The sequence below is a fragment of the Pseudomonas sp. KH_040 genome, from assembly GCF_057839305.1.
This window is the reverse complement of the sequence record NZ_CM174487.1, coordinates 343,087-400,033: the sequence shown is the minus strand read 5'-3', so window position 1 is coordinate 400,033 and position 56,947 is coordinate 343,087. Positions and strand designations below refer to the sequence as shown.

The 56,947-nt window shown below is 59.1% G+C and carries 52 protein-coding genes, 1 tRNA gene and 1 pseudogene (2 of these 54 running past the window's edge); 32 read left to right on the top strand and 22 right to left on the bottom strand.

The features are described 5' to 3' along the window. Nucleotides 1–783 (top strand): annotated as a pseudogene (locus AC3IUF_RS01790) (HAMP domain-containing protein); its annotated part reaches 252 nt to the left of the window's first position; the annotation flags it as partial. Nucleotides 784–876: 93 nt separating this feature from the next. Continuing rightward, the gene (locus tag AC3IUF_RS01785) at nucleotides 877–1,641 is read left to right on the top strand and encodes a methyl-accepting chemotaxis protein (protein WP_371260421.1); all 765 of its coding nucleotides are present in this window, start codon (nucleotides 877–879) and stop codon (nucleotides 1,639–1,641) included. Nucleotides 1,642–1,841: 200 nt separating this feature from the next. Here the strand turns inward: AC3IUF_RS01785 and AC3IUF_RS01780 are convergent, their stop codons facing one another. From AC3IUF_RS01780 to AC3IUF_RS01760, 5 genes are all read right to left on the bottom strand, one after another. Continuing rightward, on the bottom strand, nucleotides 1,842–2,444 hold the full coding sequence (locus AC3IUF_RS01780) for a DUF924 family protein (protein ID WP_447783235.1): 603 nt from the start codon (nucleotides 2,442–2,444) through the stop codon (nucleotides 1,842–1,844). Between the two features lie 3 nt (nucleotides 2,445–2,447). Then, a complete protein-coding gene (locus AC3IUF_RS01775) occupies nucleotides 2,448–3,458 on the bottom strand; it encodes a class 1 fructose-bisphosphatase (RefSeq protein WP_007909265.1) in 1,011 nt (336 codons plus the stop codon). 339 nt (nucleotides 3,459–3,797) lie between these two features. Next, nucleotides 3,798–5,162: a DUF3999 domain-containing protein gene (locus AC3IUF_RS01770; protein ID WP_007909264.1), complete on the bottom strand. Its 1,365-nt coding sequence runs from the start codon at nucleotides 5,160–5,162 to the stop codon at nucleotides 3,798–3,800. Continuing rightward, nucleotides 5,159–8,743, bottom strand: a complete 3,585-nt coding sequence (locus AC3IUF_RS01765; protein ID WP_489280203.1) for a DUF2339 domain-containing protein — start codon at nucleotides 8,741–8,743, stop codon at nucleotides 5,159–5,161. The genes AC3IUF_RS01770 and AC3IUF_RS01765 overlap by 4 nt, the downstream gene beginning before the upstream one ends. A 167-nt stretch (nucleotides 8,744–8,910) precedes the next feature. Next, nucleotides 8,911–11,361, bottom strand: coding sequence for a glycogen/starch/alpha-glucan phosphorylase (locus AC3IUF_RS01760; protein ID WP_095113969.1), 2,451 nt, complete (start codon nucleotides 11,359–11,361; stop codon nucleotides 8,911–8,913). Between the two features lie 259 nt (nucleotides 11,362–11,620). On the opposite strand from AC3IUF_RS01760, the gene AC3IUF_RS01755 reads away from it, so the two are divergent. Further along, entirely contained in the window at nucleotides 11,621–12,058 is a 438-nt protein-coding gene (locus AC3IUF_RS01755; RefSeq protein WP_007909261.1) for a YkgJ family cysteine cluster protein, read from the top strand. A gap of 189 nt (nucleotides 12,059–12,247) precedes the next feature. Then, complete coding sequence (locus AC3IUF_RS01750) at nucleotides 12,248–12,775, top strand: hypothetical protein (RefSeq protein WP_463543988.1); 528 nt, start codon at nucleotides 12,248–12,250, stop codon at nucleotides 12,773–12,775. A gap of 87 nt (nucleotides 12,776–12,862) precedes the next feature. On the opposite strand, the gene typA is transcribed toward AC3IUF_RS01750, so the two are convergent. Together typA and thiI are read right to left on the bottom strand one after the other, a co-directional pair. Then, the gene (gene typA / locus AC3IUF_RS01745; RefSeq protein WP_003220792.1) at nucleotides 12,863–14,683 is read right to left on the bottom strand and encodes a translational GTPase TypA; all 1,821 of its coding nucleotides are present in this window, start codon (nucleotides 14,681–14,683) and stop codon (nucleotides 12,863–12,865) included. 139 nt (nucleotides 14,684–14,822) lie between these two features. Continuing rightward, nucleotides 14,823–16,277, bottom strand: coding sequence for a tRNA uracil 4-sulfurtransferase ThiI (gene thiI / locus AC3IUF_RS01740; RefSeq protein WP_007909256.1), 1,455 nt, complete (start codon nucleotides 16,275–16,277; stop codon nucleotides 14,823–14,825). Between the two features lie 329 nt (nucleotides 16,278–16,606). Between thiI and glnA the strand changes: the two genes are divergently transcribed. The 5 genes from glnA (at nucleotide 16,607) to ntrC (ending at nucleotide 22,185) form a co-directional block, all read left to right on the top strand. Continuing rightward, the gene (glnA, locus tag AC3IUF_RS01735; RefSeq protein ID WP_007909254.1) at nucleotides 16,607–18,013 is read left to right on the top strand and encodes a type I glutamate--ammonia ligase; all 1,407 of its coding nucleotides are present in this window, start codon (nucleotides 16,607–16,609) and stop codon (nucleotides 18,011–18,013) included. Nucleotides 18,014–18,302: 289 nt separating this feature from the next. Beyond that, nucleotides 18,303–18,815, top strand: coding sequence for a DUF4124 domain-containing protein (locus AC3IUF_RS01730; protein ID WP_489280199.1), 513 nt, complete (start codon nucleotides 18,303–18,305; stop codon nucleotides 18,813–18,815). After that, entirely contained in the window at nucleotides 18,812–19,435 is a 624-nt protein-coding gene (locus AC3IUF_RS01725; protein ID WP_489280198.1) for a DUF4124 domain-containing protein, read from the top strand. The genes AC3IUF_RS01730 and AC3IUF_RS01725 overlap by 4 nt, the downstream gene beginning before the upstream one ends. Nucleotides 19,436–19,666: 231 nt before the next feature. Next, on the top strand, nucleotides 19,667–20,752 hold the full coding sequence (gene glnL / locus AC3IUF_RS01720) for a nitrogen regulation protein NR(II) (protein WP_007909240.1): 1,086 nt from the start codon (nucleotides 19,667–19,669) through the stop codon (nucleotides 20,750–20,752). Next, the gene (gene ntrC / locus AC3IUF_RS01715) at nucleotides 20,749–22,185 is read left to right on the top strand and encodes a nitrogen regulation protein NR(I) (RefSeq protein WP_007909238.1); all 1,437 of its coding nucleotides are present in this window, start codon (nucleotides 20,749–20,751) and stop codon (nucleotides 22,183–22,185) included. The genes glnL and ntrC overlap by 4 nt, the downstream gene beginning before the upstream one ends. A 496-nt stretch (nucleotides 22,186–22,681) precedes the next feature. On the opposite strand, the gene AC3IUF_RS01710 is transcribed toward ntrC, so the two are convergent. Beyond that, complete coding sequence (locus tag AC3IUF_RS01710) at nucleotides 22,682–24,679, bottom strand: leucine-rich repeat domain-containing protein (protein ID WP_489280195.1); 1,998 nt, start codon at nucleotides 24,677–24,679, stop codon at nucleotides 22,682–22,684. 192 nt (nucleotides 24,680–24,871) lie between these two features. Next, nucleotides 24,872–25,312, bottom strand: a complete 441-nt coding sequence (locus AC3IUF_RS01705) for a hypothetical protein (protein ID WP_095113967.1) — start codon at nucleotides 25,310–25,312, stop codon at nucleotides 24,872–24,874. Here AC3IUF_RS01705 and AC3IUF_RS01700 point away from each other — a divergent pair. Further along, on the top strand, nucleotides 25,311–25,766 hold the full coding sequence (locus tag AC3IUF_RS01700; RefSeq protein WP_007909235.1) for a tRNA (cytidine(34)-2'-O)-methyltransferase: 456 nt from the start codon (nucleotides 25,311–25,313) through the stop codon (nucleotides 25,764–25,766). The genes AC3IUF_RS01705 and AC3IUF_RS01700 overlap by 2 nt on opposite strands. Before the next feature lie 123 nt (nucleotides 25,767–25,889). Here the strand turns inward: AC3IUF_RS01700 and secB are convergent, their stop codons facing one another. From secB to AC3IUF_RS01685, 3 genes are read right to left on the bottom strand one after another with little or no spacing between them, the layout of a single operon-like run. Next, on the bottom strand, nucleotides 25,890–26,375 hold the full coding sequence (gene secB, locus AC3IUF_RS01695) for a protein-export chaperone SecB (RefSeq protein WP_007909233.1): 486 nt from the start codon (nucleotides 26,373–26,375) through the stop codon (nucleotides 25,890–25,892). Between the two features lie 57 nt (nucleotides 26,376–26,432). Next, complete coding sequence (gene grxC / locus AC3IUF_RS01690; protein ID WP_008080561.1) at nucleotides 26,433–26,687, bottom strand: glutaredoxin 3; 255 nt, start codon at nucleotides 26,685–26,687, stop codon at nucleotides 26,433–26,435. A 1-nt stretch (nucleotide 26,688) separates the two neighbouring features. Further along, a complete protein-coding gene (locus AC3IUF_RS01685) occupies nucleotides 26,689–27,102 on the bottom strand; it encodes a rhodanese-like domain-containing protein (RefSeq protein WP_007909228.1) in 414 nt (137 codons plus the stop codon). A gap of 153 nt (nucleotides 27,103–27,255) precedes the next feature. On the opposite strand from AC3IUF_RS01685, the gene gpmI reads away from it, so the two are divergent. The 5 genes from gpmI to AC3IUF_RS01660 all read left to right on the top strand — a co-directional run bounded on the left by gpmI (nucleotide 27,256) and on the right by AC3IUF_RS01660 (nucleotide 33,964). Continuing rightward, entirely contained in the window at nucleotides 27,256–28,785 is a 1,530-nt protein-coding gene (gene gpmI, locus AC3IUF_RS01680; RefSeq protein ID WP_489280192.1) for a 2,3-bisphosphoglycerate-independent phosphoglycerate mutase, read from the top strand. Between the two features lie 268 nt (nucleotides 28,786–29,053). Then, on the top strand, nucleotides 29,054–30,340 hold the full coding sequence (locus AC3IUF_RS01675) for a murein hydrolase activator EnvC family protein (protein ID WP_489280190.1): 1,287 nt from the start codon (nucleotides 29,054–29,056) through the stop codon (nucleotides 30,338–30,340). A 31-nt stretch (nucleotides 30,341–30,371) separates the two neighbouring features. After that, nucleotides 30,372–31,691: a S41 family peptidase gene (locus tag AC3IUF_RS01670; protein WP_007909222.1), complete on the top strand. Its 1,320-nt coding sequence runs from the start codon at nucleotides 30,372–30,374 to the stop codon at nucleotides 31,689–31,691. 2 nt (nucleotides 31,692–31,693) lie between these two features. After that, the gene (locus AC3IUF_RS01665; protein WP_447783226.1) at nucleotides 31,694–32,470 is read left to right on the top strand and encodes a divergent polysaccharide deacetylase family protein; all 777 of its coding nucleotides are present in this window, start codon (nucleotides 31,694–31,696) and stop codon (nucleotides 32,468–32,470) included. A 117-nt stretch (nucleotides 32,471–32,587) separates the two neighbouring features. Then, nucleotides 32,588–33,964 carry a Vps62-related protein gene (locus tag AC3IUF_RS01660; protein WP_414895007.1) on the top strand — a complete coding sequence of 459 codons (1,377 nt, stop codon included), beginning with the start codon at nucleotides 32,588–32,590 and terminating at the stop codon, nucleotides 33,962–33,964. On the opposite strand, the gene AC3IUF_RS01655 is transcribed toward AC3IUF_RS01660, so the two are convergent. From AC3IUF_RS01655 to AC3IUF_RS01625, 7 genes are all read right to left on the bottom strand, one after another. Further along, a complete protein-coding gene (locus AC3IUF_RS01655; RefSeq protein ID WP_007909212.1) occupies nucleotides 33,945–34,700 on the bottom strand; it encodes a substrate-binding periplasmic protein in 756 nt (251 codons plus the stop codon). The genes AC3IUF_RS01660 and AC3IUF_RS01655 overlap by 20 nt on opposite strands. 81 nt (nucleotides 34,701–34,781) lie before the next feature. Next, nucleotides 34,782–35,552: an imidazole glycerol phosphate synthase subunit HisF gene (hisF, locus tag AC3IUF_RS01650; RefSeq protein WP_007909211.1), complete on the bottom strand. Its 771-nt coding sequence runs from the start codon at nucleotides 35,550–35,552 to the stop codon at nucleotides 34,782–34,784. 9 nt (nucleotides 35,553–35,561) lie between these two features. Further along, complete coding sequence (gene hisA / locus AC3IUF_RS01645) at nucleotides 35,562–36,299, bottom strand: 1-(5-phosphoribosyl)-5-[(5-phosphoribosylamino)methylideneamino]imidazole-4-carboxamide isomerase (RefSeq protein WP_007909210.1); 738 nt, start codon at nucleotides 36,297–36,299, stop codon at nucleotides 35,562–35,564. 42 nt (nucleotides 36,300–36,341) lie between these two features. After that, complete coding sequence (locus AC3IUF_RS01640; protein WP_003220751.1) at nucleotides 36,342–36,602, bottom strand: DUF2164 domain-containing protein; 261 nt, start codon at nucleotides 36,600–36,602, stop codon at nucleotides 36,342–36,344. Beyond that, entirely contained in the window at nucleotides 36,603–37,241 is a 639-nt protein-coding gene (gene hisH, locus AC3IUF_RS01635) for an imidazole glycerol phosphate synthase subunit HisH (protein ID WP_007909206.1), read from the bottom strand. Further along, nucleotides 37,241–37,834, bottom strand: a complete 594-nt coding sequence (hisB, locus tag AC3IUF_RS01630) for an imidazoleglycerol-phosphate dehydratase HisB (protein ID WP_007909204.1) — start codon at nucleotides 37,832–37,834, stop codon at nucleotides 37,241–37,243. Before hisB ends, hisH begins: the two co-directional genes overlap by 1 nt. 264 nt (nucleotides 37,835–38,098) lie before the next feature. Further along, entirely contained in the window at nucleotides 38,099–39,763 is a 1,665-nt protein-coding gene (locus tag AC3IUF_RS01625; protein ID WP_489280185.1) for an OFA family MFS transporter, read from the bottom strand. A 224-nt stretch (nucleotides 39,764–39,987) separates the two neighbouring features. Here AC3IUF_RS01625 and AC3IUF_RS01620 point away from each other — a divergent pair, with 224 nt between their 5' ends. From AC3IUF_RS01620 to AC3IUF_RS01580, 9 genes are all read left to right on the top strand, one after another. After that, nucleotides 39,988–40,392: an acetyl-CoA sensor PanZ family protein gene (locus AC3IUF_RS01620; protein WP_489280183.1), complete on the top strand. Its 405-nt coding sequence runs from the start codon at nucleotides 39,988–39,990 to the stop codon at nucleotides 40,390–40,392. 78 nt (nucleotides 40,393–40,470) lie between these two features. Continuing rightward, nucleotides 40,471–42,696, top strand: a complete 2,226-nt coding sequence (locus tag AC3IUF_RS01615; RefSeq protein ID WP_489280181.1) for an AsmA family protein — start codon at nucleotides 40,471–40,473, stop codon at nucleotides 42,694–42,696. Further along, nucleotides 42,693–43,760 (top strand): A/G-specific adenine glycosylase, encoded by a 1,068-nt coding sequence (mutY, locus tag AC3IUF_RS01610; RefSeq protein WP_489280180.1) that lies wholly within the window; start codon nucleotides 42,693–42,695, stop codon nucleotides 43,758–43,760. Before AC3IUF_RS01615 ends, mutY begins: the two co-directional genes overlap by 4 nt. Further along, nucleotides 43,757–44,029 carry an oxidative damage protection protein gene (locus tag AC3IUF_RS01605; protein WP_016772129.1) on the top strand — a complete coding sequence of 91 codons (273 nt, stop codon included), beginning with the start codon at nucleotides 43,757–43,759 and terminating at the stop codon, nucleotides 44,027–44,029. The genes mutY and AC3IUF_RS01605 overlap by 4 nt, the downstream gene beginning before the upstream one ends. A gap of 104 nt (nucleotides 44,030–44,133) precedes the next feature. Beyond that, nucleotides 44,134–44,209, top strand: a tRNA-Phe gene (locus AC3IUF_RS01600). 581 nt (nucleotides 44,210–44,790) lie between these two features. Continuing rightward, on the top strand, nucleotides 44,791–45,870 hold the full coding sequence (locus AC3IUF_RS01595; RefSeq protein WP_489280178.1) for a hypothetical protein: 1,080 nt from the start codon (nucleotides 44,791–44,793) through the stop codon (nucleotides 45,868–45,870). Nucleotides 45,871–45,945: 75 nt separating this feature from the next. Next, a complete protein-coding gene (locus AC3IUF_RS01590; protein ID WP_007909181.1) occupies nucleotides 45,946–46,737 on the top strand; it encodes a TSUP family transporter in 792 nt (263 codons plus the stop codon). Further along, entirely contained in the window at nucleotides 46,734–47,615 is an 882-nt protein-coding gene (locus tag AC3IUF_RS01585) for an alpha/beta hydrolase (protein WP_489280176.1), read from the top strand. The genes AC3IUF_RS01590 and AC3IUF_RS01585 overlap by 4 nt, the downstream gene beginning before the upstream one ends. Then, a complete protein-coding gene (locus AC3IUF_RS01580) occupies nucleotides 47,612–47,965 on the top strand; it encodes a hypothetical protein (protein WP_007909177.1) in 354 nt (117 codons plus the stop codon). Before AC3IUF_RS01585 ends, AC3IUF_RS01580 begins: the two co-directional genes overlap by 4 nt. Here AC3IUF_RS01580 and AC3IUF_RS01575 read toward each other — a convergent pair. Beyond that, nucleotides 47,962–48,252: a YceK/YidQ family lipoprotein gene (locus AC3IUF_RS01575; protein WP_414895001.1), complete on the bottom strand. Its 291-nt coding sequence runs from the start codon at nucleotides 48,250–48,252 to the stop codon at nucleotides 47,962–47,964. The genes AC3IUF_RS01580 and AC3IUF_RS01575 overlap by 4 nt on opposite strands. Before the next feature lie 76 nt (nucleotides 48,253–48,328). Further along, nucleotides 48,329–48,778 carry a hypothetical protein gene (locus tag AC3IUF_RS01570; RefSeq protein ID WP_007909173.1) on the bottom strand — a complete coding sequence of 150 codons (450 nt, stop codon included), beginning with the start codon at nucleotides 48,776–48,778 and terminating at the stop codon, nucleotides 48,329–48,331. 259 nt (nucleotides 48,779–49,037) lie between these two features. Here AC3IUF_RS01570 and AC3IUF_RS01565 point away from each other — a divergent pair, with 259 nt between their 5' ends. The 4 genes from AC3IUF_RS01565 (at nucleotide 49,038) to AC3IUF_RS01550 (ending at nucleotide 52,040) form a co-directional block, all read left to right on the top strand. After that, nucleotides 49,038–50,096 carry a PDDEXK nuclease domain-containing protein gene (locus AC3IUF_RS01565; RefSeq protein ID WP_077570299.1) on the top strand — a complete coding sequence of 353 codons (1,059 nt, stop codon included), beginning with the start codon at nucleotides 49,038–49,040 and terminating at the stop codon, nucleotides 50,094–50,096. A 68-nt stretch (nucleotides 50,097–50,164) separates the two neighbouring features. Then, entirely contained in the window at nucleotides 50,165–51,139 is a 975-nt protein-coding gene (locus AC3IUF_RS01560) for an alpha/beta hydrolase family protein (RefSeq protein ID WP_489280175.1), read from the top strand. A gap of 28 nt (nucleotides 51,140–51,167) precedes the next feature. Then, a complete protein-coding gene (locus tag AC3IUF_RS01555; protein WP_007909170.1) occupies nucleotides 51,168–51,581 on the top strand; it encodes a hypothetical protein in 414 nt (137 codons plus the stop codon). A gap of 6 nt (nucleotides 51,582–51,587) precedes the next feature. Then, nucleotides 51,588–52,040 carry a hypothetical protein gene (locus AC3IUF_RS01550; protein WP_007909169.1) on the top strand — a complete coding sequence of 151 codons (453 nt, stop codon included), beginning with the start codon at nucleotides 51,588–51,590 and terminating at the stop codon, nucleotides 52,038–52,040. A gap of 70 nt (nucleotides 52,041–52,110) precedes the next feature. On the opposite strand, the gene gabP is transcribed toward AC3IUF_RS01550, so the two are convergent. Beyond that, complete coding sequence (gabP, locus tag AC3IUF_RS01545) at nucleotides 52,111–53,502, bottom strand: GABA permease (protein WP_007909168.1); 1,392 nt, start codon at nucleotides 53,500–53,502, stop codon at nucleotides 52,111–52,113. Nucleotides 53,503–54,056: 554 nt separating this feature from the next. Here gabP and AC3IUF_RS01540 point away from each other — a divergent pair. The 4 genes from AC3IUF_RS01540 to AC3IUF_RS01525 form a co-directional block, all read left to right on the top strand. Beyond that, nucleotides 54,057–54,830: an ABC transporter ATP-binding protein gene (locus AC3IUF_RS01540; protein WP_007909167.1), complete on the top strand. Its 774-nt coding sequence runs from the start codon at nucleotides 54,057–54,059 to the stop codon at nucleotides 54,828–54,830. Between the two features lie 13 nt (nucleotides 54,831–54,843). Next, nucleotides 54,844–55,593, top strand: coding sequence for an ABC transporter substrate-binding protein (locus AC3IUF_RS01535; protein ID WP_007909166.1), 750 nt, complete (start codon nucleotides 54,844–54,846; stop codon nucleotides 55,591–55,593). Between the two features lie 78 nt (nucleotides 55,594–55,671). Next, entirely contained in the window at nucleotides 55,672–56,364 is a 693-nt protein-coding gene (locus tag AC3IUF_RS01530) for an ABC transporter permease (protein ID WP_007909165.1), read from the top strand. Beyond that, on the top strand, nucleotides 56,364–56,947 hold the 5' portion of the coding sequence (locus tag AC3IUF_RS01525) for an ABC transporter permease (RefSeq protein ID WP_007909164.1). Its footprint extends 106 nt past the window's final position; the window shows 584 of its 690 coding nt (coding positions 1–584); its start codon is at nucleotides 56,364–56,366; the stop codon falls past the right edge of the window. The genes AC3IUF_RS01530 and AC3IUF_RS01525 overlap by 1 nt, the downstream gene beginning before the upstream one ends.

The following is a 56,947-nucleotide window of genomic DNA, read 5'->3' as shown; positions in this document are numbered from 1 at the left end:
CTGAAACGCATCATCGACCTGCCCGCCTACACCGGCAATTTCCAGCTCAGCTATTTTGGCGGCGCCGACGGCGTGATGTTCTCGGTGCCGGCCGGCAATCGCGCGCCGGATTACGATCCACGCGCACGCGGCTGGTACAAAGCGGCCAACAGCGCGCAACAGACCATCGTCACCGAACCGTACATCGCCGCGTCCTCGGGCAAACTGGTAATCACTGTCGCCACCCCGGTGCAGCGCCAGGGCCAGATGCTCGGCGTCGCCGGTGCCGACATCGACCTGACCAGCGTCAGCGCGATCATCAACTCGCTGAACTTCGGTGGCCACGGCCACGCGTTCATCGTCAGTGCCGATGGCAAGATCCTGATCCACCCGGACAGCAAACTGGTGCTCAAGACCCTCGCCGAGGCCTACCCGAACGGCGCACCAAAAGTCAGCCCGGGCCTGAAAGAAGTCGAGTTCGACGGCAAGACGCAGTTGATCTCCTTCACCCGCGTCAACGGCGTGCCGTCGGCCGACTGGTACGTGGCGCTGGTGCTCGATAAAGACACCGCGTTCGCCATGCTCAGCGAATTCCGCACCTCGGCGCTGATCGCCATGGTTATTGCCGTGGTAATCATCATCGCCCTGCTCGGCATGCTCATTCGCGTGTTGATGCAACCGCTGCTGACCATGGGCCGCGCGATGCACGACATCGCCGAAGGTGAAGGCGACCTGACCAAACGTCTAGTGATCCACGGCAACGATGAGTTCGGCGCACTGGGCACCTCATTCAACCGTTTTGTTGAGCGCATTCACACTTCGATTCGTGAAGTGTCCTCGGCCACCGGCCAGGTCAACGAAGTCGCCCTGCGCGTGGTCGCAGCGTCGAACTCGTCGATGTACAACTCCGATCAGCAAGCCTCGCGCACCAACAGCGTGGCCGCGGCGATCAACCAACTCGGCGCCGCCGCGCAGGAAATCGCCCAGAACGCCGCCCTCGCCTCGCAGCACTCCAGCGATGCGCGCAGCCTCGCGGTCGACGGCCAGCAGGTTGTCGATAAAACCATCCACGCCATGCAGCAGCTGTCGGCGAAGATCAGCGATTCGTGCGGCAACATCGAAACCCTGAACAGCAACACGGTGAACATCGGCCAGATTCTCGAAGTGATCACCAGTATTTCCCAGCAGACCAACCTGCTCGCGCTCAACGCCGCGATCGAAGCGGCGCGTGCCGGTGAAGCCGGTCGTGGTTTCGCCGTGGTTGCCGACGAAGTGCGCAACCTCGCGCACCGCACCCAGGATTCGGCGCAGCAAGTGCAGAAGATGATCGAAGAGCTGCAAGTCGGCGCGCGCCAGGCGGTCAGCATCATGACCGAGAGCCAGCGCGAGAGTGAAAGCAGCGTCGGCATCGCCAACCAGGCCGGTGAGCGGTTGGGCAGCGTGACTCAGCGTATTGGCGAGATCGACGGGATGAATCAGTCGGTGGCCACCGCGACTGAAGAGCAGACCGCTGTGGTCGAGTCGATCAACGTCGATATCAACGAGATCAACACGCTGAATCAGGAAGGTGTGGAGAACTTGCAGGCAACGTTGCGGGCGTGCTCGGATCTGGAGCAGCAGGCGGCGCGGTTGAAGCAGTTGGTGGGTAGTTTCAGGATTTAAAGATCAAGGGCTTTACCCCCTCACCCCAGCCCTCCCGAAACGTCGGACCGCCCCCAGGGGGGCGAGGGGGGAAAGGGAGCAGATATTCAAGCCTTTCAAAACCTGAGTTCGACTCAGGTCTCTCAAGTCGATGTACCTCCAACATCCACCTCGGTCAGTCCCCTCTCCCCCTGGGAGAGGGCTAGGGTGAGGGTAAGCCCTTAAAACCTTGACCCAGGTTCGGAAAGAAAGGCCAACTCTTCAGCCGTTGACTCCCGCCCCAACACCGCATTGCGATGCGGAAACCGGCCAAACCGCGCAATCACCTTTTGATGCCGCTCGGCATAATCCAGATTATCCGCAAACACGGCCCGCTCCGACTCCGGCTGTTCAGCCACCAGCTCGATAAATCTGGAAACCGCCTCATTCTGCACCGCGAGGTTTTCGCAGTGTTCGAACACCAGATAAATGAATACACGCTGAATCGGTTTCAACTGCCGATCGAAATCCGCCGCAATGCCTTGGGCAACGAGTTTCTGCGCGCGCAGATCACCGGAAAACGCTTTGGGAGTGTCGCGAAAGATCATTCGCGGCAATTGATCGAGCAACAGCACCAGCGCCAGCCAACCTTCGGGACGTTGCGTCCACTCGGTCAATTCGCCGGCCAGGGCCTGATCGACAAAGACCCCGAAACGCGTCTGCGCTTCGAGGTCTTGGCTGTCTCGCTTACCGAACCACAACTTGCCCTTGTCAGCCGCTATCTCGTCCGGTGATTCGGCATGTCCGAACCACCAATCGAGCAACGGCTGCCAGGGCGCAGTCATGGTTTATTCCTTGTGGTAAGCCGTAGCGCGAGCGACTTCTTCTTTCGAGCCGAGGAAGACTGCTACGCGCTGGTGCAGGCCTTCAGGCTGGATGTCGAGAATACGCTGATGACCGTCGGTGGACGCGCCGCCCGCTTGTTCAACGAGGAACGACATCGGGTTGGCTTCGTACATCAGACGCAGTTTGCCTGGCTTGGACGGCTCACGGCTGTCGCGCGGGTACATGAACAGACCGCCACGGGTCAGGATGCGGTGTACGTCGGCAACCATCGCCGCGACCCAACGCATGTTGTAGTTCTTTTTCAGCGGACCTTCTTCACCGGCCAGCAGCTCGCCCACGTAGCGTTGTACCGGGGCTTCCCAGTGACGCTGGTTGGACATGTTGATCGCAAATTCCTGGGTCGATTCAGGAATGGTGATGTCTTCGTGGGTCAGCACGAAGCTGCCCATTTCGCGGTCCAGGGTGAAACCTTTGACGCCGTCACCGAGGGTCAGTACCAGCATGGTTTGCGGGCCGTAGATCGCGTAACCGGCGGCAACCTGCTGGGTGCCTGGCTGCAGGAACGCTTTTTCGTTCAGCGGCTCGTTCTGGCTCAGGTATTCGTTCGGGCAACGCAGTACCGAGAAGATGGTGCCGACCGGGGCGTTGATGTCGATGTTCGACGAACCGTCCAGTGGGTCGAATACCAGCAGATAGGCGCCTTTCGGGTATTTGCCCGGGATCTGGTAGGCATTGTCCATTTCCTCGGACGCCATGCCGGCCAGGTGACCGCCCCATTCGTTGGCTTCGAGCAGGATCTCGTTGGAGATCACGTCGAGTTTCTTCTGCACTTCGCCTTGGACGTTTTCAGTGCCCATGCTGCCCAGAACACCACCCAGGGCGCCTTTGGACACGGCGTGGCTGATTTCTTTGCAAGCACGCGCCACCACTTCGATCAGGAAACGCAGATCGGCAGGAGTGTTATTGCTGCGGGTCTGCTCAATCAAATAGCGACTCAGGGTAACGCGGGACATGGACGGCTCCGGTGGAATGGGGGGCTAAAAACCCGCGCAGTTTACAGGGAGTCTGAAAACGTAGCGAGCGAAGACGCCCGGTAACGTGCGTTGGGGTGTAATTGCCTGCATGAGACGTGAATGTGGGTGGAGAGTTCAGGTAGCGGGTTTAGCGTAGACCGGTTCGGGACGGATGGTGGTTGAGTGATAGCGGCGGTTAGAGGATTTTTGTTGATTGATCGGCCGTCATCGCTGGCAAGCCAGCTCCCACAAGGACTTCGGTCGTTCATCTATTTTGTGTACACCAAATAACCTGTGGGAGCTGGCTTGCCAGCGATCGGCGCGCAGCGCCAGCCATTCTCAGGTGTTGGTTGGAGGCTTGCGCAACAAGCTAAACGCCATAGCCCCCAAAAACACCACACTCAACAACAACACTGCCCACAACCCAATCTTCTTCCAATTGGTCTCCGCCACCGCCGCTGTGGTCGCCGTCGATGTCTGCGTACCAACCGCTTCACCCTGCACCGACGCCTTGCCCAACGACGCCAGCTTCTGCGGCTTGAAATCCGGAATCAGCGTCGCCAGCGGCAAGTTCGCCGTTTTCACCGTCGGATTACCCAGCGCCAGACTGTACGGCCCCTCTCCGCGTGCAAGGAAGATCACCTGAGTCGCCCGCACCGCGTACTTCACGCTGGGCGCCTGCGCGCCCAGACCACCGCCGCGCTCATCGACCGTCAGCTTCAACTGCTGCACGGTCTGCCCGTAGAGCTGCAATTCGTTCTGCACTACATCCTGATTATTCTGGCTCAGGCGATAGAGCAAGCCGCTGCTCAGTTCCTGCCACGGCAGGCTGCTTTCACGTCGCCCCGCCAATATCACCGGCGCCAGACTGTTCGGTTGTTTGAGTTCAACCTGCACGCGTTCGACATTCAGCCCCATCGGCAACTGCCAGGTATATTCCCCGGCCTTGGTGCTGCTGCCGGCCAATGCCTGCGACCAGACCAACGGCAGCGGCAAATCGCGCGGATCACTGCTTTTCAATTGCGCCGCCGTCAAAATCGGCGCCGAGTTCGGCGACTCCCACAATAGCCGCACATAACGCGCCGATTGCCCCGGCAACGTCACTTCGTGCTGCTCGATGCGCTCATCGGAAAAAGTCAGTCGTGCGACCTGACCTTCGCCCCACGGCTGCCAGTGCTGCAAGTCATCGCTGGCCTCAATGCTGAAACGCTGAAAGCCGTCGCGCTCACTGGTCCAGTCGAGGATCAATTGCTGCAACGGCGCCTTGATCGCGCTGGCATCCAGCAGCCAGCCACGCAGCACTTCTTCACCCGCCTCCAACTGGCTGGACGGCTGCACTTCGACCAGCGTGCCGTTGGTGGTCGATTGCACGCGCACATTCGGCGCGCGCTCACTGGCGTCGGCGGCGTTGTACAGCGGGAACCATTTCACCTCGTGCAACTGGCCGTCATCGCGGGTCTGCGCCGACTCGCGCGCCAAGGCGTAGGCCTGCGCTTCGCCAGCGGCGTTGAATACCCGCAAGTCACTGAGATCAGTCTGGCGCGCCTGCAATTGCACGCTCAACGGTAAGTCGAGGCGATACCACGGGCCGTTGCCGCTCACAGACAGCGGCACCTGCGTGGCGAAGTCCGCCGGTTTTTCCTGAGCACCGGCCACCATCACCACGCCCAACGCCAACCAACCCAGATTTCGCATGCGACTCAAGATGAAACTCCTTCGGTGTTCGGGGCCGGTTTGGCCGCCGCCGGGTCAGCGTCGACGCGTTTGGGCGGCAGCGGCGCGAAATAGCCAACCACCAGCAGCAACACGCCGACGCCGATAAACGAGACGATCCGGGCAAGGCCGCCACGGTTGCTCAGTTCGACAAAAATCAGTTTGGCCACCACCAGCGCAATCAGCGCCGCGCCGATCAACCACACTTCGCGACGATGACGCAGATGCCCGCCGATCATCAGCCCGAGCGCCATCAACGTCCAGACGATGGACAATCCGGCCTGCACCAGCATCGAGCCGAGCAGTTGATCGAGCTCGAACGGAATCCCGGCCCAATGGTGTGCCGCGCGGGTGACCAGCGCGGTGCAGAAAGCGAACAGCGATACCCCGGCGATCAGTTGCGTCGCGTATTCGGCGTAGTCCTGACGAATCGACAGCTGCGAAACTGCACTGCGCGACCAGACATAAACGCCGAACAAAGCAAACAACAGACCCAGCTCCAGCGGGTTCAGCAGCGGCACATACGGCAACGGTTCGGCGTTGCCATCGCTGACGCCATTCGCCAACCAAAACCACGCGAGCATCAGCACCGCCAGCGGCGCGGCGGCGTACAAGCGGTACTCGCGGGCAAACGCTGCGACCGGCCACGGCCAAGAGCGCGGGGCCGCTGCCAGCAGCAGATAAACGCTCGGCAGAATCGCCCAACCCAACCAACGCCAGGCGTTGTATTGCTCGGACAACAGCAGTAGCCCGTAACGCAATTCCAGCGCCAGCACGCCAATCAGCAACCAACAGCCCAATACATGCGCCGTACTCAAGGCGCGCGCCGGCAACATCGGCGCCAGGCGCCGCAGACTGAAGAAGTGCACGGCGAACACCGCCGCCCACGCCAGCCAGCCGAAATCCGTCGCCGGGTGATAACGCGAATGCCAAGCAGCGAGCAACACCAGACCTGCCGCCGGAATCAGCAAGGTGCAGAGCAAGCCCAGCGCCGGCCATTTCAAACGTAGCGACAACACAGTCCACACCGCCACGCTTACGGCTGCAACCAACAGCAGCAACGTGCCTTGCAAATTCGGAGCAGCAAAACGCAGCACCTCGCTAACCCACGCCAGCGCCCACCAACCCGCGCCCCACACCAGCAGTACTTCGGACAAGCGCTGCAAACTCAACGCATCGAATGCCGAGGCGTGATTGCCCAGTTGCAGGCGCCACGCACCGATCATCGCCGCCAGCCCCAGTACCAGCGGCGTCCAGAATCCGCCATGGGCCAGCGGTTTCAAACCTTCGCTGGACAGTGGCCCGAGCAACTCCGGACCGGCCAGCAAAAACGCCGCGCCACCGATCACTTGCAACAACAAACCGAAAACAAAACTCACGCGCTGCTTGAGGTACAGGCTCAACCAGATAATCAGCAAACCACTGGCCGCCCACACCGCGCTCGCGGTCTGCCATGGCAGGACAAACAGCACCGCCAGATTGATCAGCACCAGACCAGCCAACAGCACCACCGACAATCCGCGCAGCAGACGTACATCACCGCGCACCATTTCATCACGGGCCGCCAACAGCATGCCGGCGATCAACGCCAGACCGATCAGCGAAGCACTGAGCAAGCCACTCCAGCCGGCGCTGAACACCGCTGCCGAATCCTCGCCCGCGCCTTGCAGACGCAACAGGAACAACGCACCGCCGAGCAACTGCACGGCAAACGCGGTGAACAGGAAGGTGCGCGATTGAATCCGCAGACCGACAAACAACGTCACCAGACCGGCCAGCGCCCAACTGATGGCAGTGGCCTGAACGAAGAAGAACAGCGGCGCCAGCAGATAGAGGAAGGTCAGGCCCAGGCACGCCAACACCGGCAAGCCTTGACGCTCCCAAAGTGATGCCTGTTGCGTCGAGGCCTTGCGCAATTGATAGAAGCTGAACAGCAAGGCAATCCCGAGCATCAAAGCGCCCAGCGGCGCACCGTCGAGCAGACTGCTTTCGCCGACCCGCAACTGACTGAGGAAGGCTAACGCGGAACCCAGTTGCAGCAGCAAGGCAAACGCGCGGGCGAACGGTCGATGCTGGCGCAAACCGAGCCAGAAAATCCCCGCGCCTTCCACCGCCCACGCCGCCGAGGTCCAACGCGCATCGAGCCCCAGCGGGATCGCCAGACTGGCAAAAATCACTCCGAGCGCCAGACAGGTTTCGCCCAGCAGCACCGCGCGCCCGCCCATCAACACCTTGGCCAGCGCCATGTAGATCATGCCCAACGCCAGCGCACTGAAAGCGGCAGCAAACTCCAGATGCTGCACCAGCGCAAACTGCAGACCGAAGCCAATGATCGGCGGGCCGAACAGCATCGTGCCGTCGACGTAATCGCCCTTGCGCGCAGACCAGTGCAGCAACGCCTCGCGGTCGTCCGCCGCCGGCGCGTCCGGCATGTCGAGCAATTTGCGCCGGGCGAACAGCAGGCCGATGGCGAGGTACATCAGGAAAAACAGAATCAGGAACGGCTCGGTGCTCCACAACAGCTCCGGCGTATACGAACGCAAACCCCAGGCGAAACCGATACCAAAGGTGCCGACGAAGCCGATCAGGTTGAGCAGACGCCAGGCCTTGAACCAGGCGATGGCGAGAATGCCGGCGTTGAGCAGCGCGAAATAACTGAACAGCGCGACGTGGTTGCCGGCGCCGGTCGAAGTCAGGATCGGCGCGGCAAAACCGCCCAGCGCCGCCGCTGCGGCAAGCCCCAAGGCGTCTTGGGTAATGGCGAGAATCGCCGAGAAAATCGTCACCGCCACCAGCAGTCCCAGCGCGGCCGACGGATCGAGCAACGGGTGCAGGCGCATCGCCGCAAACACCGTCAGGTACAGCACCGCGATCCCGGTGCCTTGCAGCATCAACGCGTAATTGCTGTTGCGCCGGCGCAGCCACCAACCCAGCGCGAGCAAGCCCAACGCGGCCGCCGCGACACCGGCGTAACGCAACTCGATCGGCACGATCATGCCTTCGGTGGCGTAGCGCAGCAGGAACGCCAGACCGAAAAACAACAACACCACGCCAACGCGCAGCACGGTGTTGCCGCCGAACAGCCAGTTACGCGCAGCATTGATGCCGCGCTCGATGAGGTTCGGGCCACGGGGTTCGGCGGGTTTTGACGGTTCGGGCGTGACGGCATCGAGGCGCCACACATCAGCAGGCAGCGGTTGACTGGTTTCGCTGGCGACGGCGGAAATCGGTTCGAGTTCGGGCGGCAGTTCCCAGACCAGTTCGGGGGCCGGGGCTTCTTCGACTGCTTTGAGCGGTTCGACGACAGGTTCGGCGGCCGGCGCCGAAGTCGGTGGCGGCGCAGCATGAAGGGGCACGCCTTCGAGCAGAAACAGGCGCTGTTCGACACCCTGCAAAGCAACCTTCGCCTGCTCAAGTTGCTGCTGTTGCGCCGCCGCCAGCGAGCCAAGCCGAGCGATGCGGATCGTCTGCCCGATTGCCAGCCCCAACAACGCGCCCAACAGCGCGTCACTGAACGACTCGTCGAGCAGCCAGCCGAGCATCAGCCCGATCAACATGAACATCCATTGCATGGTCGATATCCCTAAGCGCAAAGGCCAATCCGGGAAGATTAGCGCAGCCTGACCCAAAAAGATCGCAGCCTTCGGCAGCTCCTACAGGGTTATGCGAACACCTGTGTAGAAGCTGCCGAAGGCTGCGATCTTTTCCGGCACGCGATTATATCGAGCCGAACGGAAAGTTACTCCAGCGCTTTCCAGATATCCGTGGCGTACTCGCGAATCGTCCGATCCGAGGAGAACCAGCCCATCCGCGCCGTGTTGAGCACCGCTGAACGCCACCAGTTGTTGGAATCGTGCCAATGCGCTTCAACGCGTTTCTGCGCTTCCCAGTAGGAGTCGAAGTCAGCGCAGACCAGGAAGCGGTCGTAATCCACCAGCGAATCGATCAGCCCGGTATAACGCGAGGTGTCATCCGGCGAGAACACCCCGCCGCGAATCGCTTGCAGCACATCGTTCAGACGATGGGACGCGGCGATGTCCGGCACTGCGCTGAACTCGTGGTTCTGTTTGCGCGCTTCGACCTGCTGGGCGCTGAGGCCGAAGATGAACATGTGTTCGGCACCGATGCGTTCGCACATTTCCACGTTTGCACCGTCCAGCGTGCCGATGGTCAGCGCGCCGTTGAGGCCGAACTTCATGTTACTGGTGCCTGACGCCTCGAAGCCTGCGGTGGAAATCTGCTCGGACAAGTCCGCCGCCGGAATAATGCTCTCCGCCAGGCTGACGTTGTAGTTGGGCAGGAACACCACTTTCAGCAAGCCGCGCACGGTCGGATCGTTGTTCACCACCCGGGCGATGTCGTTGGTCAGCTTGATGATCAGTTTGGCCTGGTGATAACTCGCCGCCGCCTTGCCGGCGAAGATTTTCACCCGTGGCACCCAGTCGACTTCCGGCTCGGCGCGAATCGCCTGATACAGCGCCACGGTGTGCATCAGGTTGAGCAACTGGCGTTTGTATTCGTGGATCCGTTTGACCTGCACGTCGAACATCGCCGCCGGATTGACCGCAATACCCAGCCGTTCGTGAATCAGATAGGCCAGGGCTTTTTTGCTGTGCAGCCGCTGCTCGGCAAAAGCTTTGCGGAACGCGGTTTTTTCGGCGAACGGCTCAAGATCGAGCAGACGCTCTTCGGGGTTATCCAATAGATCCGGGCCGAGCGCATCGACCAGCATCGAAGTCAGTTCCGAGTTGGCCTGATACAGCCAGCGGCGGAAGGTAATGCCGTTGGTTTTGTTGTTGATCCGCTCCGGGTAGAGCTTGTGCAGTTCGGCGAATACGGTTTTGCGCATCAGTTGCGTGTGCAAGCCAGACACGCCATTGACGCTGTGCGAACCGAGGAAAGCGAGGTTGCCCATGCGTACCCGGCGACCGTTGTCTTCTTCGATCAGCGACACCGCGCGCAGCACGTCGAAATCGTGAATGCCTTTGGCCCGCAGCGCGTCGATGTGCTGGGCGTTGATCAGGTAAATGATCTGCATGTGCCGTGGCAGCATGCGTTCCATCAAGCCCACAGGCCAAGTTTCCAGTGCTTCAGGCAGCAGCGTGTGGTTGGTGTATGACAGCGTGTCGACGGTCACTTGCCACGCGGCATCCCACGCCACGTCGTAGACGTCGACCAGTTGGCGCATCAGTTCGGCAACGGCAATCGAAGGGTGCGTATCGTTGAGCTGGATCGCCGCATGATCGCCCAAGGTCAGCACCGAGGTGTGCATGTTGCGGTGACGGCGCAGCAAATCCTGCAAGGAAGCAGCGACAAAGAAGTATTCCTGGCGCAGGCGCAGCTCCTGCCCTGCTTCAGTGCTGTCCGCCGGGTAGAGCACGCGGGAGATACTTTCCGCGCGGGCAACCTCGGCGACGGCACCCAAGTGGTCACCGGCGTTGAAACGCTCCAGGTGCAAATCTTCCATGGCGCGCGCACGCCACAGCCGCAAAGTGTTGACGCTCGCCCCGCGCCAGCCCACCACTGGCGTGTCGTAAGCAATGGCGCGGACGGTTTCCGCCGGCGACCAGACTTGTTTGGACTTGCCGGAAATGTCGGTGACGGTTTCAACGCTGCCGCCGAAGCCGATGGAGTACACGACTTCTGGCCGTTCGAACTCCCACGGGTTACCGAAATCCAGCCAGTGCTCGGTCTGCTCCTGCTGCCAGCCATCGACAATCGCCTGGCGGAACAAGCCGTGTTCATAACGAATGCCATAACCGTGGCCGGCAATGCCGAGGGTCGACATGCTTTCCATGAAGCACGCCGCCAGACGCCCGAGGCCGCCATTGCCGAGCGCTGCATCGGGCTCCAGCAAACGGATGCGCTCCAGATCGACACCGAGTTCGGTCAATGCTTCACGGGCGACGTCGAGCAGACCAAGGTTGCTCAGGCTGTCATAGAGCAAGCGGCCGATAAGAAATTCCAGCGAGAGGTAATACACCCGTTTCTGACCTTTGCGGTAGATCTGCCGGGTGTGGTCCATCCAGTGTTCGACCATGTGATCACGCGCCGCCAACGCAATGGCTTCGAACCAGTCATGGTCGAAGGCGTGATCGGGGTCTTTGCCCACCGCATAGGTGAGCTTGGTCAGGACGGCGTCGCGGAATGCGGCCACCTCTGCTTCGCGAACTAGTGGTTCTTGAGTCATCAATAGGACCTCGAGCGAGCGGGAATTGTCTGAGCCTAGACGGTCTGACCGACGGTGAGGGCTCTGGTTCGGCAGTATTTCCTGAGACGGTGAGATAGCCCGGCATTACCTTGGCGAGTGAGCTAATGAATGCAGGGGCCGTGCCGAATTGTCCGGCAATGTGCCTGTATGCAGAAAAAATCTGGCGAAAGGTTGTTCAAAAATCCACCAGTCCCGGTATGATCGCGCGCCCTGATGCACACACGCCTGGTAACTCCCGATGATGAAGCCCAACCTGATTGCCGCCGCCGAGATCGACCGTCTCGATACGTGGGCGAAATACTCAGCCCCAATGTGCGGTTCCTGCGTGTCCAGCTGCTGCACGCTGCCGGTCGAGGTGAAGATCAAGGATCTGGTGCGCATCGGTGTGGTCGACGAGTTCGAACTGGGCGATCCGCCGAAGAACATCGCCAAGCGCCTGCAAAAGGAAGGCCTGGTCGAACGCTTCAACCAGAAGTCCGGCATCTTCACCTTGCAGCGCATGAGCAACAACGATTGCTACTACCTGGATCGTAAGAGCCGCTTGTGCACCATTTATGACAAGCGCCCGGATACCTGCCGCAATCACCCGAAGATCGGGCCGCGGCCTGGGTATTGCGCGTACAAGCCAAAGGAAGTGGTGCGCGAGCAGAATTTCCGGGCGATCGAGCGGTTCTGACCCAACCCCGGAGTTGGCCAAAGGCGAGCTCCGTACTGAAAGTGCCATCCGTAGATTGTTCTTACAGGAACGGGTAACTCGACCATACCCGCTTGTCGCAATTTCCTATGCTTTATCAAGCATTCACCCGACAGAAAGTATCTCTCCCCAACACTAGTGTGGAGCATCACTCCCTCAGAGAAGATGCTCATGCGTTATTTAAAAGTGACAGCCCAGGATCGTAGCGGTAACGGCAAAGCCGATGCCGTGCAGCTGCACTTCCACAATGGCTCTGCCAACCTCGTCCACGAAGCTTTTGCACTGGATATGTCCGCCGATGGCTGCATTGAGTTCGGCTTCGCGGGTGATATCAACAGCGACGGACTGCAGAATTTTCAGGATCAGTTGCTACTCACGGCCTTTGCCGAGGTCTTCCTGCAGCTCAACTGGTTCAATGCCGGCGATAACTGGGAGCGCTATCTGAAAATTGGCGCAACCGACCATCATCAGGACGGCACACCCAATGTGGTCACGCTTCAATTCAGTGAAGACGATGGCGAGCTCGGCAAACCCATCAAGATCCGACGCGCAGCCGCGTACGATGGTGACAATGACGGCAGCCTCGACTCCTTCACTAACTCCGATGTGAACGGCGATGGCATAGCCAACAAAGCGGACAAGGCTGTACTGCGCAAGATCGCGGAAACCTTCCTCGCGTTTCGCTGGTTCGACGCTTGATTTGCCCATTGCTTCGCTGTTGATCGCAGACAAACAAAAACGCCCCCGGTCTCGCGACCGGGGGCGTTTTTTCAAGCGCGGGCTAAATTACGCCTTGGCTTTCTTGGCAGCGCGGGTACGCTCGCTTTCGTCCAGGATCTTCTTGCGAAGACGGATGGACTTAGGAGTAACTTCGCACAGCTCGTCTTCCTGGATGTATTCCAGAGCCTGTTCCAGGGTGAAGCGAACAGGTGGTACCAGAGCGATGGTTTCGTCTTTACCCGAAGCACGCATGTTGTCGAGCTTCTTGCCTTTGGTTGGGTTTACACCCAGGTCGTTGTCGCGGCTGTTCTGACCAACGATTTGACCGTTGTAGATCTCCTGGCCGTGTTCTACGAACAGCTTGCCACGAGCCTGCAGGGTTTCCAGCGAGTAGGTCAGTGCCTTACCGGTTTCAACCGAAACCAGAACGCCGTTCTGACGGCCGGACATGTGGCCCGACTTCACTGGAGCGTAACGGTCGAAGATCGAGGTCAGGATGCCAGCACCGTTGGTCAGGGTCAGGAACTGGTTACGGAAACCGATCAGACCGCGAGCAGGGATGTTGTATTCCAGACGAACACGGCCCTTGCCATCCGGCACCATGTTGCTCAGGTCGCCCTTACGCAGACCCATCTCTTCCATGACCTTGCCCTGCGATTCTTCAGGGATGTCGATGGTTACGTTTTCGAACGGTTCCTGCTTCACGCCGTCAACTTCACGGATGATCACTTCAGGACGGCCCAGGGCCAGCTCGAAGCCTTCGCGACGCATGGTTTCGATCAGTACCGAGAGGTGCAGCTCACCACGGCCGGAAACCTTGAACTTGTCAGCCGAGTCGCCTTCTTCAACGCGCAGTGCAACGTTGTACAGCAGCTCTTTGTCCAGACGATCCTTGATGTTACGGGAGGTCACGAACTTGCCTTCTTTACCGCAGAATGGCGAGTCGTTTACCTGGAAGGTCATGGAAACGGTTGGCTCGTCAACGGTCAGCGGCTTCATCGCCTCGACGGTGTTGATATCGCACAGAGTGTCGGAGATGAACAGCTCGTCGAAGCCGCTGATGCAGACGATGTCGCCGGCTGCTGCTTCTTCAACGTCAATGCGGTGCAGACCGTGGTGACCCATCAGCTTCAGGATACGACCGTTGCGGCGCTTGCCGTCGGCGCTGATAGCGACAACCGGGGTGTTCGGCTTGACGCGACCACGAGCGATACGGCCAACACCGATAACACCCAGGAAGCTGTTGTAGTCCAGAGCGGAGATCTGCATCTGGAACGGACCGTCACGGTCAACGGCCGGAGGCGGAACGTGGTCGACTACCGCTTGGTACAGCGGGGTCATGTCTTCCGCCATGGCGGTGTGATCCAGACCGGCAATACCGTTCAGGGCCGAAGCGTAAACAACCTGGAAGTCCAGTTGTTCTTCGGTAGCACCGAGGTTGTCGAACAGGTCGAAGATCTGATCCAGAACCCAGTCCGGACGCGCGCCTGGACGGTCAACCTTGTTGATTACCACGATTGGACGCAGGCCGGCTTCGAAAGCCTTCTTGGTCACGAAACGGGTTTGCGGCATAGGGCCGTCTTGAGCGTCAACCAGCAGCAGAACGGAGTCAACCATCGACATTACGCGTTCAACTTCGCCGCCGAAGTCGGCGTGGCCCGGGGTGTCCACGATGTTGATGTGGTAGCCGTTCCAGTTGATGGCGGTGTTTTTCGCCAGAATGGTAATACCGCGCTCTTTTTCCTGGTCGTTGGAGTCCATCACGCGCTCGTCGTTGAGCTCGTTGCGCTCCAGGGTGCCGGATTGACGCAGGAGTTTGTCTACCAGGGTGGTTTTACCATGGTCAACGTGGGCGATGATGGCGATGTTGCGTAGATTTTCGATCACTTGTGTATCTCGATCAGAGGATTCGGTTTGCTGACAAGTCTTGGCAGCGATTAGCAGTAGTGTCCGGCATGGCCGTTACAGCTTGACGGCGGTGTCGGGGGGCCGGTGACGCAGGCCACAGGCAAACAGCCCCGGGCACTTAGCTCGGTCGATAAACGCGCACATTGGCATGCCCCTCACTGAGCAAATGGTGAGCATGCAGGCGACTCATCACGCCTTTGTCGCAATACAGCAGGTACTGGCGAGTCGGATCCAGCTCCTTGAAACGAGCGTTCACTGCGTAGAACGGCATCGTCTGTACTTCTACGCCAGCGAGTTCCAGCGGCTCATCCTCGGCGGCATCCGGGTGACGGATGTCGATCACGATCTGGCCGGCCAGTGCTTCGCTGACTTCTTCAATCTGTACGTCCTGGCCCAATTCGTCGATCACCCGATCGATCGGCACCAGTTTGGCGTTTTCGAGCGCACGCTCGAGGACTGCCATGTCGAATTCTTTCTCTTCGTGTTCAACACGACCGCGTTTGGCGGCGGTTTTCGGATTGACCGAAATGACCCCGCAGTATTCCGGCATGTGCCGGGCGAAATCGGCAGTGCCGATCTCGTTGGCCGTGTCGATGATGTCCTGCTTGTGCGCCACGATCAGCGGACGCAGGACCAGTTTGTCGGTCACGCAGTCGATCACCGACAGGTTCGGCAGCGTCTGGCTCGACACCTGGGAGATCGCCTCGCCGGTGACCAGCGCCTCGATCTGCAGGCGGTCGGCGATATTGGAGGCCGCGCGCAACATCATACGCTTCAATACGACGCCCATATGACTGTTATCGACTTTGCCGAGAATTTCGCCCAGCACTTCTTCGAACGGAACACTGACAAATAGCACGCGTTGCGAGCTGCCGTACTTCTTCCAGATGAAATGCGCGACTTCCATCACGCCCAATTCATGGGCACGCCCGCCCAGATTGAAGAAGCAGAAGTGCGTCATCAGGCCGCGACGAATGATCTGGTAGGCCGCAACGGTCGAGTCAAAGCCGCCGGACATCAATACCAGCGTCTGCTCAAGGGCGCCGAGCGGGTAACCGCCGATGCCGTTGTGCTGGCTGTGAATCACAAACAACCGTTTGTCGCGAACTTCGATGCGGACTTCGATTTCCGGCGCTTTCAGGTCGATCCCGGCAGCACCGCACTCACGGCGCAGCTTGCTGCCGACGTATTTTTCGACATCCATCGAGCTGAATGCGTGCTTGCCGGCACGCTTGCAACGCACCGAGAAAATCTTCCCGGCCAGTGCATCGCCGTAGTGCTGTTTGCACTTCTCGGTGATGTCGTCGAAGTCGCCCAGCGGGTACTCGTCGATCTGCAGAAAGTGCGCGATGCCCGGCATGCAGGTCAGGCGCTCGCCCATCTCTTTCAAGGCTTTGGGATCGGTAACGCGGGTTTCCAGTTCGAGATTGTCCCACACACCGTTCACCACCACGGCCGGGTCCAGGTCGCGGAGCACGGTGCGGATGTTCTTGGCCAGCTGGCGGATGAATTTCGTCCGGACAGGTCGGCTTTTGATGGTGATCTCGGGGAAGACTTTTACGATTAGTTTCATGAAAACAGCGCGCGAACGGCCAGCCGAAAAAGGGGGGCGCGGATTATAGCGGAAATTGCTCAAGGTTTAACCAGTTAATGTGCAGAAGGTTTTGCATGCACCAAAACGGGTCATTTTCGATTTATGACGCTACATTAAAGGGCGAGATTTTCCGCATTGAGACGCTTTGCACCTTTATAAGCGTGAATTTGGGGCAAAAAACCCATGCTGGGGCACTGGCATGCAATTTGCTCCCTTGTGAGGCAGGTTGCCTTGGCAGAGTATTCGCGCCGGCATCACCCAAATTCTAAGGGCATCCACTACTAAGCCCGAAGCCACCCGGAGGACATATGTCGAAGACGGTTCAACTCATCAAAGATCATGACGTCAAGTGGATTGATCTGCGCTTCACGGACACCAAAGGCACTCAGCACCACGTGACCATGCCGGCTCGCGATGCGCTGGATGAAGACTTCTTCGAAGTCGGCAAAATGTTCGACGGTTCCTCCATCGCTGGCTGGAAAGGAATCGAAGCCTCCGACATGATCCTGATGCCGGTTGACGAAACTGCCGTACTCGACCCGTTCACCGAAGACGCCACCCTGATCCTGGTGTGCGACATCATCGAACCTTCGAGCATGCAAGGCTACGACCGCGACCCACGTGCGATCGCCAAGCGTGCCGAAGAACACCTGAAAGCCACCGGTATCGGTGACACCGTGTTCGCCGGTCCTGAGCCTGAGTTCTTCATCTTTGACTCGGTGAAATTCAAGTCGGACATCTCCGGCTCGATGTTCAAGATCTACTCCGAGCAAGGTTCGTGGATGTCCGACCAGGACATCGAAGGCGGCAACAAGGGTCACCGTCCAGGCGTCAAAGGTGGCTACTTCCCGGTTCCGCCGTTCGACCACGACCACGAAATCCGTACCTCCATGTGCAACGCACTGGAAGAAATGGGCCTGACCGTCGAAGTTCACCACCACGAAGTGGCGACTGCCGGCCAGAACGAAATCGGCGTCAAGTTCAACACCCTGGTGAAGAAAGCCGACGAAACCCAAACCCTGAAGTATGTTGTGCACAACGTTGCTGACGCTTACGGTCGCACCGCGACCTTCATGCCGAAGCCACTGTACGGCGACAACGGTTCGGGCATGCACGTGCACATGTCGATCTGGAAAGACGGCAAGAACACCTTCGCCGGTGAAGGTTATGCCGGCCTGTCCGATACCGCTCTGTACTTCATCGGCGGCATCATCAAGCACGGTAAGGCCCTGAACGGCTTCACCAACCCGGCGACCAACTCGTACAAGCGTCTGGTTCCAGGCTTCGAAGCTCCAGTGATGCTGGCCTACTCGGCTCGCAACCGTTCCGCTTCGATCCGTATTCCTTACGTGTCGAGCCCGAAAGCCCGCCGTATCGAAGCCCGCTTCCCGGATCCGGCTGCCAACCCGTACCTGGCCTTCGCAGCGCTGCTGATGGCCGGTCTGGACGGTATCCAGAACAAGATCCACCCAGGCGACGCTGCTGACAAAAACCTGTACGACCTGCCGCCTGAAGAGGCGAAAGAGATCCCGCAAGTTTGCGGCAGCTTGAAAGAAGCCCTGGAAGAGCTGGACAAGGGCCGCGCGTTCCTGACCAAGGGCGGCGTATTCTCCGACGACTTCATCGACGCTTACATCGCGCTGAAATCGGAAGAAGAAATCAAGGTTCGCACCTTCGTACACCCACTGGAATATGAGCTGTACTACAGCTGCTGATCCGGTAGCGCCGCGTTTTTCGGCGTGACAAAAAGAGGCCTCCTTCGGGAGGCCTTTTTTATTGCCTGCCATTTATGACGTGATGCTGATCATTCCCACGCTCCGCGTGGGAATGCAGCCCGTGACGCTACGCGTCACTGGACGCGGAGCGTCCCTTGAGGCGTACCCACGCAGAGCGTGGGAACGATCAATTGTGGTGTATGAATGATCTCTGGATGTGTGCAGGGTTGGGCCAACCGCCACACCTGTCCTATGCTGCACCCCATCGCTTTCAATCCCGGTCGGTTTCATGGGTCGCATCTTTCTCTACATACTGCTGCTGATCGCCCTGCCCGCTGTCGCACAGATCTACAAGTACACTGACGCCAACGGCAACACGGTCTATAGCGATCATTCGCCGGACGGCGTAAAGGCGCAGCCCGTGGAGTTGCCGCCGCTCAACCGTGTCGAGCCGCAGGCGCCCAGCGCACCACCCGCGCCCGAAACCGACAACCGTGAACCTGCGCCCAACGCCTATGACATTCTTGAACTCGCCGGACTGCCCACCGAAGAAGCATTGCGCGCCAACAACGGCACCTTCACCGTCAATGTGCTGATCAAGCCGCGCCTTCGACCGCCCCATCAATTAAGGCTGGTATTGGACGATGAGCCTTACGGTCAGCCGAGCAACGTGCCAATCCTGCAACTGGTAAACGTAGATCGCGGCGAACATCGTTTAGCGGTGCAGGTGATTGACGGGCAAACGGTCATCCAGCAGAGCCCGCCAGTACCTCTCAGCGTACAGCGGGTACACAAGCCATGATCCGCGCAAGCTTGTTCGTCGTGCTGGCGCTGCTGATGCTGCAAGCCTCAGCAGAGGTCTTCACCTATACCGATGCTCAGGGCAATCGCGTCTACACCGATCAACCGCGCAGCAACGCCAAGCGCGTACCGATCGCGACCAGCAATCGCATGTCGGCCAACCCCGGCGCCGCTGCGCCGATCACCACCGCAAAAAAATCCCCGGAACAACCACCGTTCCACTACGACATGCTGCGCATTCTGGTGCCCGAACCCGATGCCACAATTCGCAGCAGTGCCGGCGAGATCATCGTCAGCGTCACCAGCGAACCCGGCCTGCAAAAAGGTCATCGCTATCGGCTGTTGCTGGATGGGCAGGCCACTGGCGAACCCGGCCTGACGCCGGTTTTTCCTCTGAGTAACATCGACCGTGGCAGCCACAACCTTTCGGTGGAAATCCTCGACGCCGAAGGGCGAACGGTCGAACGCACCGCCAACCAGCCGTTCCACATGCTGCGCATCTCTCTCGCGCAGAAACGTCAGGTCAAACCCTGCGTCGCCGACGACTACGGCGTACGTCCGGAATGTCCGCTGAAAGACAAACCGCCAGAGCCGAAAAATCCCTTCCTGCGTTTCTTCTAACGCCATTCAGCTTTGCGCACTATATTGGTGCAATAGTCTGCGCCATACCCAGATCTCAACCCATTTTGGTTCGAAAGTACCCGCAAAGGCCGGCCGAATGCCACGCAAACGAGCGTCAAACGCCTGTTTCAGGCGTTGAACGCTTCTTTTCAGAGCCTTGGTTTGGTTTTTGCATTTTCCGTTCACCGACGCTTGTTATTTGCGCACGCTCCGCCCCCAAAAGAGGCTCCGATGACTATTAGCGACGCAATCCACCGTTTGCTGCTCGACAACCTGACCACCGCCACCATCCTGCTCGACGCCGAATTGCGCCTCGAGTACATGAACCCGGCGGCGGAGATGCTGCTCGCCATCAGCGGGCAGCGTAGCCATGGGCAATTCATCAGCGAGCTGTTCACCGAATCCACCGAGGCGCTGAATTCGTTGCGCCAAGCGGTAGAGCAGGCGCACCCGTTTACCAAACGCGAAGCGATGCTCACCGCCCTCACCGGCCAGACCTTGACCGTGGATTACGCGGTGACGCCGATCCTCAGCAACGGCGCGACCATGCTCCTGCTGGAGGTTCATCCGCGTGACCGCTTGCTGCGGATCACCAAGGAAGAGGCGCAGCTGTCCAAGCAGGAAACCAGCAAGATGCTGGTGCGCGGTCTCGCCCATGAAATCAAGAATCCGCTCGGCGGTATCCGTGGCGCCGCGCAACTGCTGGCCCGCGAGCTACCGGAAGACAGCCTGCGCGATTACACCAACGTGATCATTGAAGAGGCCGACCGCCTGCGCAATCTGGTGGACCGCATGCTCGGCTCGAACAAGCTGCCGTCGCTGGCCATGTGCAACGTCCACGAAGTGCTGGAGCGCGTTTGCCAACTGGTTGAAGCCGAAAGTCAGGGCTGCATCACCTTGGTGCGCGATTACGACCCAAGCATTCCCGACGTATTGATCGACCGCGAGCAAATGATTCAGGCGGTGTTGAACATCGTGCGCAACGCGATGCAGGCGATCAGCAGCCAGAACGAACTGCGTCTGGGCCGCATCAGTCTGCGCACCCGAACCATGCGCCAGTTCACCATCGGCCACGTCCGCCATCGTCTGGTGACCAAGATCGAGATCATCGACAACGGTCCGGGGATCCCGGCGGAACTTCAGGAAACCATTTTCTTTCCCATGGTCAGCGGTCGCCCGGACGGTACCGGGCTGGGCCTGGCCATTACCCAGAACATCATCAGCCAGCACCAGGGCCTGATCGAGTGTGACAGCCATCCAGGCCACACCACCTTCTCGATCTTTCTGCCACTGGAACAAGGAGCCACATCGACATGAGCCGTAGTGAAACCGTGTGGATCGTCGATGACGACCGTTCTATCCGTTGGGTGCTGGAAAAGGCCTTGCAGCAGGAAGGCATGACCACCCAGAGCTTCGACAGCGCCGATGGCGTGATGAGTCGCTTGGCCCGTCAGCAGCCGGACGTGATCATTTCCGACATTCGCATGCCCGGTGCCAGCGGTCTGGATCTGCTGGCGCGGATTCGCGAACAGCACCCACGGTTGCCGGTCATCATCATGACCGCTCACTCCGATCTGGACAGCGCTGTCGCCTCGTATCAGGGCGGCGCGTTCGAGTATCTGCCAAAGCCGTTCGACGTTGATGAGGCCGTGTCGCTGGTCAAGCGTGCCAATCAGCATGCGCAAGAACAGCAAGGCCTGGAAGTCGTGCCTGCTTTGACCCGCACCCCGGAAATCATCGGCGAAGCGCCGGCGATGCAGGAAGTGTTTCGCGCCATCGGGCGCTTGAGCCACTCCAACATCACCGTGCTGATCAATGGCGAATCCGGCACCGGCAAAGAACTGGTCGCCCACGCCCTGCACCGCCACAGCCCGCGTGCGGCCTCGCCGTTCATTGCGCTGAACATGGCGGCGATCCCCAAGGATCTGATGGAGTCCGAACTGTTCGGCCATGAAAAAGGCGCGTTCACCGGCGCGGCGAATTTGCGTCGCGGGCGTTTCGAACAGGCTGACGGCGGCACGCTGTTTCTTGATGAAATCGGCGACATGCCGGCGGATACCCAGACCCGTCTGCTGCGGGTTCTGGCGGATGGCGAGTTCTATCGCGTGGGCGGGCATGTGCCGGTCAAGGTCGACGTGCGCATCATCGCCGCGACACACCAGAATCTGGAAACCCTGGTACACGCCGGGAAATTCCGTGAGGACTTGTTCCATCGCCTCAACGTGATCCGTATCCACATCCCGCGCCTGTCGGACCGTCGTGAAGACATCCCGACCCTGGCCAAGCATTTTCTCAGCCGTGCCGCGCAGGAATTGGCGGTCGAGCCGAAACTGCTGAAGAGCGAGACTGAGGAATACCTGAAAAACCTGCCGTGGGGCGGCAACGTGCGGCAGTTGGAAAACACCTGCCGCTGGATCACCGTGATGGCCTCCGGGCGCGAAGTACACATCAGCGACCTGCCGCCGGAGCTACTGAACCTGCCGCAGGACTCGGCGCCAGTGACCAATTGGGAGCAGGCGTTGCGTCAGTGGGCCGATCAGGCGCTGGCGCGCGGTCAGTCGAGCCTGCTCGACAGTGCGGTGCCGGCGTTTGAGCGAATCATGATCGAGACGGCCCTGAAGCACACCGCCGGGCGCCGGCGTGATGCCGCGGTTTTGCTCGGTTGGGGGCGCAATACCCTGACGCGCAAAATCAAGGAATTGGGCATGAAGGTCGATGGTGGCGATGATGATGAGGGGGATGAGGGTTAACGGTTTGTTCGCTTGAGGGCTGTTGTGAATTCAAAATCCAGCCCCTCATCGGAACGCCGTGCACCGCATCAATGCACAATGACCCGCGATCGCGCACAGCCGCATCGCCACATTCGCTTCTGAAACCACTGAAAAATCAACTACCCAAATGCACGAAAGCCCCGAATCCCGGGGCTTTCGTATTTCTGATCAGATTTTTTGTTTCAACACATTAAAACCTGGCACGCCCCCTGCAGTAACCCTTACAGGTGATTCGATTCACCACCCGTTTCGGGGACCTTGGTACAGGCAGGCCGGGGATTCCCCTCTTTACACCGGGCTCATACCGCAACGCGACGAGCCCACCCTTTTGGGATCCTTGGTACAGGCAGGCCGGGGGTTCCCTCTTTACACCGGACCGACGCTCACAGCGAAGTCCACCCGTTTTGGGAACCCTGATACAGGCAGGTCAGGGCTTCCCGCTTTTACACCAATCGCCGAGGTGTTCAGCCCGGCGTTAATTAAGCTTCGGACGTTTGGGTAAATGATGCAGGGGCTGATTTTGCCGCCCCGAGTCATATTCCCGTATTTGTGCTTCAAGCCTGTCGAGCATTTTTCCGGGGCTGGGTTCATTGAGCAGAATGTCCCTCATCCTTGCCTGTTCGCTTGGCTCAGCCTTCGTATAGGCATCCAGAAACCACCACACCCGCCGCTGCAAAAGCGGATGCTCGACGTGAAATTCAGGCGTACGACTCAGTTTCCGAATCCCATTGATCACGTCACTTGCTGCACCGCCGAAGCTGTCCCAGAGCTTCAGTTTTTCAGGTAATTCCAATGGCGGCACATTTCGCAGCCACAGGTTTGCCGACCGATCAGCACTTTCCTCTCCCAGCCAGATGTCGGCGCCTGTTTTTATACGCGCATGTATCAGACGCCGCAGGGAAGCCGGATCCGTGATGGGATTGCCGCTGAGACTGAAGCCCGCTCTGAGTTCGATGGATTCCGGGATCGCGGCAATTCGATTGTTCGCCAGATTCAACACTTTCCCGGGAATCTTATCGGTGATGCCGTCCGGAAACCTGTCCAACCTCATGTTGGAAAGATCCAGCTCCTGCAACGCAGTCATTGCTTTAAGTGAAGGTGCAACAGAAAACGCGTTGTCGCCCAGTCGCAATACCTCCAGCCTTGACGGCCCGTCGTCGGTATCAAGCCCGATAGGGATTCGGTGTATTCCGGAGCCTGTCAGGTCCAACACGCGCAACTCGGTCATCCCGGAGATGTCAGGATCCGTTAGTAAAACGACGCTCGGGTGTTGAAGAGACAACCGAGCGCGCAAGTCGTCGGGATAATGATTCAGCCTCGCCGCCTGTATTTTACCTAGCCTCAACACCTGCAGCCTGGTCATGCCCCTCAGCGAAAAGTCATCCTGAAAATCACAATCCTGCAGGTTCAACTCTCGTAAACGGGGGAGCCTCGCTAATTGCTCGGCAAAGCGCGAACCCAGATCGAATCTTGAGTAAGCATGCTCATACATAGAGGCATCGGAGGTACTTCTGGTGATCATCTGGCTTGTGACCGTCAGACTTTCAATGTTGGGAAATTGCGCAAAAAACACCTCAGGGTTCAGCGGCGCATGACCTCTTAACGTGAGAGAAACGACTGAGTTGAATTTCAATGAAAGCAGCTTATCGACTGGCCATAGCGTGAGATTGATATCCAGCTTGAAACCCGATAGCCGCCCATCGCTGTAGACCCGCTGATCAGGCTTACTTTTCCACTTGTACAATTTGCGCAGCGTACTCCACATGGCAAACGCCTCATCTACGCCATGTTTCCCTAGAATGCGATTTTGGTGGTCCGGGATGCTGACGTGTTCGTAGTCCAGTTGCAGTAGCCCAAGCTGAATCCGCTTGAGTTCCACATCTGCCACATCCTTGTCACCAAACCGGGCGATAAAGTCATCCGCGTGTTGATCGGTCGCTTTCGGAAGGCAGCTTCGAACCTGCGCTCGGGTAGTTGGCTCAACGACCGTACGCGGGTACCAAAAACCGCTATCGGCGTCACGCAGCATCACTGGCCCCAAAAGCAACTCACTTGGCCGTCGGGCCCGATGCAGTCCCGTCTCGGGGTCCACGGCGACATGGACAAAATCGCCATCGGCCACTTCAGCGTAGGTGCGCTTGTTAAAAACCCTCAAGCCTTCGCCGTTGGCTTCTGGAAGTAACGCCCGGGCATTGATTACGTAATGGTCCAGCGTCGGTTGAGGCGCGAGCAAACGTGCGTCAACGGGGGTCGCGTGAATAATAACCGCCGGAGTCGCACCAGTGGCATCTGCGTCAACAGCCCTGGACGACCCGGCCCGCGGCTGCGAATCATCGGCGGAGAGTCCTGAACCGGAACCTCTGCGGCCCGATGGGCCGGGGAGCGGAATGTCCACGTCGGCCGGTCGGGTTGGACTGGTCGAAGCATCCACTTTCACGTGGGTGCTGCCCCCGGCAGGTGGTTTTATTGGCATTTTTTTCATCCTTGAAAAAATCGCCCCTGGCAGTCGTGCAAGGGGCGAAGACTTTCGGCATCCTGCCGGTTTAAAAGAGGAACGCACGATAGCGTGCGCAAGCATTCAAGGAGAGTGGAAAGGCAGACAAGCGTAGTGGGAAACGACGTCAATAAGCGTAGGAGTACGTCGAGAAGGACAGCAGTACTCCGATCAGTTCGTTTGCAAGCGTATCTCCAGCCGCCAGCGGTCATCGACCTCACTGCCGACCCAATTACCCTGCAGCGGCCGCGCTGCCAATACGGTCAACAACAACCCGCCATCGCTCATGCGCGTGCGCCAGTTCACGTCCCTGCCGTTGAGCTTGAGTTGCCCCTTCTGCGCCTGGCCATCCGCCTGAAACAATAGCGCCACTGTGCCATCGATGATTTCGCCGTGCAGCTTGGGTTCGTTGTTGAACCACACCACCAACCCCTGCTCTGACACCTCGACTTGTTGCAGCACAGTCGGATCCGGCGTGGTCAGGCGGCCGATCATCAAACCGATCATCACGCCGACAATCGCCAGCGAACCGATGACTCGCGGCAATAGTTTCGAACGGTTGTCCACAGGCGGCGTAGAATGCCGCTCATCTTTACCTTCGGAGCCGTGCATGTTTCACGTCATCCTTTTTCAACCAGAAATTCCGCCGAATACCGGCAACGTTATCAGGCTGTGCGCCAATAGCGGCTGCCACCTGCATTTGATCGAACCGCTGGGCTTCGAGATGGACGACAAGCGCTTGCGCCGCGCCGGTCTCGACTATCACGAATATGCCACGCTGCAGCGTCACGCAGACTTGGCCAGTTGCCTGGAAAGCCTTGGCAACCCGCGGCTGTTCGCGTTCACCACCAAAGGCTCGCGGCCGTTTCATGATGCCGCGTTTGTTCCTGGCGATGCGTTCATCTTCGGCCCGGAAAGCCGTGGCCTGCCGCCGGAAGTGCTCGACGCGCTGCCGCCGGAACAGCGCCTGCGCCTGCCGATGCGCGAAGGCTGCCGCAGCCTGAACCTGTCCAACACCGTTGCGGTCGCAGTGTACGAAGCCTGGCGCCAGAACGACTTCAAGTAACATCACAAAACAAATGTGGGAGCGAGCCTGCTCGCGAAAGCGGTGTATCAGTCGACAAAACTGTCATCTGACACGCCCTCTTCGCGAGCAGGCTCGCTCCCACATGGGTGCCGCTGAACCGTCTTATTGAACGGTTGGCGTCTCGCCGCTTTCCTGCATGCGCTGCAGTTCTTGTGCGTACAGAGCGTCGAAGTTCACCGGGGCCAGCATCAGCGCCGGGAACGAACCACGGGTGACCAGGCTGTCCAGAGTTTCGCGCGCGTACGGGAACAGAATGTTCGGGCAGAACGCACCCAGGGTGTGGCTCATCGAAGCCGCATCGAGGTTCTTGATCAGGAAGATACCGGCCTGTTGCACTTCAGCGATGAAGGCGACTTCTTCACCGTTTTTCACGGTGACGGACAGGGTCAGCACAACTTCGTAGAAATCACCTTCCAGTGCTTTCTGGCGAGTGTTCAGATCCAGCGCGACCGCCGGATCCCACTGCTGGCGGAAGATCGCCGGGCTTTTCGGGGCTTCAAAGGACAGGTCGCGTACGTAGATGCGCTGCAAGGAGAATTGCGGTGCGGTTTCTTCTTCGCTGGCTGCAGTGTTCTGTTGGTCAGTCATCTCAGATCCTTTCTGATCTCGGGTCTTTAAGGGATTGCTGTACGTGGGTGCAGCCGTTCAGGCCTTGAGCAGCGCGTCGAGCTTGCCGGCGCGCTCCAGGGCATACAAATCGTCACAACCGCCGATGTGCTTGCTGCCGATCCAGATCTGCGGCACGGACGTGCGTCCGGCTTTCTGGGCCATTTCGGCACGCACCTGCGGCTTGCCATCGACCTTGATCTCTTTGAAGGCCACGCCTTTGTTCTCGAGCAAATACTTGGCTCGGGAGCAATAAGGGCAGTAGTCGCTGGAGTAGACGATGACTTCGCTCATATCACTTCACCAGCGGCAGGTTGTCGCCTTTCCAGCTGGAGATCCCGCCGGACAGCTTGGCGGCGGTGAAGCCGGATTTCATCAGTTCGCGGGCGTGGGTGCCAGCGGTCTGGCCCAGGGCGTCGACCAGGATGATGGTCTTGGCCTTGTGTTTTTCCAGCTCGCCAATGCGCGCAGCCAGTTTGTCCTGGGGAATATTGATCGCGCCAACAATGTGGCCGGCTGCGAAATCCTTGGCCGGACGGATGTCCACCACCACGCCTGCATCTTTATTGACCAGCGCGGTCAGCTCGCCGGTGCTCAGGCTTTTACCGCCGCCCTGCATCGTGTGCGCCAGCAGCAGAGCCAGCAGTACGACGAAGATACCGACAAGAATGTAGTGGTTAGTGGCAAATTCAATCAGGTGAGCAACCATCGAAGGAGGTTCCAGGGCGTTAAAATGTCGGCCAGTATACACAGCCACTATGGTCGGCCAAACCCCGTCCGGCGGTGACGCGGTCGGAACTTAGCTTTAAACTCCAACTCCCTTTTCCATCGCCCTCTTCTTTATTAGCCACGAGTGGATTCCATGACGACTACGCCTAAACCTTTGGTCCTGATGATTCTCGACGGCTTCGGTCACAGCGACAGCCCCGAATCCAATGCCGTTTTTGCGGCGAAGAAGCCTGTTCTCGATCGCCTCTGGGCCAGCGTGCCGAACGGCTTGATCTCGGGCAGCGGCATGGACGTCGGCCTGCCGGACGGCCAGATGGGCAACTCCGAAGTCGGCCACATGAATCTTGGCGCCGGTCGCGTGGTGTATCAGGACTTCACGCGTGTGACCAAATCGATCCGCGACGGCGAGTTCTTCGAGAACCCGACCATCTGCGCCGCTGTGGATAAAGCCGTGGCCGCTGGCAAAGCCGTGCACTTCATGGGTCTGCTGTCCGATGGCGGCGTACACAGCCATCAGGATCACCTGATCGCCATGGCCGAACTGGCGTTCAAGCGCGGCGCCGAAAAAATCTACCTGCACGCCTTTCTCGATGGCCGCGACACGCCGCCGAAAAGCGCGGCATCGTCGATCGAGCTACTCGAAGCGACCTTCCAGGCGCTCGGCAAGGGACGCATCGCCAGCATCATCGGCCGTTACTTCGCCATGGACCGTGACAACCGTTGGGATCGCGTCGCTCAGGCGTACAACCTGATCGTCGATGGCAACAGCGAATTCAACGCTGCCACGGCGCAGGAAGGCCTTGAAGCCGCTTATGCCCGTGGCGAGAGCGACGAATTCGTCAAAGCCACGTCCATCGGTGAGCCAGTGAAAGTCGAAGACGGCGACGCCGTGGTGTTCATGAACTTCCGCGCCGACCGTGCCCGTGAGCTGACCCGCGTATTCGTCGAAGACGACTTCAAGGATTTCGAACGCGCACGCCAGCCGAAACTGGCCGGTTTCGTCATGCTGACCCAATACGCCGCCAGCATTCCGGCTCCGTCGGCATTCGCCGCGGGCAGCCTGGAAAACGTGCTGGGCGACTACTTGGCGAAGAACGGCAAAACCCAGCTGCGCATCGCTGAAACCGAAAAATACGCCCACGTGACCTTCTTCTTCTCCGGCGGTCGTGAAGAACCGTTCCCGGGCGAAGAGCGCATCCTGATCCCGTCGCCGAAAGTCGCCACCTACGACTTGCAGCCGGAAATGAGCGCGCCGGAAGTCACCGACCGTATCGTTGAGGCCATCGAAAACCAGCGTTTCGATGTAATCGTGGTCAACTACGCCAACGGCGACATGGTCGGCCACAGCGGCGTGTTTGACGCGGCGGTGAAGGCTGTTGAATGCCTCGACACCTGCGTCGGTCGCATTGTCGATGCGCTGGAAAAGGTTGGCGGTGAAGCACTGATCACGGCTGACCACGGCAACGTCGAAAAAATGGCCGATGAAGAAACCCACCAGGCTCACACCGCGCACACCACCGAGCCGGTGCCGTTCATTTATGTCGGCAAGCGCGACCTGAAAGTCCGTGAAGGCGGCGTGCTGGCGGATGTGGCGCCGACCATGCTGAAACTGCTGGGCCTGGAAAAACCTGCGGAAATGACCGGCACTTCTATCCTGGTCTGACCTCGATCGCCAAAACACCGCAAAACCCTGTGGGAGCTGGCTTGCCAGCGATAGCAATCTGACAGCCAACATCTATGTTGAATGTGCAGACGCCATCGCTGGCAAGTCGAATCGTCGCACCGCAGCTCCCACAGTGGTTTATGGAGTTTTCGAAATGGAATTCGGTGTATTGCTTGGTCCAGTTATCACACAGCCCCAATTGGGCGTTTTTTTTGCAGCCTCGGGCGGGCATACTAGGCCGTCCCTTACCCTGGTGCCGCCCGCCCCTATGCTTCGCGTCCTGATCGCCCTTGCTCTGACCTGCCTGCTCCAACCGGCCTTCGCTGACGAGCGCGCGCAAACCCAACAGCAGTTGGACGCCACGCGTCAGGACATTGCCGAGCTGAAAAAGCTGCTGAGCAAAGTCCAGGAAGAAAAGTCCGGCGTACAGAAAGAGCTCAAGGGCACTGAAACCGAGTTGGGCAAGCTGCAGAAACAGGTCGATGCGCTGCAGAAAGAACTGCAGAAAAGCGAATCCGAGCTGCAGCGGCTCGATGCAGAGAAAAAAAAACTCCAGAGCGCGCGCACTGAACAGCAGCGACTGATCGCCATTCAGGCCCGAGCGGCTTATCAGAACGGTCGCCAGGAATACCTCAAGCTGCTGCTCAACCAGCAGAACCCCGAGAAATTCGCCCGCACCCTCACCTATTACGATTACCTGAGCCAGGCCCGCCTGGAGCAGTTGAAGAACTTCAACGAGACCCTGCGCCAACTGGCCAATGTCGAAAAAGACATTGCCGCCCAGCAGGCGCAATTGCTGGTGCAGAAAAGCAGCCTCGATACCCAGCGCGACGAACTGGAAAATGTTCGCAAGGAACGTCAGCAAGTCCTCGCCAAGCTCAACGACGACGTGAAGGCCCGCGATCAGAAACTCGCCGCGCGTGAGCAGGATCAGGCAGATCTGTCTAAAGTCCTTAAAACCATTGAAGAAACCCTGGCGCGCCAGGCTCGTGAGGCAGAAGAAGCGCGACAGAAAGCGCTGATCGCCCAGCAGGAAGCGGAAAAAAAGCGTTTGCGTGAGGCGCAGGCTGAAAACAGCGACGCCCCACGAAAACCAGTCAGATCCACTCCCGGCGTACTGGTTTCCAGCAGCGGCGAGACCTTCGGTGGCCCTTTTGCTGCAACCCGGGGAAAACTTCCGTGGCCGGTTGATGGTCGACTGCTGGCACGCTTCGGCGAAAGCCGTGGCGACGACGCCCGGACCAAGTGGGACGGCGTGATGATCAGCGCCTCCGCCGGCAGCCAGGTGCATGCCGTGCATGGCGGTCGCGTGGTCTTCGCCGACTGGTTGCGCGGTGCCGGGCTGCTGGTGATCCTTGATCACGGCAATGGTTTTCTGAGTCTTTACGGTCACAACCAGACGCTGCTCAAGTCGGCTGGGGACGTGGTTAAAGCCGGTGAGTCGATCTCCACTGTCGGTAACAGTGGCGGTCAGGACACACCAGCGCTGTATTTCGCAATTCGTCAGCAGGGTCACCCGAGTGATCCAGCACAATGGTGCCGCGCGCAAGGATAAGCGTGCCGCCTAATTCAGGAGTTCGTTCGACATGCTGCATTTGTCCCGCCTTACCTCGCTGGCCCTGACGATCGCTCTGGTGATCGGCGCGCCTCTGGCGTTTGCCGCGCAACCGGCCCCGGCCGTCGCTCCGGCAGGCACTGCCGCGACCTCCAAGGCACCGCTGCCGCTGGAAGAGTTGCGCACCTTTGCCGAGGTCATGGACCGGATCAAAGCCGCTTACGTCGAGCCGGTGGACGACAAGACCCTGCTGGAAAACGCGATCAAGGGCATGCTCAGCAACCTTGATCCGCATTCGGCCTATCTGGGCCCGGAAGATTTCACCGAGCTGCAGGAAAGCACTAGCGGTGAATTCGGCGGTTTGGGCATTGAAGTCGGCGCCGAAGACGGTTTCATCAAAGTCGTCTCGCCAATCGACGACACCCCGGCGTCGAAGGCCGGCATTCAGGCCGGCGACTTCATCGTCAAGATCAACGGCCAGCCAACGCGCGGCCAGACCATGACCGAAGCCGTCGACAAGATGCGCGGCAAGATCGGCCAGAAAATCACTCTGACGCTGGTACGCGATGGCGGCACGCCGTTTGACGTGACCCTGGCCCGTGCGGTGATTCAGGTGAAGAGCGTCAAGGCGCAGCTGCTGGAAACCGGCTATGCGTACATCCGCATCACCCAGTTTCAGGTCAAGACCGGCGAAGAGGTCTCCAAGGCCCTGGCCAAGCTGCGCAAGGACAACGGCAAGAAGCTCAACGGCATCATTCTCGACCTGCGCAACAACCCGGGCGGCGTGTTGCAGGCGGCGGTGGAAGTGGTCGACCACTTCATCACCAAAGGCCTGATCGTCTACACCAAAGGCCGCATCGCCAACTCCGAGCTGCGCTTCTCGGCCACCGGTAAAGACGAAAGCGAAGCGGTGCCGATGGTCGTGTTGATTAACGGTGGCAGCGCCTCGGCCTCGGAAATCGTCGCCGGCGCCCTGCAGGATCAGAAACGTGCCGTGGTCATGGGCACCACCAGTTTCGGCAAAGGCTCGGTGCAAACCGTGCTGCCGCTGAACAACGACCGCGCACTGAAGATCACCACGGCGCTGTACTTCACGCCAAATGGTCGCTCGATCCAGGCGCAGGGCATCGTTCCGGACATCGAAGTGCGCAAGGCCAAGATCACCAGCGAGGCCGATGGCGACTACTTCAAGGAAGCCGACCTGCAAGGTCACTTGGGCAACGGCAACGGCGGTGCGGACAAACCGAGCGGTTCCGGCGGCAAGGCCAAAGCGATGCCGCAGGATGACGATTACCAACTGGCCCAGGCCCTGAGCCTGCTCAAAGGCCTGAGCATTACGTCCGGCCGTTGAGGATGTCACTGCGTTTCGTCTTCGTTCTGTTGTGCTGTCTGGCGGGTGCTGCTCACGCAGAGCCCGCCAGCCCAAAGCCACACAAAGCCTTCCTGACACTGATCATTGACGACCTGGGGCAAAACCTGCCCCGGGATCGCCGCGTGCTGGCCCTGCCCGGTCCGGTGACCACGGCGATCATGCCCGACACCCCACACGCCACCGAGTTTGCCCGCGAAGCCCATCGCGCTGGCAAAATCGTCATCCTGCACATGCCGATGGACCCGGCCACAGGGCCATATGCCTGGCACCCCGAACTCCCGCTCGAAGAACTGGAAAAACGCCTGAACGCCGCGTTCAAAATGGTCCCCTATACCGCTGGCATCAACAATCACATGGGCAGCCGCATGACCGCGCAGCCAGTGGCGATGGCATGGTTGATGGGCGAATTGCAGCGCCGTCACAAGTTTTTCGTCGACAGCCGCACCAGCGCACAGACCGTCGCCGCGCAGCAGGCGCAGAAGATCGATCTGGCGAGTGTGTCACGGGACGTGTTTCTCGATGACGAACGCACTGAAGTGGCGATCTACACGCAACTGCAAACTGCGATCAACCTGGCGCGCAAACAGGGTTCGGCGGTGATGATCGGCCATCCGTATCCGCAGACGCTGGCGGTGCTGGAGCGCGAATTGCCGAAGTTGAAGGCTCAGGGCATCGAATGGATCGATATCAAACAGATGATCAGCGTACGCAGCAATCGCGCCATGGCTGGCCATGGCAAGGACGGCGTGTATCGGTAGCACTTTGTGACGCTGACACATACATAGTTACCACCCGACAACCATCCCCTTTCCCGATAGTGCGACCTGCAACAGGTCGTGACGCCCTCGCGTCGCTTTCAACTATCAGGAATCATCATGACTATCGAAGACAACACCGCAGCGCATCCCAAGCAGATGGAACCGATCATGCAGGACAATCTGCTGATCAACTTCACCACGGAGTTTCACCGGATCTGGAGCACCAACGGTTCAAAAGCAAAACCCGCCACGTTCTGGCGCCCCACCCCTGCTCCGGATGCATTGCCAGGCTACTTTCCGCTGGGCGATGTGCTCATTCCCGGCGACACCAGTATCAATGGCGAAATGGTCGCCGCCGTGGTCTGCGAGAAAGATATGAAAGGGGCCGTAAGCCCTAACGGAAAGGCACTGGCCCGCCCTGTCGATTTTGAACTGGTCTGGAAAGAAACCGGAGCGCCGAGTGTCACGCGCATGTCGATCTGGCGACCTTTGGCCCCTGTCGGTTACGTCGCATTGGGGCTGGTGTGCTCCAACGATCACTACAAACCTTCGTTGAACTCGGTACGCTGCGTCAGGCTCGACCTGGTTATCGCAGCGAACGTCGGCGAGCTGATCTGGAATGACAAGGGCAGCGGTGCCAAGCTCAGTTTCAGCGCCTTTGGCATCGAACCGTCGACTGCCGCCGCAGGCGACATCCATTTTGCACCCGGCACCTTCGTGGGCGTCCAGGGCTACAGCAAGCCTGCTGCGCCTTCAACGGCTTACGGCTTGCGCATGCAAATCCCGCTGCAAGTCAGCGCATCGCCGCAAATTCCAACCCTCACCGGCTACGCGAAGCCCGCCGCACGCGAACCCGCCACAGTCACCCAGATTGCCCGGCTGCCATGGTTTGCAGTGCGAGATCATGTTCATTCCGGCGAACAATTTCGCAATTCGCCCTACTACGAACTGAAAAGAACTGACGAATACGTGCTCATTGGTCACGAGCACAATGAATCGGACAAGTATCGGGCCGTCAAATGGACCGCGCCACGTTCGCAAAACGCGGTGACGATGCGTATGTTCCATCGTTTTACCGCCATTGAAATCGTCAAAGCCTGGCCGACCGTGCCTCTCAGTGATATCCGCATTACAAAATTCTCAGCCTGCCTGCCGAAGACTTTGACCCACACCGAAACGTCTTCCAGCGGCTGGAACGAGCTAAGACCTCAAGTGGTGATTGTCATGGCGCCGGAGCAAACCGCCGTCGCGGTTTATCAGCTGCAGAGCCATTACGAATTGGTACGGGAAGACGGCACTCAAGTGGCGGTCGACTTTGGTTACACCGATGATTCCAGCGTTCTGTTGACGCAATATCCGCCGGAATCCGTCGAGGTCGTCAGTGGGTGCCCGCCACTGACGACAGACACCCCGGCAGCACCGCACATCGATGACGCCAACGCTAGCGCGCAGCAATCACCGGACCTGGCTGTCGCTATAGATAGCGCGCCATGATTTCGTCGACCACACCTTCCTTGCGCAACTGATCCAGCGCAGCCTGAAGCCTGGCGACGACTTCGTCGGAGACATCTTTGTTCAGCGCCAGGTACAACTCGGCACTGTTGAAGCGCAGCACGGTCTTCAGGCCGGTGACCCCATCCTGCCGAGCCAGATAGCGCCCGGCAGGATCGCCGGTAGCCCACAGATCAATCTGTCCATTGACCAGTTTCTTCGCGTTGTCCTGATCGCGCAGCACCACAATCGGCTTCAGGCCTTGTTTGGTCAGTGTCTCGGCAATTGCGTCGCCCTTGTAGGCACCGACCTTGTACTTGCGCGCGTCATTGAGGGTTTCCAGGGTGATCTTGCTGTCAGCCTTGGCCAGCATGATCCAGTCATCAGGACCGATGGGGCCAACCCATTTGAAGAGTTTTTCGCGGTCCGGCAAGCGCGCCATCACAAAGGCGCCATAACCGGGGTTTTCCAGCGCGAGCTTATAGACACGCTCCCATGGAAAACGCAGGGTCAGGCTATAGGTGACGTCGGCACGCTTGAACATCTCGCGCACGATATCGGCGGCGATGCCATTGATGTTCTCGCCTTTGGCGAAGTTCTTGCCATCTTTCGCCATGTTGTACGGCGGGAAATTTTCGGTGAGGAGCACCAGATCGGTGTCGGGACTGGTTTCGGCGCGGGCCGTGTTGATGAACAACATCGAGGCGCTGGCGAGAACAAGAAGCAGGCGTTTGATCATGTCGGGCTACCGGAATCCATGGCGTGCCCAAGAGTGCCTTGGGTGCGCCATGGTGTCCACTGGCCTGTATCGATTTTGAGCTTAGCGCATCACGATGCCGCGTTTGGCCATGTAGGCCTTGGCTTCCTGAACGGTGTATTCGCCGAAGTGGAAAATACTCGCCGCCAAGACTGCGCTGGCGTGGCCTTCGAGGATGCCGTCGGCCAGATGCTGCAAGTTACCGACACCGCCGGAAGCGATCACCGGAATGCCCAGCGCATCGCTGATAGCGCGGGTGACACCGAGGTCGAAGCCGTTTTTCATGCCGTCCTGATCCATGCTGGTCAGCAGGATCTCGCCAGCGCCGAGGCCTTCCATTTTCTTCGCCCACTCAACCGCGTCGAGGCCGGTTGGCTTGCGCCCGCCGTGGGTGAAGATTTCCCAGCGCGGGGTTTCGCCCGGGCCGGAGACCTTCTTCGCATCGATGGCGACAACGATGCATTGCGAGCCGAAATGCTGCGCGGCTTCGCCGACGAACTCAGGGTTGAACACCGCCGCGGTGTTGATCGACACCTTGTCCGCGCCGGCATTCAGCAGATTGCGAATGTCTTGCACGGTACGCACGCCACCGCCGACAGTCAGCGGGATAAACACCTGGCTGGCCATGCGCTCGACGGTATGCAGCGTGGTGTCGCGGCCATCGACGCTGGCGGTGATGTCGAGAAAAGTAATCTCGTCGGCACCCTGCTCGTCATAACGACGGGCAATTTCCACCGGGTCACCGGCGTCGCGGATGTTTTCGAACTTCACACCTTTGACGACCCGGCCGTTGTCCACGTCCAGGCAAGGGATGATGCGTTTGGCCAGCGCCATGGTCAGTCCTCAGCCTTTGTACGAATCGCAGAAAGCTTGCGCTTCGGCGACGTCGAGGGTGCCTTCGTAGATCGCCCGGCCAGTGATGGCGCCGATGATGCCTGGCGCCTTGGCGTCGAGCAGCGACTTGATGTCACCCAGATTGTGGATACCGCCGGAAGCGATCACCGGGATCTTCGTGGCAGCGGCCAGCGCAGCGGTAAACGGCACGTTGCAACCCTGCATCATGCCGTCTTTGGCGATGTCGGTATAAACGATCGAGGAGACGCCATCGGCTTCAAACTGCTTGGCCAGATCAATGACCTGCACGGTGCTGATTTCAGCCCAGCCATCGGTGGCGACGAAACCGTCTTTGGCATCCAGACCGACGATGATCTTGCCCGGGAACGCGCGGCAGGCCTCAGCGACGAAGGCCGGATCTTTAACGGCTTTGGTACCGATGATCACGTAGCTCACGCCAGCCTTGACGTAGTGCTCGATGGTTTCCAGCGAACGGATGCCGCCGCCGATCTGGATCGGCAAAGTCGGATAGCGCTTGGCGATCGCGGTGACCACTTCGCCGTTGACTGGCTGGCCTTCAAAAGCGCCGTTCAGATCGACCAGATGCAGACGGCGGCAACCGCCCTCCACCCACTTGGCAGCCATGCTCACCGGGTCATCGGAGAACACTGTGGAATCTTCCATGCGGCCCTGGCGCAGACGTACGCAGGCACCGTCTTTAAGATCGATAGCGGGAATAATCAGCATCTGGCAAACCTTCAAATTTGAATGTTCAGCTTGGCTCGGAAATCAGTTTTTCTCGAGCGCCCACAGGTCGCTTTCGATGCTTTCAAACCGCTCTTTGAGGTGGGTCTGCACATCGAAAATCGCCCTGTTGTAATAGTGCGGAGCAATTTCGCGGGTAAACAGCTCAAGAATTTCCGCCGCTTCGAACGAACCCAGATCGAGTTCGAAACGGTCTTCCATGAACCGCTGAATCTTGCGATTGGCCTCGTTCTCCTGCTCGGGAGTGAGGGTCAGGATCGGCGGTTTGGACTTCTTGGCAGCCATTTACCAGCGACCGTCCCACGCGGCGAAGTTCTGCAGCAATTGCAGGCCATGGGTATGGCTCTTCTCCGGGTGGAACTGCACGGCGAAACGCGAGCCATCGGCCAGCGCCGCAGCGAAATCGACACCGTAATGACCGCCGCCGACCACCTGCCGCGCGTTAGCGGCAGCGATGTAGTAGCTGTGCACAAAGTAGAAACGCGCCATGTCGGGGATGTCATGCCACAGCGGGTGGCTGACCTTCTGCTTAACTTCGTTCCAGCCCATGTGCGGGACTTTCAGGTGCTCGCCGTCTTCATGCAGGTCTTTGCCGAAGAACTTCACCGCGCCCGGGAACAGGCCGATGCAGTCGACGCCGTCGTTCTCTTCGCTGGTGTCGAGCAAGGCTTGCATGCCGACACAGATGCCGAGAAACGGACGATCCTGACTGACTTCCCGCACCAGCGAGTCGAAGCCGAGGCGACGGATCTCTGCCATGCAATCGCGAATTGCGCCAACACCGGGGAACACCACACGGTCAGCTTCACGAATCACCGCCGCATCGCTGGTGATCAGCACTTTACCGGCGCCGACGTGCTCGAGGGCTTTGGCCACCGAGTGCAGGTTGCCCATGCCGTAATCGATAACTGCAACCGTCTGCATTACAGAACGCCTTTGGTCGATGGCATTTGCCCGGCCATGCGCTCATCCAGCTCGACGGCCATGCGCAGCGCGCGGCCGAAAGCCTTGAACACGGTTTCGATCTGGTGATGAGTGTTGGTGCCACGCAGGTTGTCGATGTGCAGGCTGACCAGCGCGTGGTTGACGAAGCCTTGGAAGAATTCCTGGAACAGGTCAACGTCGAAACCACCGACGGTGGCGCGGGTGTACGGCACGTGCATCTGCAGGCCTGGACGACCGGAGAAGTCGATGACCACGCGCGACAGCGCTTCATCGAGCGGCACGTAGGCATGACCGTAGCGACGGATGCCTTTTTTATCGCCAATGGCTTTGGCAAATGCCTGGCCGAGGGTGATACCGACGTCTTCCACCGTATGGTGGTCGTCGATATGCAGATCGCCCTTGCATTCGATATCCAGGTCGATCAACCCGTGACGGGCAATCTGATCCAGCATGTGCTCAAGAAAAGGAACACCGATATCAAATCGGGCCTTTCCGGTGCCATCAAGGTTGATCGAGGCTTTGATCTGGGTTTCCAGAGTGTCGCGCTCGACAGACGCCTTACGTTCGGCCATCACCAGCTCCGCAAAATCATTGGGCGAAAAAGGCAGCCATTATAGGCACGCGGGGCCGAAACAGAAACACGAGAGGTGAGATGGCTGACGGATAGAACGCCCGGCTGTCGCGGGTAGACATGTCCATACAAGCCATTACAGGTACCCCAAAAACGACTGTAGGAGTGAGCCTGCTCGCGATGAGGGCCTGACTATCAACATTTCTGTGACTGTCAGACCGCTATCGCGAGCAGGCTCACTCCTACAGGGGTACTGCGTTTTTACTTAGTGAAACAGTACCGCCGTCTTCTGCAGGGTCACCCACACACCCCACGCCAACGGAATACCCACCACCAACCACGCAGCAATTGCCAGCGGCTTGCTGCCCGGCGCGGCTTTCCACTCCAGAACCGTGCTGGCATCAGCACCCTTGTCGTGGCCCAGCGCCTGTTCGGCAGCCAGTTCAGCGTCGGTCATGAAGTACTTGTCGGCCACCGGACGCACCAGCAGGTTACACAGGAAGCCCAGCACCAGCAGACCGGCGAGGATGTACAAGGTGATGTCGTAAGCGGCAGCGCGTTCAACGCCGATGCTCAACTGATATTCACGCAGGTAGTTCACCAGCACCGGGCCGAGCACGCCAGCGGCAGCCCAAGCGGTCAACAGACGACCGTGGATCGCGCCGACCATTTGCGTACCGAACAGGTCAGCCAGATAAGCCGGCACAGTGGCGAAACCGCCGCCGTACATCGACAGAATGATGCAGAACGCCGCCACGAACAGCGCAACGTTGCCCAGATGGCCCATGTTCGGAATCAGCGCATACAGGGCAAAACCCAGCGCAAAGAATACGAAGTAGGTGTTTTTACGACCCAGGTAGTCCGAGAACGAAGCCCAGAAGAAGCGACCACCGATGTTGAACAGGCTCAGCAGACCGGTGAAGCCGGCAGCAATCGCCGCGATCGAAGCCAACTGGCCGGCATCGAGCTGGCCAAACGGCACATCAACACCCAGCAGTTTGCCGCCGAACACTTCCTGCAACAGTGGCGAAGCCATGCCGAGGATGCCGATACCGGCCGATACGTTCAGGCACAGCACCAGCCACACCAGACGGAATTGCGGGGTTTTCCACGCCACATTCACGTGCACGTGACGGTGGGTGATCATCGAGTTCGAGGCTTTCTTCGCCGGAGCGGTCCAGCCTTCAGGCTTCCAGCCGGTTGGCGGCACGCGGTAAGCCAGAGCGCCACCAATCATGAACACGAAGTAGATCGCGGCCATGGCCACAAAGCTTTGCCAGACACCGACACCGGTTGGCGAAGCGAAGTGGCTCATCAGCGCAGTCGCCAGCGGTGCACCGACCATCGCGCCGCCACCGAAGCCCATGATTGCCATACCGGTGGCCATGCCGCGCTTGTCCGGGAACCACTTGATCAGGGTCGAGACCGGTGAGATATAGCCCAGGCCGAGACCGATACCACCGATCACGCCGGAACCGATCCACATCAGCCAGATCTGGTGGGTATAAATACCCAGCGCCGAGATCAGCAGACCGCCACACCAGCACAGTGCCGATACCACGCCAGCCTTGCGTGGCCCTGCGTGTTCCAGCCAGCCACCCCAGATCGCTGCCGAGCAGCCGAGGAAGATGAAGAACAGCGTGTAGATCCAGCCGAGCATGGAGATCGGCCAGTCGCATTGCGACGAGAACACTTGTGCGATGAAGCTCATGTCCGGTGCGCAAGCCACCGGAGCGGTAACGCCCAGCGCCTTGGACAGCGGCAACCAGAACACCGAGAAGCCGTAGGCCATGCCGATGCACAGGTGGATGGCCAGAGCGGCCGGTGGAACCAGCCAACGGTTGAAACCGGGCTTGGCGATGATGCGTTCCTTGGACAGGAACGCGGGCTGATCGGCTTTGAAGCCGTCCGCCGTGATGCTCGTGCTCATTGTGTATCCCCCAATTATTAGTATGGTTCGCCAGCCACTGTTCACCCCCGGCCTTTATGCACGCAGGCATGACCGTTTTTTTGGGTGAAGCTCCTTGAAGGCGCGACGTTAAGTCGCAGAAGGACGGACGAACGGGCGAAGGTTACCATTTGCACGTGACAGAAAAACCAAACTGATATCACCTTTTTTATGTCATCTGTTCTCGTACCACTCAGGAAAGCGCCATGCCGATCATTGTCCAAGCCCTGGAAGACGCCAGTTATCAGGATCAGCAGGATTTGCAGAAGATTTATCGCGATGCGCCAGAATGGCTGTTCGCGCCATTTTCCGAGGAGGCTGACCTGATTGAAGGTGCCCTCGCGGACGGTTCTTTTATTGCTGGCCGCTTCAACGACCGCTTGCTGGGCGCCGGCATTCTGCAAAGGCATCAAGACGTCTGGTACTTGTCCCATTTATGCGTGCGAAAAGTTACCCGTCGCCGTGGGGTCGCCGAGAGACTGGTGAACCAAGCGCAGAAAATGGCGTCGCAAGCGGGGGCTGAACTGCGCTTGCTGGCCCCTGTGGAACATCCCGAGGCGCAAGCACTCGCCGCCAGGTTGCAGATACCGCTGGACGTCCTGGCAACATGACGTCACAACGAACCGGGCAATTGCAGCGCTATACTCCCCGGCTAAATTACGAATTCGACTAACTACAAGGACTCGCCCATGAAAGCGTTCGGCAAAATCCTGGGTCTGGTACTTCTCGGGCTGTTGCTGATCATTGTGGCGGCAGGTTTTGCCCTGACCCACCTCTTCGATCCCAACGATTACAAAGACGAGATCCGCCAGATAGCCCGTGACAAGGCCCACATCGAGCTGACGCTCAATGGCGATATCGGCTGGAGCCTGTTCCCGTGGCTTGGCCTGGAATTGCACGAGGCCAGCGTCGCCACCCTGGTCAAACCTGCCGAACCGTTTGCCGATTTGCAGATGCTCGGTCTGTCAGTGCGGGTGCTGCCGCTGCTGCGCCGCGAAGTGCAGATGAGCGATGTGCGCGTCGAAGGCCTGAACCTGCGCCTCAACCGCGACAAGGACGGCCACGGCAACTGGGAAGACATCGGCAAGGTGCCGGCCCCGGCCGGAGCAACGCCGCCAGCCGCTACTGCAGGCCAACCGGCCAGCGAAACCCCTGTTGCGGTGGAAAAGCCACCACAGCCGATCCGCCTCGACATCGATAGCCTGACCGTCAACAACGCCCGCGTTGAGTACAACGACGAGAAGACCGGCAAGCAGTTCAGTGCCGAGAGTATCCAGCTGAGCACCGGTCCGGTTCACGACTCGACCAATATTCCGGTGAAAGCCACTGCCTTCCTCGGCACCAACCAGCCGGTTCTGCGCGTGCGCACCGAACTCACCGGCGAGTTGCGCATCGAGCGCGCCCTGCAACGCTACAAGTTCGAGGATATGAAGCTCTCTGGCGAACTGGCTGGCGATCCGCTGCAAGGCAAGACCATGACCTTCGCTGCCCAAGGTCAATTGTTACTGGATAAAGCCGCGAACGTCGCCGAATGGACCGGCATCAAGATTTCCGCCAACCAGTTGCGCGCGCTGGGCGAACTGAAAGCCAACGACCTCGACAAGACTCCGCAGATCACCGGCGGTATCTCCATCGCCCAGTTCGATCTGGCGAAGTTCGTCGACAGCATCGGTCAGAAACTCCCGGCCATGGCCGAAGGCAGTCTGAGCAAGGTCGAACTGGTCAGCCGCGTGGCGGCCACGCCAAGCAGCGTCGCCTTCGACAACATCAACCTGAAACTCGACGACAGCAGCTTCAGCGGCCGCATCGCTGTCGAAGACTTCGCCAAGCAATCGCTGCGCGCCGTGCTCAAGGCTGACACGTTCAACGTCGACCGCTACCTGCCGCCGAAATCGGCGCAAGCCAACAGCGCCACACAAGTGCGTCAGGCCGAAGTCGCCAGCACCGAGGCCGATGCCATGGCCGGTGCTGGCTCAACGCCTCTGCCGGACAAACCGAGCAAAACCGCCTGGAGCACCGAGCGCCTGTTGCCGGTTGAACGCCTGGCCAAACTCGACGTGGACGCCGACCTGACCTTCGGCCAGTTGACCCTCGACAAATTGCCGATTCAAAACGCCGCACTGAAAGCCACCGGCCAAGGCGGCTTGCTGACTCTGACCAACCTGAGCGGTGAACTGTACAACGGCGGCTTCGCAGCCAACGGCACACTTGATGTGCGCCCGAACGCGCCAGTAGTGAATCTGCAGACCAGACTCAATCGCGTGCCTGTAGAAAAAATTCTCGAGAGCCAAGGCAAGAACCCGCCCGTCAAAGGTCTGGTGACCCTCACCAGCAACGTGACCGGCAGCGGCAATAGTCAGCAGGCATTGATCGACACGCTTAACGGCAACGCCAGTTTTGTGATCAACAACGGCGTGCTGCTCAACGCCAACCTTGAGCAGCAATTGTGCAAAGGCATCGCCACGCTTAACCGCAAAACCCTCAGCGGCGAGCCACGCGGTAAAGACACGCCGTTCCAGGAACTCAAGGGCAACCTGACCTTCCGCAACGGCATCGCCAGCAACCCGGATCTGAAAGTGCGCATCCCCGGCATGACCGTCAACGGTGATGGCGACATCGACCTGCGCGTGCTCGGCATGGACTATCGCGTCGGCATCATCGTCGAAGGCGACACCAGCGCCATGCCGGATCCAGCGTGTCAGGTCGGCGAAAAATTCGTCGGTGTCGAATGGCCGCTGCGCTGCCGTGGCCCGCTGGAGCTGGGCGCCAAGGCTTGCCGCGTCGACAACGATCGCCTCGGTCAGGTCGCGACCAAACTGGCCGGCGACAAGCTCAGTGAAAAGATCGACGAAAAACTGGGTGACAAAGTCAGCCCGGAACTGAAAAACGCATTGAAGGGGCTGTTCAAGCGATGAGAGCGGAGCAGTTTTCCACGGCGGTGCTGGATTGGTTCGACCGCCACGGCCGCCACGATTTGCCTTGGCAGCAAGACATCAACCCGTATCGGGTGTGGGTGTCAGAGATCATGTTGCAGCAAACCCAGGTCAGCACCGTGCTCAATTACTTCGACCGTTTCATGGCCGCGTTGCCAACGGTTGAAGCGCTGGCCGAAGCGCCGGAAGACGAGGTGCTGCACCTGTGGACTGGGCTGGGTTACTACACCCGCGCGCGCAATTTGCAGAAGACCGCGAAGATTGTCGTCAGCCAGTACGGCGGCGAGTTTCCGCGTGACGTCGAAAAGCTCACCGATCTGCCAGGCATTGGCCTGTCCACCGCTGGCGCCATTGCGAGCATCAGCATGGGCCTGCGCGCGCCGATTCTCGACGGCAACGTCAAACGCGTGCTGGCGCGCTTTACTGCGCAAGAGGGTTATCCCGGCGAGCCGAAGGTCGCCAAACAGCTGTGGGCCAACGCTGAGCGCTTTACGCCGCACGATCGGGTCAACGCCTACACCCAGGCGATGATGGATCTCGGCGCCACACTCTGCACGCGCAGCAAGCCGAGTTGCCTGCTGTGCCCGCTGGAGCGTGGTTGCGAAGCGCACATGCTCGGCCTCGAGACCCGCTACCCGATTCCCAAGCCGCGCAAAACCATCCCGCAGAAGCGCACGCTGATGCCGATGCTCGCCAACGGCGAAGGTGCAATTCTGCTTTACCGTCGCCCTTCGAGCGGTTTGTGGGGCGGCCTGTGGAGCCTGCCGGAACTCGATGACCTCGACGATCTGCAACATCTCGCCGCTCAGCACTCGCTGACCATGGGCGAGCAGCAGGCGCTGCCAAGCCTTGTCCACACGTTCAGCCATTTCCAGCTGTCCATCGAACCCTGGCTGGTTCAGGTACAGGAGGCCGCCCATCACGTGGCCGAGGCCGACTGGCTCTGGTATAACCTCGCCACCCCGCCGCGCCTGGGCCTCGCCGCCCCGGTCAAAACCTTGCTCGAACGCGCGGCCGCCGTCTTGAATGCAGGAGAGTCGCCATGACCCGCACCGTAATGTGCCGCAAGTACAAAGAAGAATTGCCCGCGCTGGAACGCGCCCCTTTCCCGGGCGCTAAAGGTCAGGATATTTTTGACCACGTCTCGGCCAAGGCCTGGGCTGACTGGCAGAAACACCAGACCCTGCTGATCAACGAAAAGCGTCTGAACATGATGAACGCCGAAGACCGCAAATATCTTCAGGGCGAAATGGACAAGTACTTCTCCGGCGAGGAATACGCCAAGGCCGAAGGCTACGTTCCGCCCGCAGAGTAAACCCCGCAAAATCGGGGGTCGGATCGTAAGCGACGGAATTAATTTAAGAAATTTTAAAAAAGTCGTTGACGTAAATCCGAAAAACCCTTTTAATGCGCCCCGTTGCCCAGATAGCTCAGTCGGTAGAGCAGGGGATTGAAAATCCCCGTGTCGGCGGTTCGATTCCGTCTCTGGGCACCAAATACCGAAAACCCTGAATCGCAAGATTCAGGGTTTTTTTATGCCTGCGATTTGCTGAGCCACACCTCACCCCTCTCCCAGTGCTTTTGCTGGCCATTATTTTGATGTTAGGCTCCGTCAGCTTTTTACGGCAGGTCATTGCTGACTGTCGAAAATAATCGCCGCGTACTTCAGTCCTGATGACCGGCATTTAACGCATTACTCAAATAACGCACTCCGCGCCCCGGAACCCTCGGAACCTACTGAGGTTATTGCTGGCAGCAGGAGAGTTGCGTCTGCGAGCAGGATCGCTCGCAGAACCAAGCCCCCTCAGAAAGTTGTCATGGAGGACAAGACCTCAGCGCAGGTCATCTGCTGTTGTTTCAACTGTCAGGCAAGCGACAGCAAACACTGACCCGGCATTCAACACTTGTTTGAACTGTCGCGTCACAGCGCCCTGTGCCCTCGCGAAAAAATCAAACCTGTATCAACTCGCCCACGTCCGGATCTGTGCGTGCGCTCGGCACGCATTGCATCATCGAAACAGCCAACAGCTCCCACAAAAAAATACAAAGGGAGCCGATACGACAGGGATGTAAACAATGACCGAAGTCCTACAACACACTTATAAAACCGTTGAGTCTTTAGTTGAACAGGAAGTCAGAACTTTCAGTTTTGATACGCAACAAGCAACGCTGCTGCACACCTTCTCTGAAGAACTGGCAGCCATCGGCGGGCCACAAGCCGCAGGCGCAAAGTCCAAAGCCTCGCTGGCAGCGACTGAGTTGAAGTTTTCGTTTTCCAAGGATCAATGCGAACTGCTTGGCGCTTATTCCGACGGCCTGGTTTCCCTGCTGATTTTTGAGGGGATGCAAAAAGTCACCGACACCAGCCCTCCGGATGAACTGCCCGACCTGGCCGCTCTGGAGAATCGTCACGACGTACTGTGTCTGGCGGCACGTAATCAGATTCTGTTGAAACTGGTGGATAACAGCTCCTTTGCCTACGACATGGACAACGAAGGCAAACTGGTCCGTCTCGTCGCCAACTTCAAGGGCGGTGGACTGACCAAAATCAATGACGAACCGGAAATCAAAGAACTCAGCTCCCATTCCGGTCTCGCCCTCGGCCCGCACACCGAAGCGCCGTACTGGTGCGCTGTGAACGCGCAAGACGGGCATTCGCCCTCGCCATCGTCGTTGATCCTGTCGGCGCTGTGGAATCCAGGCCTGGAGCCCACCTCGGTGATTCCGTTGCCGCCCCTGCTGGACGAAATCGGCGTCACCGGATGCCTCGCACTCACAACGGGCAGCTTCCAGTTCACCCGCAGCGACTCTTTCGTCAACGGCAAGGGCGAAGACGGTCGTAATGTTTCGATTCTGGAGTTCGATGACAACGTCGGATTCGCCGCGCGATTCAACTCGTACCGTTTTTCCGTCAACGACAACGCCTCGGACTTTGTCAAAGAGGCTTATTCCGCACTTTGCCAAAGCGTGGGTAGAGCAACACCGGTTCAATACACACTGACGCAAGAGTCGGCCATGGTGATCAATAACGTCCGGGCCCTGCATTGTCGCGATGTCATCAAAGACAATCGACGTGTATTGGTGCGCATCTTCGGTCTGTCGAAGTACTCGTCCCCGATTGTCATTTCAGACGATCCGCTGCTGATACAGGGCTGAAACTCGCTGTACGCAAAGCTGTTGAATGGCCAGTCATGTAAATGGCTGGCCAATAACTATAAAAGGGAAAATGTAATGGCTTGGGATGTAATTGGCATGTTGGCGCTCGTGGCTTTTTGCGCCGGTTTTTTTGATGCGATTGCCGGGGGTGGCGGTTTGATTACTTTGCCTGCCTTGTTTCTGGCCGGCGTCGACCCGATCAGTGCGATTGCTACAAACAAGTTTCAGGCCGCGTCGGCGACTATTTCGGCCACGGTCACTTTTGCCCGCAAGGGCATGATTGAATGGCGGGAGGGGCGCTTTCTGGTTATCTGCGCATTCCTGGGGGGCGCCAGCGGGGCACTGTTGGTCAGTTCAATTGATAAGCGCTATCTGGAAGTGTGCGTGCCCGTCATGCTTATTCTGGTGGCGATCTACTTCGCGCTCTCGCCGAAACTGGCCAATGAGGATCGACGCAAACGAATCGGCATTCTGCTGTTCTCGTTCACCGTGGCACCGATCCTGGGCTTCTACGACGGCATTTTCGGTCCGGGTGTAGGTTCATTCTTCATCGTCGGTTTCGTGCTGCTTTGCGGGCTTGGCATGATGCGGGCCATGAGCTTCACCAAATTGGCCAACGCGTCGTGCAACCTGGGTTCGCTGTCAGTCTTCATCACCAAAGGCGTGATCATCTGGCCGATCGCGATTGCCATGGCGCTGGCAGCCTTCCTCGGCGCACAACTGGGCGCAAGAGCGGCGGTCCGGGTCGGCCCACGCTTGATCAAACCCATGTTGATCGTGGTCTGCTGCGCCTTGGCGATCAAACTGTTGAGCGTGGAGACCAATCCATTGCGTGTTGCAGTCCTGCACACCCTGGCGGCCCTGTGATCAATCGGTTGGCGCTGACCGGCGCGTCTCGACCTCAGTCTCGATTGCAGTTCGACGAGGCGCCAACCGGCCCTGAGTTTTTCTTTGCGCAAACCTTCGCCGGCTACCAACTGGAAGGTCGCGTATTGGCCGGCTCCGCCGCAGAAGCGTCAACGCCAAAGGTGCTAGCCATTCACGGCGCCCGCTCTGACTATTCGCGACTCAACGCCATCCTGTATCCCTTGCAGGCGCAGGGAATAGCCAGCCTGAGCTTCAATCTTTCCGGCCACGGTCCCGACACCGACGTTGCCCTTGAAGACACTTCACTGACGCACAACCTTCAGGAGGCTTTGCAGTTTGCCGGTCATCTTGGCGGCGAACTCAACACCGTGATCGGTCACAGTCTGGGCGGTGCACTGGCGCTCAAGGTGGCGCAAGCGCATCGCGCTTCAGTCAGGCGCATCGTGCTGTTCTGTCCCGCCCTGTATGCGGAGGCAGCCTGGCAGCAACCGTTTGGATCACCCTTTAAAAACGCCATTTCGGTGCCTCACGGTTTTCTCGATTCGCCATCGCTGGATTTCCTGCGTACGTTCGACGGGAAGGTCTTGCTGGTGATCGGCGAATACGATGGCCTTCGATCAACCGCGTTTGGCGGGATTCCCGGTACGTCTGCCGGGACGCAGCAAATGGGCGCGCGCGTGATCAATAGCGTCATTCCCTATGAGGTCATCGAGGCCATTGAAAAGAGTCTGGATCCCCATCAGTTCAGAAAAATCGTACTGCCGGGGTGCGACCACGCTGTATCAACGTGGCTCAGGGAAAACCCGCCGCGCGCAGCGGAATTGGCGAGCGAGATAGCGCAGTTCATCAATACCGGAAACAGGTCCCAAGCGTCATGAATCAAAGGAAAACCCGCATCCCCCTGCCCCACCCGCCGCCCTATCGCCCAAGTCGTGTGACTTACTGGCTGACTGTTCTCGTTGCTCTGCTGATCACTTTAGCCATCGGGTTGTCGATCTGGATGCTGGTCGACAGCTGGATCAGCGGCTCTATCACCACCAATAACCGCGGCCCGCGCAGCACTTACACCCTGGCCCAGCAACCGCAGCAGTTCTGGTTCGAGTTTGTCTGGCAGAGCGTTGGCACAGTGTTTCTGCTGGCAGTGGGTGTGTTCGGCGTGTGGATCTATCGCAAGGCTCAAGAGCCCGTGCACACGCCGAAGAGCAAGCGCCGCGCAAAGAAAACCTAAAGCGTATTGATGTAATCGATCGGCAGCAGAACCGTATCCACCGCGGCATCCACTGGCAGAGATACGACGGTGATGACCGGGCAGACAATCATCATGTAACAGACGATCGCCGCCGGCATGCCATCGCTACCACCGCCACGCACACCCAGCAGGTGAAGGTTGCCATCAACCCCTCGGTAATACTGGGCATCGGACAAACCGTCATTCAAACGCCCGATAAACGTTCCACAGCCGGTCAACTGCAATACCAGGCCGATGACACAAACAACACGCAAAATCCCTTTCAAACCAGCGCTTCCTTACATCACAAAACAGGAGGCGCGGGATTGTACCTGCGCCTCGACTTTGCAATCACACCCATCGCTATCCAGCGTCATTCCAGTGGAACACCAGATTGCGCGCCGTGCCGCTGCCAACGTCGGTCACATCATGCCGCGTTTCGCCTTTGCGCGTGGCTACCACCGTGTACTTGCCGGGTGGTAGTTGCACGTATACCAACGGGCCCGTCTGGTTAAGCGTCAGTATGGTTTGCCCTGGTGACTTTTGAATCATCACATCGACATCAGCGGTGTACTCGTCTTGCGCGCCCACAGCGAACGTCATGTGCAGGTTGTAACCGCCGGTTTGTTGAATGGCCTTCGCCTCATCCTCACCAATCCCGCCGGCCAGATAAGCGATGCCGTTCTGTTGTTGCTGCTGAACTTGCACCCCGGCACTGTCGATGGGTTCAAGACTGGCTGCCTGCAACATCACCGGGAACAGCAATGCGGCGACGGCGGCGATGGGCAGCATGAATGAAAGAACGCGTTTCATGATCACGACTCCCGGGTTCTTGTAGAACCCAACCATTACTCCTTTTAGATTTTGCGTATCGGGGCGGGTTTTAGATTGTTTGGAACTTGGCGCGTGTACGAAATGGACTACAGACCATGACTCTCTGACGCCTCTTTCAGCGGCAACGTCCTGCAACATCAATCCCTTCTTCCGTCCCAGTTAACCGGCTCGCCCGACATACCCACGCGGCGACTCTTGGCATGCTTTGACGCCTGTATCCAACGATGTGGAAGAGCCGATGAGCCCGCTAAAACCTGCAGACACGCAAGACCCGAAAATCGATTCGTTGCTGGGGGAGCTGGGCGAACTGATTCGCCAGGCGCGGCAAAAAGTGCTGCGTGCGGTGGACACGATTCAAGTGCAGACCTGCTGGCAGATCGGCAGGCATATTGTCGAGTTTGAACAAGAGGGAGCTCAGCGTGCGGGCTATGGAAAACAGTTGCTCGTGTTGTTGGCGAAGGATCTGACGGCGCAATTCGGAAAGGGTTTTGACGCTTCCAACCTGCGTTATATGCGCCTCTTTTATCAGGCGTTTCCAATTCGTGACGCACTGCGTCACGAATTGAGCTGGACCCACTATCGTCGGCTTCTGGGCGTGACCAATGAAAAAGCACGCCACTGGTACATGGACGAATGCGCCAATCTGAACTGGTCAAGCCGCGCCCTCGACCGCCAGATCCTCACGCTCTACTACGAGCGGCTTCTCATGAGTCGCGACAAAGCCGATGTGATCGAAGAAGCCACCACCAACATCGAAGCGCTGAAATGCAACCCGCGTGAATTCATTCGTGATCCCGTCATGCTCGAATTTCTCGGTCTGCCCTCAGCAGGCAAGGTCAGGGAAAGCGGTCTCGAACAAGCTCTGATCGACCATCTGCAGGGCTTTCTGCTTGAGCTGGGCAAAGGCTTTTCCTTCGTCGCCCGCCAACAACGCATCAGTACCGACGGCGTCGATCTGTACATCGATCTGGTGTTCTACAACTACCTGCTCAAATGCTTTGTGATCATTGATCTCAAACGCGGCAAGCTCAGCGCCCGCGATGTCGGGCAGATGGACATGTATGTGCGCATGTACGACGAACTCATGCGCAGCGAGGGCGACAAGCCGACAGTCGGGATTATTCTGTCTGCCGAGAGCAACGACTCGGTGGCGCGCTACTCAATGCTCAAGGGCAATGAGCAACTGTTTGCCAGCAGTTACAAGACGATCCTGCCGAGTGAAGACGAGTTACGCGCGGAGCTCAATCGCGAGCAGGCGTTGATCGAAGAGCGCAGGCTCACTCAATCCACCGAGTAAAACTTGCGGATTGTTGCCGGGCGGCGCTGAGACTATCGTTGTCAGCTTACTCTTCAAGGTCGAGCGTCATGAGCTGTCAGGACACGCCCGCAAGGCAAGGCATGCAGTCAAGGTCGCCAACCTTGCCTGCTGAGCAAGGTGAGCATTTCAAAGAAGCTGCCGCCGACGGTTTTGCACTTGGCGGTTTCATCTGGCGTCATTCCTTGCCCGACTCGCAACGCCCGGTGGTCATCATCAACGCCGCTACTTCCGTGCGCTGCCGCCACTACTCGCGCTTTGCGGCTTACCTGTTTGCCAACGATTTCGACGTGATGACTTACGATTACCGCGGCATCGGCGAATCACGATCCGCGTCGATCAAAGGCTTGAACGCCTCGTGGACAGATTGGGGCGCACTGGATTTCGAAGCGATGCTCAAACGCGCGCAACGAGAGTTTCCCGGTCAGCCGATTGATGTGGTCGGCCACAGCTTCGGCGGTTGCGCGGCAGGTCTGGGCGAATCCGGGCGGGTTATCCGACGGCTGGTCATCGTCGGTGCGCAGTTCGCCTACTGGCGCGATTACGCGCCCGAACATCGCTGGCGCATGTTCGGCAAATGGCATGTGGTGATGCCGTTGCTGACGCTGTTCTGCGGCTTCTTCCCCGGCAAGCGACTCGGCTGGCTGGAAGATACGCCGACCGGCGTTGTACGCGACTGGAGCACGCCTGCCGCGCGTTACGAACAGCGCCCAAGTGGTCGCGCGCTGATGAAAAAGACCGGCGCCCTGCCCTTCGCCAATGTCCGCGCGCAGATTCTGGCCATCAGCATCAGCGACGATCCCTACGGCACCATTCCAGCCATCGAACGCCTGCTCGGCTACTTCAGCAACGCGACAAAAACCCACCTGCGCATCGAACCGCAGGACATCGGCGAACAACAAGTCGGACATTTCGCCTTTTTTCGCAGCGCATACCAAGCCACACTATGGCCCATCGCTCTGACCTGGCTGCAAACCGGCGCACTGGCCCCCGACACACCCGGGCGGCAAGTCCCGCGCAGCTGAGCCCTCTCAACGCACGACGGAACACATCATGGCCTCCGCCAACAAGCAGCAGAAACGCGCCACCCGGGCCAAAGCCAAGGCCAAGCAAAACCGCACCAAACGCGCTGAAACGCCGGTCGAACTGGACCCGAACGACGACCGCATCGACTTCGAATCGGTGGACCTGACCGAGCTGTTCAAGAAAATGATCGACGCCGAGAAGATCAGCCAGCAAGCGCTGTGCAGCGCATTCCTCGAAGACCCGCTGCTGGAGCTGGTCTACGAACAGGAAGGCGAAGAAGGCGCGATGGATTTCATCCTCGCCGCACTGATCGAGTATCGCCAGTGGTCGCAGGAAACCGACGAGGCCGGCGCGCTGGCGTGGATCGAATCCCCGGCCTTCCAGGCCGACTATGTAGCGGCGTCCGACGCGATCGCCGCGCAAACCCAACAGAAGAACTGAGTTCCCATGGCATCCCTGAACAAGCAACAGAAACGCGCCAAACGCGCCAAGGCCAAAGCCAAGCAAATCCGTATGGTCGGCCGCAAGCCGCTGGAGCAGGACGAAGACCTCGACCACCTCGCCGAGCCGATCCCGGAATACACCCTGGCGATGTTCAGCAAAATGCGCGACGCCGAAGCCATCAGCCGCAACGAGATGCTGCTGACCCTGCTGCGCGAACTGGCGTTCGTCATCGTTGACCATCCAGAGTTGCTGGACATGGAAAACGCCGACAACGAAGGCATGGCCGCCACTCACCTGGCCGCCGACATGCTGATCGACTACCGCATGTGGTCCGAAGGCGTAACCATCGAAGAGGCCCAGGCCTGGCTGAGCGAACCGCAGTTCATCACCGATTTCGGGGTTGCGCTGGATGCTTATGGCAAGTCGGTGGAAGCACAGGAAGACAAGAGCGAATAAACATCGCTCACAAACAAAAACGGCCGCTTGTCATCACTGACAGCGGCCGTTTTGCATTACGCGTAACGGATCAGTTCAACACCACCGCGCCACGTTTTTCCAGCTTGCGACGGCGTGCTACCAACAAACCGGCTGCCACCACCATCAGACTCAGCAAACCAGTCGCGAGGATCTCTACGCGATGCGCTTCCTGGAACAGCATGATGGTCAGGGCCGCGACGATGAAGATGATCACCGCGTAGGTCAGGCCTGGGAACAGCCACATGCTGAAAACGATTTTCTCGCCGCGCGCCATGCGTTGTTTACGCATACGCAGTTGCGAGAACGCGATCACCAGGTACACCAACAGTGCGATCGCACCGGAGCTGGCCAACAGGAATTCGAATACCGCCGCCGGGGCCACGTAGTTGGCGAAGGTGCACAGGAATGCCGCGCCGGTGGACAGCATTACGGCCCAGTAAGGCGTACCACTTTTGTTCACCCGTGTCGCCATGGCCGGTGCATCGCCACGCTTGCCGAGGGAGAAGAGCATGCGCGACGAGGTGTACAGCGCCGAGTTCAGGCAGCTGGTCACCGCGACCAGTACCACGATGTCGACGATCATCTTGGCGTTCGGGATGCCCATGCGCTCAAGCACGGTCTGGTAGGAGCCGAGGTTGGCCAGCGTAGGATCGTTCCATGGCACCAGGGCCACAACGATGAAAATCGATACGAGGTAGAACAAACCGATCCGCCAGATCACCGAATTGGTGGCCTTGGAGATTTGTTTGCCCGGGTTCTTCGATTCCGCGGCCGCGATGGTCACGATTTCGGTACCCATAAAGGAGAACATCGTGGTCAGAATCGCGCCCAGTACCGCGCCCATGCCGTTTGGCAGGAAGCCGCCGCTGTCGAACAGGTGCGAAACGCCGCTGACCTGACTGTTCGGCAGGAAGCCGAAGATCGCCGCCAGACCGAGGATGATGAAGCCGATGATCGCCAGCACTTTGATCAGCGCGAACCAGAATTCGAACTCGCCGTAATTCTTTACGCTGAACAGGTTGGTGACAGTCAACAACAGGGTGATGACCAGCGCAAACGCCCAGATGCCGACATCAGGGAACCATGCGTGCAGGATGGTTGCGGCGGCGTTGGCTTCCAGTGGAATCACCAAGACCCAGAACCACCAGTACAACCAGCCGATGGTGAAACCGGCCCAGTGCCCGATGGCACGGTCGGCGTACGTCGAGAACGAACCGGTGTCCGGCGAGGCAACAGCCATTTCGCCGAGCATGCGCATCACCAACACCACCAGGGTACCGGCGGCGGCATAAGCCAGCAGCACGGCAGGGCCGGCGGCAGCGATGGCGTGGCCGGAGCCAACGAACAGACCGGCGCCGATTACACCGGCGATCGACAACATGGTCACATGACGCGGTTTGAGCCCCTGTTCGAGGCCATTGGAGCTTGGGGTACTGCTCATCGAAACTACCTTTGCGAGGAAAGCGATTCAGTCCGTCCTGCCTGGTGTGTTCTTTCTCGTAAAAAGAAACCAACAGGGCGTTCCGGATTCTGCACGCAATAAATGCGCCAAAATGTTTCAAAGTCTTCTGGCTCGGGGCTTTGCGCACGACCGGACAGTCATCGCAAGTCCTTGAGATTAATGGCTATTCGCCAGAGCGTTACCCTGCGACTCACTTTCAAGACGAATTGGCGCACCAGAAACACACTGAAAAAGTGTGTGATGCACAATAAAAGGGCGAATCAGGAACGTTCGGCCGGATAGCGCTTCCAACACCCCGCCAAAGCTGGCAACATCGCGCCTTTTTTTACGCGACACCCACGGGTTTGCACGATCAAACACCCGTTCGGTTGTTGATGGGGCGACAGTCTGCTGTGCCGATGCGACAACCTGCCACATGCCACCCGTTAACCGCTCGTAGCGCTGTTGGCTGCCATTGAAACGCTATGCTAGCTTGGCCGCCTCGCCAGGAAGGCCATCCAACAGCTGGAGCGCAACATATATGAGGAACGCACATGGCTGAGGCCACGCCCGCGCTTGAAATCCGCAACTTGCACAAACGCTACGGACAGCTTGAGGTGCTCAAAGGCATCTCGCTGACCGCCCGCGACGGCGATGTGATCTCGATCCTCGGTTCCTCCGGTTCCGGCAAGTCCACGTTCCTGCGTTGCATCAACCTGTTGGAGAACCCGCACCAGGGCCAGATTCTGGTGGCCGGTGAAGAACTCAAGCTCAAGGCCGCCAAGAATGGCGAACTGGTTGCCGCCGATGGCAAACAGATCAACCGTCTGCGCTCCGAGATTGGTTTTGTGTTTCAAAACTTTAATCTGTGGCCGCACATGAGCATCCTCGACAACATCATCGAGGCACCGCGTCGCGTGCTCGGCCAGAGCAAAGCCGAGGCGATCGAAGTCGCCGAAGCGCTGCTGGCCAAGGTCGGCATCGCCGACAAGCGCCACGCCTACCCGGCGCAATTGTCCGGCGGTCAGCAACAGCGCGCGGCGATTGCCCGCACGCTGGCAATGCAACCGAAGGTGATCCTGTTCGACGAACCCACCTCGGCGCTTGACCCGGAAATGGTTCAGGAAGTACTTAGTGTCATCCGCGCATTGGCCGAAGAAGGCCGCACCATGCTGCTCGTGACCCACGAAATGGGCTTCGCCCGTCAGGTCTCCAGCGAAGTGGTGTTCCTTCACCAAGGCCTTATAGAAGAGCAAGGATCGCCTCAGCAGGTGTTCGAAAACCCGCTTTCGGCGCGCTGCAAACAATTCATGTCCAGCAACCGCTAACGGAGCAACATGCATGCAGAATTTCAAGAAGGTCTTCCTGGCCGCCGCCGTCACCCTCGCGTTCAGCGCCGGTGCCATGGCTGAAACCCTGAAGATGGGCATCGAAGCGGCTTACCCGCCGTTCAACAATAAAGATGCCAGCGGTAACGTGGTCGGCTTCGACAAAGACATCGGCGACGCGCTGTGCGCGAAGATGAAAGTCGAATGCACTGTGGTCACTTCCGACTGGGACGGCATCATCCCGGCCCTGAACGCGAAGAAGTTCGACTTCCTGATCTCCTCGCTGTCGATTACCGAAGAGCGCAAAGGCGCGGTGGACTTCACCAACCCGTACTACTCGAACAAGCTGCAGTTCATCGCACCGAAAAACGTCGACTTCAAAACCGACAAGGACTCGCTGAAAGGCAAGACCATCGGTACCCAGCGTGCGACCCTGGCCGGTACCTGGCTGGAAGACACCTACGCCGACGACATCAAAGTCAGCCTCTACGACACCCAGGAAAACGCCTACCTCGACCTGACTTCCGGTCGTGTCGACGCGATCCTCGCTGACAAGTACGCCAACTATGACTGGCTGAAAAGCGACGCCGGCAAGAACTACGAGTTCAAAGGCGACCCGGTCGTAGAAAGCGACAAGATCGGCATCGCTGTGCGTAAGGGCGATCCACTGCGTGAGAAGCTCAACGCCGCGCTGAAGGAAATCGTCGCCGACGGTACCTACAAAAAGATCAACGACAAGTACTTCCCGTTCAGCATCTACTGATCCTGACCTGTGGGACCGGCGCCGTGATTGCACGGCGCCGGCTCCCGACTTTGCCTGCCGCAATTTGAACAGAACTCCATGATTATCGACCTCTACGGATTCGGCCCGGCCCTCGCTGCCGGCGCGCTGATGACCGTCCAACTGGCTCTCACCGCCCTGTGCCTGGGACTGGTGCTCGGCCTGCTCGGCGCCTTGGCCAAGACTTCCCCGTACAAGCCGCTGCAATGGCTTGGCGGCACTTATTCGACCCTCGTGCGTGGCGTCCCGGAATTGCTCTGGGTGCTGTTGATCTATTTCGGTACGGTCAACCTGATGCGCGCCCTCGGTGAGTTCTTCGGCAACCCCGACCTGCAACTCAACGCTTTCGCCGCTGGCGTGATCGCCCTGGGCCTGTGCTTCGGCGCCTACGCCACGGAAGTGTTTCGCGGCGCGATCCTCGCCATTCCCAAAGGCCACCGTGAGGCCGGCCAGGCCCTGGGCCTGTCGAAATGGCGGATCTTCACCCGGTTGATCATGCCGCAGATGTGGCGCATCGCCCTGCCCGGCCTGGGCAATTTGTTCATGATCCTGATGAAAGACACCGCGCTGGTCTCGGTCATTGGCCTGGAAGAAATCATGCGCCACGCACAAATCGGCGTGACCGTGTCGAAACAACCGTTCACCTTCTATATGGTCGCCGCGATCATGTATTTGGGCCTGACCGTGCTGGCGATGACCGGCATGCACTTCCTGGAAAAACGCGCCGCTCGCGGCTTTGCGAGGAGCGCTTAATGAACTGGGAAGTGATCATCAAGTGGCTGCCGAAACTGGCGCAGGGCGCAACCTTGACCCTGGAACTGGTGGCCATCGCCGTGATTGCCGGTCTGCTGCTGGCGATTCCGCTGGGCATCGCCCGCTCTTCGAAGCTGTGGTACGTGCGTTCGCTGCCGTACGCTTACATCTTCTTTTTCCGTGGCACGCCGCTGCTGGTGCAGCTGTTCCTGGTTTATTACGGCCTGGCGCAGTTCGATGCGGTGCGTGAAAGCGCGTTGTGGCCGTACCTGCGCGATCCGTTCTGGTGTGCGACCGTGACCATGACGCTGCACACGGCGGCGTACATCGCCGAGATCCTGCGCGGGGCGATTCAGGCAATTCCGCCGGGCGAGATCGAAGCGGCGCGAGCCCTGGGCATGTCGAAACCGAAAGCGATGTTCTACATCATCCTCCCGCGTGCCGCGCGCATCGGCCTGCCGGCCTACAGCAACGAAGTGATCCTGATGCTCAAGGCCAGTGCGCTGGCCAGCACCGTGACCTTGCTGGAACTGACCGGCATGGCGCGCACGATCATTGCCCGCACCTATCTGCCGGTGGAGAT

Bases quoted from the DNA above. Each gene is read 5' to 3' on its own strand.
- hisF (WP_007909211.1), bottom strand. From the start codon at position 35,552: ATGGCGCTGGCCAAACGCATCATCCCTTGCCTGGACGTGGACAACGGC.
- AC3IUF_RS01665 (WP_447783226.1), top strand. From the start codon at position 31,694: ATGTCACTGCGTTTCGTCTTCGTTCTGTTGTGCTGTCTGGCGGGTGCT.
- AC3IUF_RS01660 (WP_414895007.1), top strand. From the start codon at position 32,588: ATGACTATCGAAGACAACACCGCAGCGCATCCCAAGCAGATGGAACCG.
- AC3IUF_RS01590 (WP_007909181.1), top strand. From the start codon at position 45,946: ATGGCTTGGGATGTAATTGGCATGTTGGCGCTCGTGGCTTTTTGCGCC.
- AC3IUF_RS01570 (WP_007909173.1), bottom strand. From the start codon at position 48,778: ATGAAACGCGTTCTTTCATTCATGCTGCCCATCGCCGCCGTCGCCGCA.
- AC3IUF_RS01640 (WP_003220751.1), bottom strand. From the start codon at position 36,602: ATGGCTGCCAAGAAGTCCAAACCGCCGATCCTGACCCTCACTCCCGAG.
- hisB (WP_007909204.1), bottom strand. From the start codon at position 37,834: ATGGCCGAACGTAAGGCGTCTGTCGAGCGCGACACTCTGGAAACCCAG.
- AC3IUF_RS01710 (WP_489280195.1), bottom strand. From the start codon at position 24,679: ATGCCAATAAAACCACCTGCCGGGGGCAGCACCCACGTGAAAGTGGAT.
- AC3IUF_RS01555 (WP_007909170.1), top strand. From the start codon at position 51,168: ATGGCCTCCGCCAACAAGCAGCAGAAACGCGCCACCCGGGCCAAAGCC.
- AC3IUF_RS01540 (WP_007909167.1), top strand. From the start codon at position 54,057: ATGGCTGAGGCCACGCCCGCGCTTGAAATCCGCAACTTGCACAAACGC.
- glnL (WP_007909240.1), top strand. From the start codon at position 19,667: ATGACTATTAGCGACGCAATCCACCGTTTGCTGCTCGACAACCTGACC.
- AC3IUF_RS01620 (WP_489280183.1), top strand. From the start codon at position 39,988: ATGCCGATCATTGTCCAAGCCCTGGAAGACGCCAGTTATCAGGATCAG.
- hisH (WP_007909206.1), bottom strand. From the start codon at position 37,241: ATGCAGACGGTTGCAGTTATCGATTACGGCATGGGCAACCTGCACTCG.
- AC3IUF_RS01705 (WP_095113967.1), bottom strand. From the start codon at position 25,312: ATGCACGGCTCCGAAGGTAAAGATGAGCGGCATTCTACGCCGCCTGTG.
- AC3IUF_RS01535 (WP_007909166.1), top strand. From the start codon at position 54,844: ATGCAGAATTTCAAGAAGGTCTTCCTGGCCGCCGCCGTCACCCTCGCG.
- AC3IUF_RS01565 (WP_077570299.1), top strand. From the start codon at position 49,038: ATGAGCCCGCTAAAACCTGCAGACACGCAAGACCCGAAAATCGATTCG.
- AC3IUF_RS01595 (WP_489280178.1), top strand. From the start codon at position 44,791: ATGACCGAAGTCCTACAACACACTTATAAAACCGTTGAGTCTTTAGTT.
- ntrC (WP_007909238.1), top strand. From the start codon at position 20,749: ATGAGCCGTAGTGAAACCGTGTGGATCGTCGATGACGACCGTTCTATC.
- AC3IUF_RS01655 (WP_007909212.1), bottom strand. From the start codon at position 34,700: ATGATCAAACGCCTGCTTCTTGTTCTCGCCAGCGCCTCGATGTTGTTC.
- gpmI (WP_489280192.1), top strand. From the start codon at position 27,256: ATGACGACTACGCCTAAACCTTTGGTCCTGATGATTCTCGACGGCTTC.
- hisA (WP_007909210.1), bottom strand. From the start codon at position 36,299: ATGCTGATTATTCCCGCTATCGATCTTAAAGACGGTGCCTGCGTACGT.
- AC3IUF_RS01615 (WP_489280181.1), top strand. From the start codon at position 40,471: ATGAAAGCGTTCGGCAAAATCCTGGGTCTGGTACTTCTCGGGCTGTTG.
- AC3IUF_RS01550 (WP_007909169.1), top strand. From the start codon at position 51,588: ATGGCATCCCTGAACAAGCAACAGAAACGCGCCAAACGCGCCAAGGCC.
- AC3IUF_RS01580 (WP_007909177.1), top strand. From the start codon at position 47,612: ATGAATCAAAGGAAAACCCGCATCCCCCTGCCCCACCCGCCGCCCTAT.
- thiI (WP_007909256.1), bottom strand. From the start codon at position 16,277: ATGAAACTAATCGTAAAAGTCTTCCCCGAGATCACCATCAAAAGCCGA.
- AC3IUF_RS01605 (WP_016772129.1), top strand. From the start codon at position 43,757: ATGACCCGCACCGTAATGTGCCGCAAGTACAAAGAAGAATTGCCCGCG.
- AC3IUF_RS01530 (WP_007909165.1), top strand. From the start codon at position 55,672: ATGATTATCGACCTCTACGGATTCGGCCCGGCCCTCGCTGCCGGCGCG.
- AC3IUF_RS01675 (WP_489280190.1), top strand. From the start codon at position 29,054: ATGCTTCGCGTCCTGATCGCCCTTGCTCTGACCTGCCTGCTCCAACCG.
- gabP (WP_007909168.1), bottom strand. From the start codon at position 53,502: ATGAGCAGTACCCCAAGCTCCAATGGCCTCGAACAGGGGCTCAAACCG.
- AC3IUF_RS01560 (WP_489280175.1), top strand. From the start codon at position 50,165: ATGAGCTGTCAGGACACGCCCGCAAGGCAAGGCATGCAGTCAAGGTCG.
- AC3IUF_RS01775 (WP_007909265.1), bottom strand. From the start codon at position 3,458: ATGTCCCGCGTTACCCTGAGTCGCTATTTGATTGAGCAGACCCGCAGC.
- AC3IUF_RS01760 (WP_095113969.1), bottom strand. From the start codon at position 11,361: ATGACTCAAGAACCACTAGTTCGCGAAGCAGAGGTGGCCGCATTCCGC.
- AC3IUF_RS01700 (WP_007909235.1), top strand. From the start codon at position 25,311: ATGTTTCACGTCATCCTTTTTCAACCAGAAATTCCGCCGAATACCGGC.
- AC3IUF_RS01765 (WP_489280203.1), bottom strand. From the start codon at position 8,743: ATGCAATGGATGTTCATGTTGATCGGGCTGATGCTCGGCTGGCTGCTC.
- AC3IUF_RS01670 (WP_007909222.1), top strand. From the start codon at position 30,372: ATGCTGCATTTGTCCCGCCTTACCTCGCTGGCCCTGACGATCGCTCTG.
- AC3IUF_RS01685 (WP_007909228.1), bottom strand. From the start codon at position 27,102: ATGGTTGCTCACCTGATTGAATTTGCCACTAACCACTACATTCTTGTC.
- AC3IUF_RS01725 (WP_489280198.1), top strand. From the start codon at position 18,812: ATGATCCGCGCAAGCTTGTTCGTCGTGCTGGCGCTGCTGATGCTGCAA.
- mutY (WP_489280180.1), top strand. From the start codon at position 42,693: ATGAGAGCGGAGCAGTTTTCCACGGCGGTGCTGGATTGGTTCGACCGC.
- glnA (WP_007909254.1), top strand. From the start codon at position 16,607: ATGTCGAAGACGGTTCAACTCATCAAAGATCATGACGTCAAGTGGATT.
- AC3IUF_RS01785 (WP_371260421.1), top strand. From the start codon at position 877: ATGTACAACTCCGATCAGCAAGCCTCGCGCACCAACAGCGTGGCCGCG.
- AC3IUF_RS01755 (WP_007909261.1), top strand. From the start codon at position 11,621: ATGATGAAGCCCAACCTGATTGCCGCCGCCGAGATCGACCGTCTCGAT.
- grxC (WP_008080561.1), bottom strand. From the start codon at position 26,687: ATGAGCGAAGTCATCGTCTACTCCAGCGACTACTGCCCTTATTGCTCC.
- AC3IUF_RS01730 (WP_489280199.1), top strand. From the start codon at position 18,303: ATGGGTCGCATCTTTCTCTACATACTGCTGCTGATCGCCCTGCCCGCT.
- AC3IUF_RS01750 (WP_463543988.1), top strand. From the start codon at position 12,248: ATGCGTTATTTAAAAGTGACAGCCCAGGATCGTAGCGGTAACGGCAAA.
- AC3IUF_RS01780 (WP_447783235.1), bottom strand. From the start codon at position 2,444: ATGACTGCGCCCTGGCAGCCGTTGCTCGATTGGTGGTTCGGACATGCC.
- secB (WP_007909233.1), bottom strand. From the start codon at position 26,375: ATGACTGACCAACAGAACACTGCAGCCAGCGAAGAAGAAACCGCACCG.
- AC3IUF_RS01625 (WP_489280185.1), bottom strand. From the start codon at position 39,763: ATGAGCACGAGCATCACGGCGGACGGCTTCAAAGCCGATCAGCCCGCG.